This window comes from Actinacidiphila paucisporea (assembly GCF_900142575.1).
Lineage (GTDB): Bacteria > Actinomycetota > Actinomycetes > Streptomycetales > Streptomycetaceae > Actinacidiphila > Actinacidiphila paucisporea.
The window spans coordinates 55979-112219 of sequence record NZ_FRBI01000026.1; the positions used below are offsets into that span (position 1 = coordinate 55979).

At 73.0% G+C, this 56241-nt stretch carries 53 protein-coding genes (2 of these 53 only partly in view); 19 read left to right on the forward strand and 34 right to left on the reverse strand.

The annotated features are described in order from the left end of the window. The 9 genes from mqnP to hemL form a co-directional block, all read right to left on the reverse strand. Nucleotides 1-688 carry the 5' portion of a menaquinone biosynthesis prenyltransferase MqnP gene (mqnP, locus tag BUE44_RS28840; RefSeq protein WP_073501953.1) on the reverse strand. Its footprint begins 242 nt before the window's first position, so 688 of the gene's 930 nt are visible here — the first part of the coding sequence; its start codon is at nt 686-688; the stop codon falls past the left edge of the window. Continuing rightward, a complete protein-coding gene (locus BUE44_RS28845; protein ID WP_073501954.1) occupies nt 685-2136 on the reverse strand; it encodes a menaquinone biosynthesis decarboxylase in 1452 nt (483 codons plus the stop codon). Before BUE44_RS28845 ends, mqnP begins: the two co-directional genes overlap by 4 nt. A gap of 35 nt (nt 2137-2171) precedes the next feature. Beyond that, entirely contained in the window at nt 2172-3284 is a 1113-nt protein-coding gene (gene ccsB / locus BUE44_RS28850; RefSeq protein WP_073501955.1) for a c-type cytochrome biogenesis protein CcsB, read from the reverse strand. After that, on the reverse strand, nt 3281-5014 hold the full coding sequence (gene resB, locus BUE44_RS28855; RefSeq protein ID WP_073501956.1) for a cytochrome c biogenesis protein ResB: 1734 nt from the start codon (nt 5012-5014) through the stop codon (nt 3281-3283). Before resB ends, ccsB begins: the two co-directional genes overlap by 4 nt. A gap of 4 nt (nt 5015-5018) precedes the next feature. Further along, nucleotides 5019-5774, reverse strand: coding sequence for a cytochrome c biogenesis CcdA family protein (locus BUE44_RS28860; RefSeq protein WP_079190179.1), 756 nt, complete (start codon nt 5772-5774; stop codon nt 5019-5021). A 22-nt stretch (nt 5775-5796) separates the two neighbouring features. Further along, nucleotides 5797-6408 carry a TlpA family protein disulfide reductase gene (locus BUE44_RS28865; RefSeq protein ID WP_073501957.1) on the reverse strand — a complete coding sequence of 204 codons (612 nt, stop codon included), beginning with the start codon at nt 6406-6408 and terminating at the stop codon, nt 5797-5799. Between the two features lie 125 nt (nt 6409-6533). Then, complete coding sequence (locus BUE44_RS28870) at nt 6534-7817, reverse strand: polysaccharide deacetylase family protein (RefSeq protein ID WP_073501958.1); 1284 nt, start codon at nt 7815-7817, stop codon at nt 6534-6536. A gap of 293 nt (nt 7818-8110) precedes the next feature. After that, the gene (locus BUE44_RS28875; RefSeq protein ID WP_073501959.1) at nt 8111-8785 is read right to left on the reverse strand and encodes a histidine phosphatase family protein; all 675 of its coding nucleotides are present in this window, start codon (nt 8783-8785) and stop codon (nt 8111-8113) included. Continuing rightward, the gene (gene hemL / locus BUE44_RS28880) at nt 8782-10089 is read right to left on the reverse strand and encodes a glutamate-1-semialdehyde 2,1-aminomutase (protein ID WP_073501960.1); all 1308 of its coding nucleotides are present in this window, start codon (nt 10087-10089) and stop codon (nt 8782-8784) included. The genes BUE44_RS28875 and hemL overlap by 4 nt, the downstream gene beginning before the upstream one ends. A gap of 370 nt (nt 10090-10459) precedes the next feature. Here hemL and BUE44_RS28885 point away from each other — a divergent pair, with 370 nt between their 5' ends. Continuing rightward, complete coding sequence (locus BUE44_RS28885; RefSeq protein ID WP_073501961.1) at nt 10460-10888, forward strand: hypothetical protein; 429 nt, start codon at nt 10460-10462, stop codon at nt 10886-10888. Between the two features lie 89 nt (nt 10889-10977). Here the strand turns inward: BUE44_RS28885 and BUE44_RS28890 are convergent, their stop codons facing one another. The 3 genes from BUE44_RS28890 to BUE44_RS28900 form a co-directional block, all read right to left on the reverse strand. Continuing rightward, entirely contained in the window at nt 10978-11259 is a 282-nt protein-coding gene (locus BUE44_RS28890; RefSeq protein ID WP_073501962.1) for a hypothetical protein, read from the reverse strand. A 176-nt stretch (nt 11260-11435) separates the two neighbouring features. After that, entirely contained in the window at nt 11436-12242 is an 807-nt protein-coding gene (locus BUE44_RS37200) for an SCO2400 family protein (RefSeq protein ID WP_456049214.1), read from the reverse strand. A 191-nt stretch (nt 12243-12433) separates the two neighbouring features. Continuing rightward, nucleotides 12434-13000, reverse strand: a complete 567-nt coding sequence (locus tag BUE44_RS28900) for a dihydrofolate reductase family protein (protein ID WP_073501964.1) — start codon at nt 12998-13000, stop codon at nt 12434-12436. A 145-nt stretch (nt 13001-13145) separates the two neighbouring features. Here BUE44_RS28900 and BUE44_RS28905 point away from each other — a divergent pair, with 145 nt between their 5' ends. The 5 genes from BUE44_RS28905 to BUE44_RS28925 all read left to right on the forward strand — a co-directional run bounded on the left by BUE44_RS28905 (nt 13146) and on the right by BUE44_RS28925 (nt 16952). After that, nucleotides 13146-13784, forward strand: a complete 639-nt coding sequence (locus BUE44_RS28905; RefSeq protein ID WP_235002553.1) for a cyclodeaminase/cyclohydrolase family protein — start codon at nt 13146-13148, stop codon at nt 13782-13784. Between the two features lie 146 nt (nt 13785-13930). After that, nucleotides 13931-14797, forward strand: a complete 867-nt coding sequence (locus BUE44_RS28910) for a bifunctional 5,10-methylenetetrahydrofolate dehydrogenase/5,10-methenyltetrahydrofolate cyclohydrolase (RefSeq protein ID WP_073501965.1) — start codon at nt 13931-13933, stop codon at nt 14795-14797. A gap of 69 nt (nt 14798-14866) precedes the next feature. Beyond that, nucleotides 14867-15391 carry a hypothetical protein gene (locus BUE44_RS28915; protein WP_235002555.1) on the forward strand — a complete coding sequence of 175 codons (525 nt, stop codon included), beginning with the start codon at nt 14867-14869 and terminating at the stop codon, nt 15389-15391. A gap of 110 nt (nt 15392-15501) precedes the next feature. Continuing rightward, nucleotides 15502-16266 (forward strand): SDR family NAD(P)-dependent oxidoreductase, encoded by a 765-nt coding sequence (locus BUE44_RS28920; protein WP_073501966.1) that lies wholly within the window; start codon nt 15502-15504, stop codon nt 16264-16266. A 206-nt stretch (nt 16267-16472) separates the two neighbouring features. Next, nucleotides 16473-16952: a phospholipase gene (locus BUE44_RS28925; RefSeq protein WP_073501967.1), complete on the forward strand. Its 480-nt coding sequence runs from the start codon at nt 16473-16475 to the stop codon at nt 16950-16952. Nucleotides 16953-17011: 59 nt separating this feature from the next. Here the strand turns inward: BUE44_RS28925 and BUE44_RS38050 are convergent, their stop codons facing one another. Beyond that, on the reverse strand, nt 17012-18199 hold the full coding sequence (locus BUE44_RS38050) for a polysaccharide lyase family 7 protein (protein ID WP_200804557.1): 1188 nt from the start codon (nt 18197-18199) through the stop codon (nt 17012-17014). Nucleotides 18200-18406: 207 nt separating this feature from the next. Between BUE44_RS38050 and BUE44_RS28935 the strand changes: the two genes are divergently transcribed. The 3 genes from BUE44_RS28935 (at nt 18407) to BUE44_RS28945 (ending at nt 22155) form a co-directional block, all read left to right on the forward strand. Continuing rightward, entirely contained in the window at nt 18407-19648 is a 1242-nt protein-coding gene (locus BUE44_RS28935; protein ID WP_073501968.1) for a lycopene cyclase family protein, read from the forward strand. A gap of 114 nt (nt 19649-19762) precedes the next feature. Next, nucleotides 19763-20581 carry a class I SAM-dependent methyltransferase gene (locus BUE44_RS28940; RefSeq protein ID WP_079190171.1) on the forward strand — a complete coding sequence of 273 codons (819 nt, stop codon included), beginning with the start codon at nt 19763-19765 and terminating at the stop codon, nt 20579-20581. Continuing rightward, nucleotides 20578-22155, forward strand: coding sequence for an FAD-dependent oxidoreductase (locus tag BUE44_RS28945; protein WP_073501969.1), 1578 nt, complete (start codon nt 20578-20580; stop codon nt 22153-22155). Before BUE44_RS28940 ends, BUE44_RS28945 begins: the two co-directional genes overlap by 4 nt. 396 nt (nt 22156-22551) lie before the next feature. Here BUE44_RS28945 and BUE44_RS28950 read toward each other — a convergent pair whose 3' ends face one another. The 5 genes from BUE44_RS28950 to BUE44_RS28970 form a co-directional block, all read right to left on the reverse strand. Next, a complete protein-coding gene (locus tag BUE44_RS28950) occupies nt 22552-23550 on the reverse strand; it encodes a DUF5914 domain-containing protein (protein WP_073501970.1) in 999 nt (332 codons plus the stop codon). After that, nucleotides 23547-24632 (reverse strand): phytoene/squalene synthase family protein, encoded by a 1086-nt coding sequence (locus BUE44_RS28955; RefSeq protein WP_079190172.1) that lies wholly within the window; start codon nt 24630-24632, stop codon nt 23547-23549. The genes BUE44_RS28950 and BUE44_RS28955 overlap by 4 nt, the downstream gene beginning before the upstream one ends. Further along, a complete protein-coding gene (locus tag BUE44_RS28960) occupies nt 24629-26164 on the reverse strand; it encodes a phytoene desaturase (protein WP_073501971.1) in 1536 nt (511 codons plus the stop codon). Before BUE44_RS28960 ends, BUE44_RS28955 begins: the two co-directional genes overlap by 4 nt. Before the next feature lie 130 nt (nt 26165-26294). Then, the gene (locus BUE44_RS28965; protein ID WP_073501972.1) at nt 26295-27584 is read right to left on the reverse strand and encodes a polyprenyl synthetase family protein; all 1290 of its coding nucleotides are present in this window, start codon (nt 27582-27584) and stop codon (nt 26295-26297) included. A 179-nt stretch (nt 27585-27763) separates the two neighbouring features. Then, nucleotides 27764-28225: an MSMEG_6728 family protein gene (locus BUE44_RS28970; RefSeq protein ID WP_073502004.1), complete on the reverse strand. Its 462-nt coding sequence runs from the start codon at nt 28223-28225 to the stop codon at nt 27764-27766. A 138-nt stretch (nt 28226-28363) separates the two neighbouring features. Here BUE44_RS28970 and BUE44_RS28975 point away from each other — a divergent pair, with 138 nt between their 5' ends. Continuing rightward, entirely contained in the window at nt 28364-28591 is a 228-nt protein-coding gene (locus tag BUE44_RS28975; RefSeq protein WP_073501973.1) for a hypervirulence associated TUDOR domain-containing protein, read from the forward strand. Beyond that, nucleotides 28588-28929, forward strand: coding sequence for a DUF3140 domain-containing protein (locus BUE44_RS28980; RefSeq protein ID WP_073501974.1), 342 nt, complete (start codon nt 28588-28590; stop codon nt 28927-28929). The genes BUE44_RS28975 and BUE44_RS28980 overlap by 4 nt, the downstream gene beginning before the upstream one ends. A gap of 49 nt (nt 28930-28978) precedes the next feature. Here the strand turns inward: BUE44_RS28980 and BUE44_RS28985 are convergent, their stop codons facing one another. Continuing rightward, a complete protein-coding gene (locus tag BUE44_RS28985) occupies nt 28979-30235 on the reverse strand; it encodes an RtcB family protein (RefSeq protein ID WP_073501975.1) in 1257 nt (418 codons plus the stop codon). Between the two features lie 250 nt (nt 30236-30485). Here BUE44_RS28985 and BUE44_RS28990 point away from each other — a divergent pair, with 250 nt between their 5' ends. The 3 genes from BUE44_RS28990 to BUE44_RS29000 all read left to right on the forward strand — a co-directional run bounded on the left by BUE44_RS28990 (nt 30486) and on the right by BUE44_RS29000 (nt 33907). Then, nucleotides 30486-31292: a hypothetical protein gene (locus BUE44_RS28990; RefSeq protein WP_235002556.1), complete on the forward strand. Its 807-nt coding sequence runs from the start codon at nt 30486-30488 to the stop codon at nt 31290-31292. Nucleotides 31293-31416: 124 nt separating this feature from the next. Beyond that, a complete protein-coding gene (locus tag BUE44_RS37640) occupies nt 31417-32127 on the forward strand; it encodes a hypothetical protein (RefSeq protein WP_073501976.1) in 711 nt (236 codons plus the stop codon). Between the two features lie 229 nt (nt 32128-32356). Then, nucleotides 32357-33907 carry a DUF2637 domain-containing protein gene (locus tag BUE44_RS29000; protein WP_073501977.1) on the forward strand — a complete coding sequence of 517 codons (1551 nt, stop codon included), beginning with the start codon at nt 32357-32359 and terminating at the stop codon, nt 33905-33907. A 19-nt stretch (nt 33908-33926) separates the two neighbouring features. Here BUE44_RS29000 and BUE44_RS29005 read toward each other — a convergent pair whose 3' ends face one another. After that, nucleotides 33927-35186 carry a hypothetical protein gene (locus BUE44_RS29005; RefSeq protein WP_073501978.1) on the reverse strand — a complete coding sequence of 420 codons (1260 nt, stop codon included), beginning with the start codon at nt 35184-35186 and terminating at the stop codon, nt 33927-33929. Between the two features lie 236 nt (nt 35187-35422). Next, complete coding sequence (gene lysS, locus BUE44_RS29010) at nt 35423-37147, reverse strand: lysine--tRNA ligase (protein WP_073501979.1); 1725 nt, start codon at nt 37145-37147, stop codon at nt 35423-35425. Between the two features lie 240 nt (nt 37148-37387). Here lysS and argS point away from each other — a divergent pair, with 240 nt between their 5' ends. Together argS and BUE44_RS29020 are read left to right on the forward strand one after the other, a co-directional pair. Further along, nucleotides 37388-39172, forward strand: coding sequence for an arginine--tRNA ligase (gene argS / locus BUE44_RS29015; RefSeq protein ID WP_073501980.1), 1785 nt, complete (start codon nt 37388-37390; stop codon nt 39170-39172). Between the two features lie 154 nt (nt 39173-39326). After that, nucleotides 39327-40547, forward strand: coding sequence for a PP2C family protein-serine/threonine phosphatase (locus tag BUE44_RS29020; protein WP_073501981.1), 1221 nt, complete (start codon nt 39327-39329; stop codon nt 40545-40547). 23 nt (nt 40548-40570) lie between these two features. Here BUE44_RS29020 and hemB read toward each other — a convergent pair whose 3' ends face one another. The 7 genes from hemB to BUE44_RS29055 form a co-directional block, all read right to left on the reverse strand. After that, complete coding sequence (gene hemB / locus BUE44_RS29025; protein ID WP_073501982.1) at nt 40571-41554, reverse strand: porphobilinogen synthase; 984 nt, start codon at nt 41552-41554, stop codon at nt 40571-40573. Nucleotides 41555-41932: 378 nt separating this feature from the next. Then, entirely contained in the window at nt 41933-43510 is a 1578-nt protein-coding gene (locus BUE44_RS29030) for a bifunctional uroporphyrinogen-III C-methyltransferase/uroporphyrinogen-III synthase (RefSeq protein WP_073502006.1), read from the reverse strand. A gap of 113 nt (nt 43511-43623) precedes the next feature. Beyond that, complete coding sequence (gene hemC, locus BUE44_RS29035; protein ID WP_073501983.1) at nt 43624-44607, reverse strand: hydroxymethylbilane synthase; 984 nt, start codon at nt 44605-44607, stop codon at nt 43624-43626. Beyond that, nucleotides 44600-45940, reverse strand: a complete 1341-nt coding sequence (locus BUE44_RS29040) for a glutamyl-tRNA reductase (protein ID WP_073501984.1) — start codon at nt 45938-45940, stop codon at nt 44600-44602. Before BUE44_RS29040 ends, hemC begins: the two co-directional genes overlap by 8 nt. Beyond that, on the reverse strand, nt 45937-46647 hold the full coding sequence (locus BUE44_RS29045) for a redox-sensing transcriptional repressor Rex (RefSeq protein ID WP_073501985.1): 711 nt from the start codon (nt 46645-46647) through the stop codon (nt 45937-45939). The genes BUE44_RS29040 and BUE44_RS29045 overlap by 4 nt, the downstream gene beginning before the upstream one ends. 131 nt (nt 46648-46778) lie before the next feature. After that, nucleotides 46779-47495 (reverse strand): 3'-5' exonuclease, encoded by a 717-nt coding sequence (locus BUE44_RS29050; RefSeq protein ID WP_235002558.1) that lies wholly within the window; start codon nt 47493-47495, stop codon nt 46779-46781. Between the two features lie 117 nt (nt 47496-47612). Next, nucleotides 47613-47858, reverse strand: a complete 246-nt coding sequence (locus tag BUE44_RS29055; protein WP_235002560.1) for a glutaredoxin family protein — start codon at nt 47856-47858, stop codon at nt 47613-47615. Nucleotides 47859-47941: 83 nt separating this feature from the next. On the opposite strand from BUE44_RS29055, the gene BUE44_RS29060 reads away from it, so the two are divergent. From BUE44_RS29060 to BUE44_RS29070, 3 genes are all read left to right on the forward strand, one after another. Next, a complete protein-coding gene (locus tag BUE44_RS29060; RefSeq protein WP_073501987.1) occupies nt 47942-48889 on the forward strand; it encodes an HAD family hydrolase in 948 nt (315 codons plus the stop codon). 298 nt (nt 48890-49187) lie between these two features. Continuing rightward, the gene (locus tag BUE44_RS29065) at nt 49188-49991 is read left to right on the forward strand and encodes an ECF subfamily RNA polymerase sigma factor, BldN family (protein WP_073501988.1); all 804 of its coding nucleotides are present in this window, start codon (nt 49188-49190) and stop codon (nt 49989-49991) included. Between the two features lie 202 nt (nt 49992-50193). Beyond that, nucleotides 50194-51417: a DUF5667 domain-containing protein gene (locus BUE44_RS29070; RefSeq protein WP_073501989.1), complete on the forward strand. Its 1224-nt coding sequence runs from the start codon at nt 50194-50196 to the stop codon at nt 51415-51417. Nucleotides 51418-51529: 112 nt separating this feature from the next. On the opposite strand, the gene BUE44_RS29075 is transcribed toward BUE44_RS29070, so the two are convergent. From BUE44_RS29075 to BUE44_RS29100, 6 genes are all read right to left on the reverse strand, one after another. After that, complete coding sequence (locus BUE44_RS29075) at nt 51530-52633, reverse strand: lysophospholipid acyltransferase family protein (RefSeq protein ID WP_073501990.1); 1104 nt, start codon at nt 52631-52633, stop codon at nt 51530-51532. 47 nt (nt 52634-52680) lie between these two features. Beyond that, nucleotides 52681-53736 carry an NAD-dependent epimerase/dehydratase family protein gene (locus BUE44_RS29080; protein WP_073502007.1) on the reverse strand — a complete coding sequence of 352 codons (1056 nt, stop codon included), beginning with the start codon at nt 53734-53736 and terminating at the stop codon, nt 52681-52683. A 144-nt stretch (nt 53737-53880) separates the two neighbouring features. After that, nucleotides 53881-54084, reverse strand: a complete 204-nt coding sequence (locus BUE44_RS39985) for a 30S ribosomal protein bS22 (protein WP_456049215.1) — start codon at nt 54082-54084, stop codon at nt 53881-53883. A 30-nt stretch (nt 54085-54114) separates the two neighbouring features. After that, on the reverse strand, nt 54115-54327 hold the full coding sequence (locus tag BUE44_RS29090; RefSeq protein ID WP_031524045.1) for a helix-turn-helix domain-containing protein: 213 nt from the start codon (nt 54325-54327) through the stop codon (nt 54115-54117). A 128-nt stretch (nt 54328-54455) separates the two neighbouring features. Beyond that, the gene (locus BUE44_RS29095) at nt 54456-55277 is read right to left on the reverse strand and encodes a phosphatase (protein ID WP_073501991.1); all 822 of its coding nucleotides are present in this window, start codon (nt 55275-55277) and stop codon (nt 54456-54458) included. A gap of 90 nt (nt 55278-55367) precedes the next feature. Then, a protein-coding gene (locus BUE44_RS29100; protein ID WP_073501992.1) for an acetoin utilization protein AcuC crosses the window boundary here: on the reverse strand, nt 55368-56241 show its 3' portion. 317 nt of this gene lie beyond the right edge of the window; the window shows 874 of its 1191 coding nt (coding positions 318-1191); its start codon lies off the right edge, out of view; it ends in the stop codon at nt 55368-55370.

A 56241-nucleotide genomic window follows, 5' to 3' on the forward strand; every position in this document is an offset into this window, starting at 1 on the left:
GGGCGCCGTGCAGCGCGGCGGGGATGCCGAAGCGGGCCGGCACCGACTTCACGCCGTGCGCCCGGTCGGCGGCCACGTCCTGGCAGCCGAAGATCAGGTCGAAGCCGCCGATCCACACGCCGACGGCGAGGCCGAGCACCACCGGCTGCCAGGCCCAGGACCCGGTCACCGCGAGCCAGGCCCCTATCGGGCCCATCGCCTGGGCCACGCCGAGGATCGCGTGCGGGAAGTTCGTGAAGCGCTTGCCGTACGGGTAGACCACCATCGGCACCACCGCGACCGGCGCGAGGGCCAGGCACAGCGGGTTGAGCAGTGCGGCGGCGCCCAGGAAGACCGCGACGGCGATCAGCGCGCCGGTCCACGCGGACCGTACCGACAGGGCGCCGGTGACCAGTTCACGGTTCGCGGTACGCGGGTTGCGGGCGTCGATCTCCCGGTCGATGATCCGGTTGCAGGCCATCGCGAAGGTGCGCAGGCCCACCATCGCCACGGTGATCAGCAGCAGTTCGCCCCAGTGCACCGAGCCGTCGTCGCGGAACATCGCGGTGAGCGCGGCGATGTAGGCGAAGGGCAGTGCGAAGACCGAGTGCTCGATCATCACCAGCCGCAGGAAGGCCTTGACCCGGCTGTCGGGGCTCGGGCTCGGCTGCGGTCCGAACAGGTCCCGGGTGGCGGATTCCGCACTCACAGGCCGTACTCCCTCCATCGGCGGTCGACCTTCGCCGCCGTCTCCGGGTCGGAGAGCACCATCTCCGGCCAGCCCCCGTCCCGCGTGTAGCCCTCCTCGGGCAGTTTGCGGGTCGCGTCGATCCCGGCCTTGCCGCCCCAGAACTGCTGGTAGGAGGCGTGGTCCAGGTGGTCGACGGGTCCTTCCACGACGGTCAGGTCGCGGGAGTAGTCGGTGTTGCCCAGCGCCCGCCAGGCGACCTCGTGCAGGTCGTGGACGTCGCAGTCGGCGTCCACCACGACGATCAGCTTGGTGAGCGACATCATGTGAGCGCCCCAGACGGCGTGCATCGTCTTCTGGGCGTGCTTGGGATATTTCTTGTCGATCGAGACGATCGCGCAGTTGTGGAAACCGCCCGCCTCGGGCAGGTGGTAGTCCACGATGTCCGGCACGATGATCTTGAGCAGTGGCAGGAAGAAGCGCTCGGTGGCCCGCCCCAGCGGCCCGTCCTCGGTCGGCGGCCGGCCCACCACCAGCGACTGGAAGACCGGCCGCTTGCGCATCGTCACGCACTCGACGGTCAGCGCGGGGAAGGGCTCCTGCGGGGTGTAGAAGCCGGTGTGGTCGCCGAACGGCCCCTCGGGCAGCGTCTTGCCGGGCTCCAGCCAGCCCTCGATCACCACCTCGGCCTGCGCGGGCACCTGGAGCGGCACGGTCTTGCAGTCGACCAGCTCGACCCGCTTGCCCTGCACGAAGCCGGCGAAGAGGTATTCGTCGATGTCGCCCGGCAGCGGCGCGGTCGCGGCATAGGTGACGGCGGGCGGGCAGCCGAAGGCGATGGCGACCGGCAGCCGCTCGCCGCGGCGCTGCGCGACCTGGTAGTGGTTGCGGCTGTCCTTGTGGATCTGCCAGTGCATGCCGATGGTGCGCCGGTCGTGCCGCTGGAGCCGGTAGAGGCCCAGGTTGCGGACGCCGCTCTCCGGGTCCTTCGTGTGGGTCAGGCCCAGGTTGAAGAACGAGCCGCCGTCCTGCGGCCAGGTGAACAGCGCGGGCAGCGCGTCGAGGTCGACGTCGTCGCCGGTCAGCACGACCTCCTGCACGGGGGCGTCCTTGACCTTCTTCGGCGGCACGTGCACCATCCCGGCCAGCTTGCCGAAGGCCTCCCGCACCCCGACGAAGCCGTGCGGCAGTTCGGGCTTGAGCAGGCCGGCGATCTTCTCGCCGATGTCGCCGTACGCGGTCAGGCCGAGCGCTTTGAGCAGCCGCCGGTCGGTGCCGTAGACATTCATCGCCAGCGGCGCGACCGAGCCCCGCACGTTCTCGAAGAGCAGTGCGGGGCCACCGGACTTGTTGACCCGGTCGGTGATCTCGCCGACCTCCAGGTACGGGTCGACCTCGGCGGTGATCCGCCGCAGGTCGCCCTCCTTCTCCAGCGCCCGGAGGAACGAGCGGAGATCGTCGTAAGCCATGCCGCCAAGTCTCGCATCCCGCTCCGACAGGTTCGTCAGACCCCGGCGTAGGAGTGCTTGCCGCTGACGAAGATGTTCACGCCGTAGTAGTTGAACAGGAAGCAGCCGAAGGCGACCAGCGCCAGATACGCCGCCTTGCGGCCCTTCCAGCCGGCCGTGGCGCGGGCGTGCAGGTAGCAGGCGTAGGCCACCCACGTGATGAACGCCCAGGTCTCCTTCGGGTCCCAGCCCCAGTAGCGGCCCCATGCGGCCTGCGCCCAGATCGCGCCCGCGATGATGGTGAACGTCCACAGCGGGAAGACCAGGGCGTTCATGCGGTAGGCGAACTTGTCCAGGCTCGCCGCGGACGGCAGCCGGCGCATGATGTCGCCCCAGCGGCCGTCGGTCGCCTTGCCCGCGGTGACGGCGACCTCGTAGTGGTCGCGGAAGAGGAAGAGCATCGTGCCGACCGCGGCCAGGTAGAAGATCGCGCCGGAGATGATCGCGCACGAGACGTGGATCCACAGCCAGTACGAGTGCAGCGCGGGCACCAGCTGCTCGCTGGAGGTGTAGAGCACCGACAGGGCCAGGCCCAGGTCGAGCAGCACCGTGGTGGTCAGGAACAGCCCGATCCAGCGGACGTCCTTCTTCAGCGCCAGCAGCAGCAGGTACGTGCCCACGGCGACCGCGCCGAAGGTGGTGGAGAACTCGTACATGTTGCCCCAGGGGGCGCGCTGCACGGAGGCGGCGCGGAAGGCGACACCCGAGGCGTGCAGCAGCCAGGCGAGCACCGTGAAGGACACCGCGATACGGCCGTAGCGGTCGCCCTTCTCGTCGCCGCCCGCGGCGCCGGGGCCGTCCGCGATGCCGCGGTCGCTGGCCGAGGCGCGGGTGACGACCGCGGGGCGCTCCAGGGTGACCGTGCTGCCCGCCGCCGTCTTCACGGTGACCTGCCGGGCCGCCTTCTGCTTCGCCGCCTCGGCTTCGGCCTCCTTGGCCTGCGCCTCCTCGATGAGCGCCGCGGACTGCACGGCGATCTTGCTGCGCCCGCCGAAGACCCACTCCGCGAGGTGCGCGAGGAAGGCGAGGGCGTAGACGAACATCGCCGACCGGATGAGGTAGTTGCTGTTGTTCGCGAAGTTCTCGTTGACCGCGGCAGCGATGTTCACGCGCGCGCTCCTTCGTCGTCGTTCACGGCTGTGGTCCCGGCTGCGGGTTCGTTCTCGGCTCCGGCGTCGGCCGCCGGGGGTGGCGCTTCGCCGTCGGCCTCGTCCTCGGGTCTGACGGGGGCGTCCGGGAGCAGTTGCAGGGCCACGTCGCCGATCTCGTCGGCGATGCGCGCGGACTCGCTGCGGCCCAGGCCGCCCATCTCCACGACGGTCACGCCGTCCTCGGCCCGTACCGCCCGCACCCAGATCCTGCGGCGCTGGATGAACAGCGAGCCGGCCAGGCCCAGGATCGCGCCGACCCCGCTGATCAGGGCGCCCTCGTTGCCGGCCTGGTGGGTGATGCTGAAGCTGGCCCAGGTCTTGACGCCCTCGAAGGTGAGGCTGCCCGCGCCGTTCGGCAGCACCATGGTGTCGCCGATCTGCATCGCCTTGGCGAACGGGCTGCCGTCGCTGTTCGTGAACGCCTTCAGGTGCGTGTCGTCGAGCTGGTAGACGTTCTGCTGGGCGCCGGAGTCGATACCGAGGTCGCCGTGCAGGGCGTTCAGGATCAGCATCGGCTTCTGCAGGGTCGGGAAGGTCGAGTACCAGCCCCTGGTGGCGTTCAGGGCGACCGTCGGGGTGAAGATGCCGCGGAAGGCCAGCTGGTCCGGCTTGCCGTCGGTGCCGAGCGTGTCGGTCGCCTTGATGACCCCGGGCGAGGTCATGGCGGTGTCCGTCGGCAGGAACGGCACGATCTCGCGCACCACGTTGCCCTTGGCGTCCTTGATGGAGACGACCGGGGCGTAGCCGTGCGAGATGAGGTAGACCTTCTCGCCGCCGATGCTCAGCGGGTGGTTGATCGAGATCTTGCCCTTGACGGGTTTGCCGTCCGTGCCGCTGTAGTAGTGGATGTTCGCCTGGAATTTGAGCGCGGTGCCCTTCTCCGGGCCGCTGGTGGCGTACTTCTGCTCGAAGTTGTCCAGGTCGAAGCCGAAGGGCTGGAGGTCGTCGGCCCCGTAAAGAGTGCCGCCGCTGAAGTCGTCGTACTGGGTGAGGTTGTTGACGAAGCCGTCGCCCTCGACGACCAGCTTGCCGCCCTCCGCCTTCTCCAGCGACGTCAGGGCGAACGCGATCAGCAGCCCGAACAGCGAGACGTGGAAGACGAGGTTGCCGAACTCCCGCAGGTAGCCCTTCTCGCCGGCCACCGAGGTGTCGGTGACGCTGGTACGGAAGCGGCGCCCGCGCAGCGCCTTGCGGGCCGCCTCGGTCACCTCCTCCGGGCTCGCGTCGGTGCGCCAGGTGCTGTACGCGGGCAGCCGGGTGAGGTTGCGCGGGGCGCGGGGCGGCCGGGACCGCAGCTGGCCGACGAACTGCCAGCTGCGCGGCACGATGCAGCCGGCCAGCGAGACGAACAGCAGGATGTAGATCGCCGCGAACCACGGCGAGCTGTAGACGTGGAAGAGCCCGACCTTCTCGTATATCGGGCTGACCGTGGTGTGCTTGGCCTTGAAGGCCTCGAGCTTGAGCTGGTCGCTGTGCTGCGGGATCAGCGAGCCGGGGATCGCGGCGAGCGACAGCAGGAACAGCAGGATCAGCGCGACCCGCATCGAGGTGAGCTGCCGCCACATCCAGCGCAGCCAGCCGAGCAGCCCGAGCGCGGGCGCCTCCGCGAAGGTGTCGACGGGCGCGGTGCTCAGCTGCGCCCCCGCCGCGCCGAGGTCTTCGCGCTCGGTCTTCTCCGTGATGCTCATGGGTTCAGATCCCTGTGGTGAAACTGCTCGACCAGATCTGCATCTGGTAGGTGATGTGCTCCCACACTCCGGTGACCAGCAGGACGCCGACCGCCACGAGCATGACCCCGCCGGTCCTGATGACCCACACGTAGTGGCGCTTGACCCAGGCGAAGGCGCCCAGCGTACGGCGGAAAGCTATGGCCGCGACGATGAAGGGCACGCCGAGCCCCGCGCAGTAGAACGCCATCAGCAGGGCGCCCCGGCCCGCGCTGGCGTCGTCAAAGGCCAGCGCGTTGACCGCGCCCAGGGTCGGGCCGACGCAGGGCGTCCAGCCGAGCCCGAACAGCACGCCGAGCAGCGGCGCGCCCGCCAGGCCCAGCGCCGGCTTGGTGTGGAAGCGGAACTCGCGCTGCGTGAGCCCGCCGACGATGCCCATGAAGGCCAGGCCCAGCACGATGGTCAGCGCGCCGAAGACCTTCGTCAGGATCTCCCGGTGGACCTGGAGGGTCTGCCCGAAGTTGCCGAAGAGGGCGCCGCCGGAGACGAAGACGGCGCTGAAGCCGAGCACGAAAAGCGACGCGCCCGCCAGCATCCTGCCCCGCCTGGCCTCGGCCAGGTCGGTGCCGGTCACCCCGGTGACGTACGACAGGTAGCCGGGGACCAGCGGCAGCACGCAGGGCGAGAAGAAGGAGATCAGCCCGGCGAACATCGCGACCGGGATGGCAGCCAGCAGCGCCCCGGTGAGCACCGTCTGGTTCTCGTCGACCGCCAGGACCATCAGCGCGCCGTTGCCGCCCACGTCACTTCTCCGCGGCGATCGGGTCGATCAGCTGGTTCAGGTCGTCCTGGCCCAGCGGCTTGAGCGCCCGGGCCGCGACCCGGCCCTGCCGGTCGATGACGAGCGTGGCGGGCAGGCTCTGCGGGTTGAGGCTGCCCTTGGGGAAGCGCAGGATCAGCTTGCCGTACGGGTCGTACAGGTTGGGGTAGGTGATGCCGTACCGCTTGGTGAAGGCGGCGGCGTTCGACGCGGTCAGGTCCCGGGTGTTGATGCCGAGGAACTGCACCCCCTTGGCCTTGTCCGCGGCGGACACGTCGGCCAGGTGCGGGGCCTCGGCGCGGCAGGGGCCGCACCAGGAGCCCCAGATGTTGATGACGACGACCTTGCCCTTGTACGCGGCCAGGCTGTCCTGCCCGCCGGCCACGGTCTTCCCCGACAGGTCGGGGGCCGGTTTGCGGTCCGCGGGCTTGAGTACGGTGATCTCGCCGGTGCCGCTGACGAAGTTGGAACTGCCCGATTTCGAGCCGGTCGAGGACGACGAGCAGGCGGCGAGCGCCAGCGCCACGACAGCGGCTCCGACCAGTGCGGCGGCACTGCGGAGCGGGCGGCGTCGAGGGGCGCGCGTAGGACTCATGTGAAAAGTTTCGCATGGGCCTTCGGGCGATCTTCGACACCCCCGACACCGGCACCAAAAGCGGCAATCGCCCCAAGTAAGGACCAGATGAACGGTGCCGGCGCGCGGGTGCGGGCCTGCGGCGGTCAGGCCATCGGGACCGACGAGGAGGTGGTCTCGGCGGGGACCGGGGCCGGCAGCGTCATGAAGTCCTTCCAGCCCTGCGACGGCGCCTGGCCGACCTCCAGCCGGCGCAGCCGGTCGAGCACCGCCGGGTCCTGCGCGTCCAGCCAGTCCACGAACTGCCGGAAGGACACGATGCGCACGTCGTCGTGCCCGGCGGTGGCGATGTACTTGAACGCGTTCTCGACCGCGTCCATGTAGATCCCGCCGTTCCACTGCTCGAAGTGGTTGCCGATGTAGTAGGGCGCCCTGTTGGTCTGGTACGCCCGCTCGAAGCCGGCAATGTACGACGCCGTGGCCTGCTCGCGCCAGTACGGGTAGTTGCGCGGGTCGCTGCTGGTCGCCGCGTGCGACTGGTTGGCCAGCATGTTGTAGTCCATCGACAGCACCTCGAAGGAGTGCCCGGGGAAGGGGATCAGCTGGAGCGGCAGGTCCCACAGGCCCTGCTTCTTCGCCGGCCAGATCTGGTTGCCGCCCGGCGAGCTGGCGTCGTAGCGGAAGCCGAGCGCGGCGGCGGTCGGCAGCCACTGGTCCTGGCCGAGCAGGCACGGGGTGCGGGCGCCGATCAGCTCCTTGTCGTAGTCGAAGGGCAGCGGGTCCTCGTCTTGCCAGCCGGTCTGCGTCTTCCAGGTCGTCACGAAGGTCCTGGCCTGGTCGATCTCGCTCTTCCAGTCCGCGGGGGTCCAGCGGCCGACGCTGCCTGGGCCGGCGCAGAAGTGGCCGTTGAAGTGGGTGCCGATCTCATGGCCCTCCTGCCAGGCCTGCCGGACGTTGTCCAGCGTCATCCGCAGGTGGTCGTCGGCGAGGTAGCCGATGTCGGAGGCGCCGAGGGGGCTGTTGGGCGGGTCGTACTCCAGCTTCTTGTCCTCGGGCAGCAGGTAGAGGCCACTCAGGAAGAAGGTCATGGACACGCCGTGGTCGGCGGCGAGCTTGCGGAAGCGGGGGAAGAGGCCGGTGCCGACCTCACCGGCACCGTCCCAGGAGAAGATCACGAACTGCGGCGGGGTCTGCCCCGGCTCCAGCCGCTCCACGGCCGGCTGGTGCGGCTGGTCCCCGGTGTACGCGGTGCTCCCGTCCCCGATCAGCTTCACCGTCTTGGCCGGCGCGTGCGCCCCGCTGGCCCCCGACGGCTCCCCCGTCCGCTCGCCGCCCCCGCTCTTCTTCCCCGTCCCGCACCCCGCGACAGCCAGCCCGGCCGCAGCCCCTGCGGTTGTCGTCAGCAGACTCCTTCGGCTCATCCCACTCATGTGTGAACCCCGTCTCTCGGCATGCATGTCCTGCAGCTGAGGCGGGCGGAAGTGCGGACGCCCACCATGACGTCCACACATTCCGTGCGTATTATCCTATTTTTGTAAAATCACCTGAATATCCCTCACCCGGCCCACGCCTTTTCGCCCTCCCGGCTGATGCACCCCGCGGAGGGGGGCGCACTGGACGGGCGCGTGGGGGGTACCCCCCAGGCGAAGCCCCTCCGGGACGGAGCGGACCCGCGCCCCGGTGGGCGCTGAGCACAGTTACCCGCGCCGCCGCGCCGGAGGCGTTACGCCCCCTTGGGGCCCTTCGCGCCGCGGAGGTGGGGAGGGACCAGGTCGATGGCGGGCTCGGCATAGCCGACCGAGACGATCTCGTCGCCGCGGTAGGTGAAGCTCGTCACGCTGGCCAGCGTGCACTGCCGGCGGCGCGGGTCGTGCCACAGCCGCCGCCGCTCGGCGTAGGAGCGCAGGATCCAGATCGGCAGCTGGTGGCTGACGCACACCGCCTCGTGCCCCCGCGCGGCATCCCGGGCCGCGCCGACGGCCGCGGTCATGCGCACGACCTGGTCGACGTACGGCTCCCCCCAGCTGGGCCGGAAGGGATTCCTGAGGTACTTCCAGTTGGCCGGCTTGCGCAGCGCCCCGTCACCGACGCCGAAGGTCTTGCCCTCGAAGATGTTGGCGGCCTCCAGGAGGCGGGGGTCCGCCGCGACGTCGAGGCCGTGCGCCTTGGCGATGGGCGTCGCCGTCTCCTGGGCACGCTCCAGGGGCGAGGCGACGACGTAGGTGATGTCCCGCCGTGCGAGGTGCTCGGCGACCCGGTCGGCCATCTGCCGGCCCAGCTCGGACAGGTGGTAGCCGGGCGCCCTGCCGTAGAGCACCCCGCCGGGATTGTGGACCTCGCCGTGCCGCACGACGTGCACCACGGTCAACTCGTCGCTGCCGGCACTGGTGTTGCTCATACGTGGGCCTCCGCTGCGGCACGTGCGGCGGCGGGCAGCGCGGCGGCGATACGCTCCACGGCCCGCTCGTCGTGTGCGGTCGACACGAACCAGGACTCGAACGCCGACGGGGGCACGTACACGCCCTGCGCCAGCATCGAGTGGAAGAACGGGGTGAAGCGGTACGCCTGCTGCCGCTTCGCCCCCTCGAAGTCACGGACCTCCTCGTCCGTGAAGAAGACGGAGAACATACTGCCCGCCGTCTGCAGGCGGTGCGCGACCCCCTCCTTGCCGAGCGCCGCCGTCACCAGCCCCTGGATCTCCGCGGAGACCGCGTCCACCGTCGCGTAGGCCGCGTCGTCCAGCAGCCGCAGCTGCGCGAGCCCGGCCGCGGTCGCCACCGGATTCCCCGACAGCGTGCCCGCCTGGTAGACCGGGCCGACCGGCGCGAGCTGCGCCATGACGTCGGCGCGCCCGCCGAAGGCCGCCGCGGGGAAGCCGCCGCCCATGACCTTGCCGAAGGTCATCAGGTCGGGGCGGACGCCGTCGAGCCCGTACCAACCGGCCTTGCTGACCCGGAAGCCGGTCATGACCTCGTCGGAGACGTAGAGGGCGCCGTCGGCCGCGCACAGGTCCCTGAGCCCGGCGTTGAAGCCGTCGCGGGGCGGCACGACGCCCATGTTGCCGGGCGACGCCTCGGTGATGACGCAGGCGATCTGCCCGGGGTGCGCGGCGAACGCGGCCCGTACCGCGTCCAGGTCGTTGTACGGCAGCACGATCGTGTCGCCGGTCTGCGCGCCGGTCACGCCGGGGGTGTCGGGCAGCCCGAAGGTGGCCAGGCCGGAACCGGCGGCAGCCAGCAGCGAGTCCACGTGGCCGTGGTAGCAGCCGGCGAACTTGACGACCTTCGCCCGCCCGGTGAAGCCGCGGGCCAGCCGGATCGCGGACATCGTCGCCTCGGTGCCGGAGGACACCAGCCGTACCTGGTCCAGCGGTTCGACCCTGGCCACCATCTCCTCGGCCAGCGCGACCTCACCCTCACTGGGCGTGCCGAACGACGTACCGCGGGTCACCGCGTCCTGGACGGCGGCGACGACCTCGGGGTGCGCGTGGCCGAGGATCATCGGCCCCCACGAGCAGACCAGGTCCACGTACTCGCGACCGTCGGCGTCAGTGAGGTACGGACCGGTACCGGACACCATGAAGCGGGGCGTACCGCCCACGGCTCGGAAGGCCCGGACCGGAGAGTTCACGCCTCCTGGGGTCACGGCCGCCGCGCGGTCGAACAGTTCCTGGGACACTGGTGCTTCGTACGGATAGCTCACAGACACATGCTCTCAAACCCCGGGCGTTGCGCCACAACGTCTCAACCGTGCATCTGAGACGATGATCGGGTTGCATGGTTGGGGCGGCAGATGGTCGGGTAGTGGAATGCAGCAGACGGGTGGCGGTCCGGGCGACGGACCGGGCGAACACGTACCCGATCCCGATGACGCCCGTCCGACGGGCAAGCGCCGCCGCACCCCGCAGGACTCGCAGGACTCGCAGAATCGACACACCGCAGAGCCGAGCAGCCCGGAACCACGCGATCAAGAACACCACGAGCAACAGCAACAACGCGATCACCGCGTGCAGCGCGACACGAACGAACGCCGATCGACCGCAGAGGGCAGGAGCAGGGGTGGCCGAGTGGGGGTGACCTACAAGTATTTCGGTGCGCCCGACGGTGCCACGGCGGCCCGCGTCCCGATCTCCATGCGCCCGGAGGAGCTCGGCGGCGACGAACTCGGCCAGGGCCTGTACACCAAGGTCAAGCCGGAGACGATGGCCGCGATGGTCCTCACCGGCATCGAGGGCATACCCCCGGCCAAGGTCCCGCCCCTCGAACTGGTCGTCCTGCACCCGGACTACGCCGTCGTCCGGCTGCCCGCCTCCGTCGTGGAGCCGCTGCGGAACGCCAACGAGGAGTCCCTCGGCGCCGCCGCCTTCATATGGTCGACCGTGCCCGACCGCCGCGGTCCGCGCGACGCCTTCGTCATCTACCGCATGCTGCACGAATGGCAGGACTTCGCCCGCCGCTGCCAGGAATCCGGCCACCAGCTCTACTGCCTGGTCTGGCCGTAGGACCGCGCGGGGCTTCGCGGGACCCGCAAGGGGCCGCGGGCCCCGGCAAGGGTGAGAACTCCCCCGGGCCCGCGGGGCTTCGCGGGCCGTCAGCCGGCCGTGGCGCCGGCGTCCCTGCCGCCGGGCATGTCGGCCGCCTCCTCGTCCTCGTCCTCGTTCCATGCCAGCGCCTTGAGCTGCATACGCGCGGCGGGCGCGCTGCTGGGCACGGTCGCCCAGTACGGATGCGCGGTGACCTGGACCGAGAGCCGCACCAGGCGTCGGCGCAGCACGGTGGTCTGGGAGCCGGCGGCGCCGGCCAGTTGGCGATACGTGGCGTACCAGTCGCGCTGCGCCTGGACGAGGTCGGCGGGGAAGGTGTGGTGGTGCATGCCGGGGATTCTCGCATACGTTCGAACGTATGTACGAGACATCGAGTGCGCGGGACCCGCGTGTCGCGTCGCGGATCTCTCCGGCGCCTCGTACTCCGGCGCCCCGTACTCCCGCGCCTCGTACCTCCCGCCGCGGACCACCGCCGCTCCCGGGCGACCCGCCGGGAGGGGCGGGGTCACAGGCAGATCAGCAGGACGCAGATCTGGTGCGGCGGCTGCGGGGCTGCGGTGGCCGGCGGCTGGGACGGCGCCGTGGCCGCCGGCGGCTGCGCCGGTGCGGACGCCGTGGGCGCGGGGGCCGGGCTCTGGGTGGCCGCGGGCGGCTGCGTGACCGGGGCCGCGGTCGCGACCGGCTGCGTCATCGGCTGCCGGGCCGTCGTGGCCTGCGGGGCCACCGCCGTACGCGGGACGACGGGGATCGACGTGGTGCGCTGCGGCGGGGTCGTCGCCGCCGGGTGCGGGGCGGCCGGCCGGCCCGCGTGCTTCGGCGCCACCGCCGCCGCCGCCGGCGGAGTGCCGACCGGCAGCGTCGCGGCGGGCAGCGTGTCTCCCACCGGCACGTCCGGGGTCGTCGACGCGGCAGAATCGCTGCCGCCGGAACTGCCGCTCGGCATCGCCGCGATCGTCAGGCCGCCGCCGGCCAGCGCGACGGCCGTCGCCGCCACCGCCCTGCGGCGGTTCTTGCGCCAGCGCGCCTGCTGATGCCGCCTGGCGGCCCGCCCGCCGCCGGCGGCCGGCACGGGAGGTGCGGCCGGCTCCTCCGGCTCCGCATCAGGCACCGGCTCCGGCCGGTGACCCGCCCGCGGCATCGGCGGCTCCGGCATCAGTGGCGTGTCCCATAGCGCCGATATCGGCTCCTCACCGGAATACGGCGGCCGATACGCCGCCGGCGCGGGCGGTGCGATGTCCGGGGCGTACGCGCCGCAACCGGGGCATACGAGCGCCCCGTTGAGGTAGCGGCGGCATTGGTAGCAGTAGTCCATTTTTTCGGCTTATGGCTTTCTGTGCTGCTGCGGGCGGTTGACCGCAAAACGCTAACAGCACCGGCCGAGGCCCCTGCGCGGCACTTGTGAGGCTTTGGAAAAGATCGCCCGCCCAATTCCGGCGAAGTCGGCGCCAAGGGCGTGAATCACGGGGTCGCGCCACCAGCCGGGCATCCGCCCGAGGCCGCCGCTCACCCGCGCTCGCGGGCGTACCGCAGCAGCACCACGCCGTTCCCGAACCGGCGGGTGTCGAGGAGCCGGAGGCTCGCGCGGTCCGCGGCGCCCGCGAACAGCCGCTTGCCGGCGCCCAGCAGCACCGGGTGCACGTAGATCAGATACTCGTCGATGAGGTCGTGCTCGGCGAAGGCGGCGGCCAGGTCGGCGCCGCCCAGGGCGAGATCGCCGCCCGGCTCGGCCTTGAGCGCCTCGACCTCGGCGGGCACGACCTCGCGGACGACGGTGGCATTCCAGTCGGCGCGCTCCAGTGTCCGCGAGTAGACGATCTTGGGCATGTCCCGCCAGATGCGGGCGAATTCCTTCACCGGCTCCGGACTCGACGGGTCCTGGTCCGCGGTCGGCCAGAATTCGGCCATGAGTTCGTATGTGACGCGCCCGTCGAGAAATGCGCCCATCGTGCTCAGGTGCGCGTTGAAGTAGCTGTGCAGCTCCTCGTCCACGAGATGCCAGTCGATCTCGCGATTCGGCCCCTCCATGAAACCGTCGAGCGATACCGACATCATCAGTACGATCTTTCGCATCGCGTGGGCCCTCCTCTTCTCGGTGCCGGGGATGTGCGCGTCACCCGAATTGTGCCGCCTGGGTCCGACAATGGCCGCGACCAGCGGTTTCGGCGCGCGATAGGCTCTCCGCCGTACGAGGACGGCAGCAGGAGAGGGCGGCCCGGTGCACGGTCAGGCGCGGTTGCAGGACGAGACGGTCGGCGGCTATCTGGACCGGCTGGCCGCCCGGTTGCCGGCCCCCGGCGGCGGGGCGGCGGCCGCGCTGCACGCGGCCCAGGGCGCGGCCCTGCTGGGCATGGTCGCCCGCTACAGCACCGGCGAGAAGTACGCGGCCCAGGCCGCCGCCATCGCCCGCATCACCGCCGAGAGCGACGAACTGCGCTCGGCCGCTCTGGACTTGGCCGCCGCCGACGCGGCGGCCTTCACCGCGGTGACCGACGCGTACGGGCTGCCGCGCGCGGACGAGGCGCAGAAAGCGGCCCGGTCGGCGGCCATCGCCGAGGCCCTGGCCGGAGCGGCCCGGCCGCCCGCCGACGTCATCGGTGTGGCCGGCCGGATCGTCGCCCTCGCCGAGGAGCTGCTGCCGATCGGCAACCCGAACGTCGTGTCGGACGTCGCCGCCGCCGCGGAAGCGGCCAGGGCCGCGGCCACCACCGGCCGGGTGAACGTCGAGATCAACCTCGCCGGCATCAAGGACCCCGCCACCCGGGCCGCCTTGTCGGCGTCCACGGACGACGTGGACCCGCTGGCCGAGCGGGCGACAGCGGTGACCGAGGCGGTACGCAGGTCGCTGACCCGCTGACCCGCTGGTCTCGGGGCGCGCCGACCCGCCGGTCCGCCGCCCCGGGGGCACCGCGTCCGCACCGTACGCGGCCGCCCGCCCGTATCAAGAGCCGTACCCGAGCCGTACCCGAGCCGCATCCGAGCCCCAGTCGAGGAGTCGTCGCCATGACCGAGACCGTTCCGCTCACCGGTGCCGCGCCGGCCGCCGTCCTGCGGGACGAGGCGCGGGAGATCGCGGAGCGGCTGGTGCGCGAGGCGGGCGTACAGCCGCGGCTCGTGGTCGTCGTGGCGACCGAGGACGAGAGCACCGCCTGGTACGTGCGGTCGATCACCCGGGCCGCCGCGAAGGCCGGCATCGCGTGCGACACCGTACGGCTGCCCTCGAACGCCGAGGCCGCCGAGATCCGCAAGCAACTGGCCGCGCTGAGCGACGACCCCAGCGTCCACGGGGTGATCCTGCAGACGCCGCTGCCGCCCGGCACGTCCGCCGCCGACCTGGCGGGGGCCATCGCGCCGGAGAAGGACGTGGACGGCGCGAACCCGCTGAGCCTGGGCCGGCTGGCCGCGGGCCTGCCGGCCTTCGCCCCCGCGACCGCGGAGGCGGTCGTCAGCCTGCTGGACGCGCACGGCATCGGGCTCGCCGGCCGCGGTGTCGCCGTCGTCGGCCGCTCCACCGTCGTCGGCAAGCCGCTCGCGCACCTGCTGCTCGACCGCGACGCGACGGTGACGGTGTGCCATTCGCGTACCGCCGACCTGGCCGCGGCGACCGGCAGCGCGGACATCGTGGTGGCCGCGGCGGGCCGCGCCGGGCTGATCACCGCCGCCCATCTGGCCCCGGGCGCGATCGTCGTGGACGTCGGCACCAACCCCACCGAGGACGGCGGCCTGACCGGCGACGTGGACGCCCGGTCGGTCGCCGGCCGGGCCGCCGCCCTGTCCCCCGTGCCCGGCGGCGTCGGCCCGGTCACCACCGCGCTGCTGCTCCAGCACACCGCGCTCGCCGCGAGCAGGGCCGTCGCCGGGCACCAGTGACATCTGTCATGTCCGACCACGGATGTACGGCTCTGCCGGGCGCACCCCGCCACCGGTGATGCTCATGCCATGGCAATCACCGACGCACCGCGCATCCGCGACAGCAAGGACACCACGCACTGCGAGACCGCCAGGACCGGCGCGCACTACGAGACCGCCAGGACCGGCGCGCACTACGAGACCGCCAGAACCGGCGCGGACTGCGCCGGCGAGAAGGCCGGCTTCAGGCCCGTCCCGGTGTGGTTCTTCGCCTTCGAAGGCCTGATGGGCGCCTCCTACGACGTCGTCAGGTCCTCGCCGTACGGCTGGGTCTTCATCGCCGCCTCCGTCGCGGTGAACATCGTGCTGGCCCGCACGGTGCTGCGGGGGCGGCTGAAGATGGCCAAGGCGCTGCTCAAGGGCAAGCGCACCCGCAAGATCGCCGTCGGCCTGATCGCGCTGCGGGCCGGCCTGCACGTCGTGCTCGGCGCGGCCGGCATGCAGGTGACCTCGGGCCCCGCGCACATCGCGCTGGCCGGCGCCATGTGCGCCGTCACGGTCGCGCTGCTGTCCTTCGAGCAGCGCGTGATGCTGCGGGCGCTGGCCGCGGCCTGAGCGCGCGGCGCCGCGGGCGTACGGGCGTACGGGCGTACGGGCGTACGGGCCGCGGAAGCCGCCGCATATGCTGCGGGAAACGCAGCGCACCACGTGAGAGGCAGCACGACATGAGCACCCGTACCGCAGTGGTCACCGGCGCGAGCAGCGGTATCGGCGCCGCCACCGCCCGCAGGCTCGCCGAGGCCGGTTTCCACGTCGTGCTCACCGCCCGCCGCGCGGAACGGCTCGACGCCCTCGCCGCCGAGCTGACCGCCGCCGGGCACAGCGTGGCCGTCCATGCCCTGGACGTGACCGACAGGGCCGCCGTGGACGCCTTCGCGGCCGGCCTGGACGCCCACCCGCCGCTGCACGTCCTGGTCAACAACGCGGGCGGCGCGCTCGGCACCGACCCGGTCGCCACCGCCGACCCGGCGGACTGGCGGGCGATGTTCGAGGTCAACGTGCTCGGCGTGCTCAACGTCACGCAGGCCCTGCTGCCCGCGCTCAGCTCCTCGGGCGACGGCACGGTCGTGGTGATGTCCTCGACCGCGGGCCTGGCCACGTACGAGGGCGGCGGCGGTTACGTGGCCGCCAAGCACGGCGCCCACGTCATCGCCGAGACGCTGCGGCTGGAACTGAACGGCCGGCCGGTGCGGGTCATCGAGATCGCCCCCGGCATGGTCAAGACCGACGAGTTCGCCCTCACCCGCTTCCGCGGCGACGCGGACCGGGCCGCCGCCGTCTACGCCGGTGTGGCCGAGCCGCTGACCGCGGACGACGTCGCCGACACCGTGGCGTGGGCCGTCACCCGCCCGGCGCACGTGAACGTCGACCTGCTGGTGCTGCGGCCGCGCGCCCAGGCCTCCAACTACAAGGTGCACCGCGAGCAGTAACCGTCACACCTGGGAGTGAACTCCTGGCGCACCGTCAACTTCCGCCGTCGCGGGCGTTAGCGGTGCGCCGGCACCGGGAACCATGTCCGCGTCCGGTCTTCACGCGTAGATCCGTACGGCACCCCTTCCCGTCAGCACGGTCCAGCCCGGAGCCGCCCCCCGGCCCGGGGCGGCCGTCCGTGCGCGCCCGTACCGGAGGTCCGCCCATGCGCGTCCGCCTGGCACTCCCCCTCGCCGCCGCCGTCCTGTCCCTGCCCGCCGTGCTCGCCGCGGCCCCGGCCGCCGCCGCCGCACCCGCCGACAAGGCGCAGGTGCTGAGCAACTGGACGCAGACCAGCGCCGCCAGCTCCACCACCTGGCTCGCCGCCCGCAGCAACCAGGCCGCCTGGTCGGCGTACGGCTTCGACTGGTCGACCGACTACTGCTCGGACTCCCCCGACAACCCGCTGGGCTTCCCCTTCAAGACCGCCTGTGCCCGGCACGACTTCGGCTACCGCAACTACAAGAAGGCCGGCGCCTTCAGCGCCAACAAGGCCCGGCTGGACAGCATGCTCTACGCCGACCTCGAAAGGGTCTGCGCCGGCTACTCGGGCGTGGCCAGGTCCGCGTGCGACGCCACCGCGTGGACGTATTACCACGCGGTGGACGTCTTCGGCTCGGCCACGCCGGCCCGGAGCGCCGTGTGACGCGCCCGGCGGGCCGGGGCCTGTCCTGCGGCCCCGGCCCGCCGGGCCCCGTGCTGCCGTCAGCTGTGCGCGACGGTGAGCGCGTAGAAGGCGACGCGGGCGCCGTTGGTGGTGCTGTCGGAGGACGACTGGTTGTAGGAGCCTGCCTTGAAATACTGCTTGTAGGCGTTGAAGGACGACGGGATGGCGTAGTGCGTCGTGCCTCCGTTGACGGTCAGGTCGATGGTGTTGCCGCCGGACACGCCGATCGTGTAGCTCCACATGGTGCCGACCGCGACATGCCCCACGGTGTGCGTGGTCTGGCCGCCGTCCGGGGAGTTCTCGACGCCCGCGACGATGTCGCCGTTGGAGTGGTAGTACAGCTCGATCAGCGGCTTGGTCGACGTGCCGCCCGAGCCGAGGTGGATCTGCCCCACGCACACGTTCGACGTCACGGACACCACCCGCAGCGTCGCGTTCAGCCGGTGGGTGCCGGCCAGCGACCAGTCGGCGGCGCTGCCGTCGGTTTTCATCTCCCGCAGCTCGGAGCGGGCGTAGTTGGAGTTCGGCGTCGTGACGCCCTTCTCCGGCGCCCAGAAGGTCATGGCGCCGTCCGACCCGTCGGTGTAAAAGTACGAGTCCTGGTAGCCGCCCGCGCCCTGGAGCCGCGACGACGAGATCGTGGTGGGCGAACCGGGCGAGCCCACCGGCTCCTGCAGCTCCCACACCGACAGGTTGAAGTTCCCGCCGGGCGCCACCCCGGTGTTGAGCCCCCCGGACGGCGGCGTCGAGCCGCCGGGCAGCGTCCACTTCTGGTTGGCCGCGCCGGTGCACGTCCATATCTGCAGCTGGTTGCCGTTGGCGGACGACTGGCCGGTCGCGTCCAGGCACTTGCCCGAGCCGGTGTTGACCAGCTCGCCGTTGGCGGCGGTCCACTGCTGCGCCGCGCTGCCGTTGCAGTCGTACAGCTGCACCTTGGCGCCGCTGGCCGCCGAGGCGCCCGTGACGTCCATGCACTTGCCCAGTGCCCGCACCGAGTTGTCGGCGTTGCCGACCGTCCAGCTCTGCGCGGTCGACCCGTTGCAGTCGTACAGCTGCACATGCGCCCCGTTGGCGCTCGAAGCGGCGGCCACGTCCACGCACTTGCCGCCGAGCCCGGTGATCGGCCCGGCACTCGCGGCCGAGGCGCCGGGCGAACCCAGCAGCCCGAGCGCGCCGACGACACCCGCGGCGCCGAACACCGCGAGCATTCTTGAACGGCTATTCATGTGGGGGTCCTTAAGCCTAGAGGGTGGTCTAGTCCAAAGGGTGCGCCCCAGTTGAATAACACGCCCCCGACACCGCGTCAACGTCCAGCCGGGTGACGGCCCTGACGACGGCTTTCCCGGCCCGCCCCGGGGAAACAGAAGGAAGGGAAGCGCAATACCGGGGCATAAGATGGGCAATCGCCGGGCAGCACGGGAACGAGGGGTCAGGTGCGGGACGCGGACGTGGTCATCGTGGGCGCGGGGGCCGCCGGACTGTCCCTGGCCCGGATGCTGTGCGCCGCGGAAGGCGGGGCGCCGACCTCACGTGCCCTGTCCGTCGTCCTCGTGGACGCTCCCCGCGGCCCGCTCCGGCCCCCCGAGCGGACCTGGTGCTTCTGGGAGCCGCCGGGCGGCCCGTACGACGCCCACCTTGCCGCCTCCTGGGAGCGGTTGCGGGTGCGCGGTCCGGACGGGGCGCAGACGGTCGGGCGGCCGCGGCCGTACCGCTACAAGATGCTCCGCGCGCGCGACTTCGAAGCGCTGGTCGGCGGTGAGCTGGCCGCCTCGCGGCGCTGCCGCCGCGTCGAGGCGGTGGTGGACAGCGTCCACGACCACGCCGACGGCGCCGTGGTGCGCGGGCGGGACGCCGCCGGGCAGGAGCTGGCGCTGCGCGCCCGCTGGGTCTTCGACTCGCGGCCGCCGCGACGGCTGCCCCCGGCCCGCACGACACTGCTCCAGCACTTCCGCGGCTGGTTCGTCCGCACCGACCGGCCGGCCTTCGACCCCACGGTCGCGGACCTGATGGACTTCCGTACGCCCCAGCCGGCCCAGGGCCTGTCCTTCGGCTACGTCCTGCCGCTGAGCGCCGACCGCGCGCTGATCGAGTACACCGAATTCTCCCGAGAGGTGCTGGACACCGACGGCTACGAGCGGGCCCTGCGCGGATACACGCGGGACGTGCTGCGGCTGGGCGAGCCGGACGGCCCACGCGGGGCGGGCGGCTTCCGGGTCACCGCCGTCGAGCAGGGCGTCATCCCCATGACGGACGGCCGGTTCGAGCGGCGCGCGGGACGGTCGGTCTTCCGGATCGGCACGGCGGGCGGCGCCACGCGCGCGTCGACCGGCTACACCTTCGCCGCCGTCCAGCGGCAGACCCGGGCGGTGGCCGAGGCCCTGGCGGCGGGCCGTACGCCGCTGCCCCCCTCCCCGCACTCCCGGCGCTCGCAGGCGATGGACGCCGTCATGCTCAGGGTGCTGGACAGCGGGCGGGTGGACGGCGCGCGCTTCTTCACGTCGCTGTTCGCGGGTGTGCCCATGGAGCGGCTGCTGCGCTTCCTCGACGGCGGCTGCGGGCTGCGCGAGGACGTGTCGATCGGGCTGCGCACCCCGGTGGCGCCCATGGTGCGGACCGTCGCCGAACTGCCCTTCCTGCGGCGCCGCAGCCCACCGCCGCCGGGCGGCCCGTGGTGACGCCCGGCGCCCGGCGCGTCGAGCTGCCCTTCCTGCGGCGCCGCGCACCGTCCTGACGGTCGGCGTCCGGCGCCCGGCCCTCGCACCCGACACCCACCCCCCTGGAGAAGGCACATGCCCCTGCTGCGCGACGCCGAGCTCTCGTCCGCCTTCGACCACGGCTCACGCGCCTACGACCGGCTCGTCGCGGCCAACCCGGGCTACCACGCGCACCTGCGGCGCTCAGCCCGCCGCCTGCGGCTGCGCGCGGGCGGGGCCGGGCTGCGCCTGCTCGACCTGGGCTGCGGCACCGGCGCGTCGACCGCCGCGCTGCTGGCCGCCGCGCCGCACGCCGAGATCGTCGCGGTGGACGCGTCGGCGGGGATGCTGGAGCGGGCGGCCGCCAAGCGCTGGCCGCCGTCGGTGTCGTTCGTGCACGCGCCGGTCGAGGACCTGGCCGCGACGGCGGCCACGTCCGGCCGTTTCGACGCCGCCTTCGCCGCGTACCTCTTCCGCAACGTCGCCGATCCCGACGGCACGCTGGCGACCGTGCGCGACCTGCTGGTGCCCGGCGGGCGGCTGGCGGTCCACGAATACGCGCTGGCGGGCGGCGCCGCGGAAAGGGCCGTGTGGGCGATGGTCTGCAAGGGCATCGTGCTGCCCGCCGGGCGGCTGGTCGGCGACGCGGCCCTCTACCGCCACCTGTACGACAGTGTCGTCGGGTTCGACACCCCGGCCGTCTTCGGCCGGCGGATGCGGCAGGCCGGCTTCACGGACGTACGCGTCCTGCCGCTGCCGGGCTGGCAGACGGGCATCACGCACACCTTCGTCGGGCGGTCGCCGGGCGCGGCGGGCGAGGCTTTCGCGGCGGGCGCGGCCGACGCGGCCGACGCGGCCGGCGACGCTTTCGCGGCGGACGGCCCGGCCGACGACACCGCCGGGGCCGGACGATGAGCGGGACCGGCGGAGCCGCCGCGCGGCAGAAGGCGGCGGCGCCCAGGCGCGGGCGGGACCGGCGGGCCCAGGTGATCCCCGCGCCGCCGGGACGGCAGCGCTTCGAGACGTCGGCGGCGCCGTCCGCCGCGATCGTCGGCGGCGGCATCGCGGGCCTGGCGGCCGCCACCGCGCTGGCCGAACGCGGCGTGCGCGTCACCCTCTACGAGCGCGAACAGGGCCTCGGCGGCCGGCTGGCCGGCTGGCCCGTGGAGCTGCCCGACGGTTCGACGGCCACCATGAGCCGCGGCTTCCATGCCTTCTTCCGGCAGTACTACAACCTGCGCGGGCTGTTGCGCCGCGCCGACCCCTCGCTCGGCAGCCTCACCGGACTGCCCGACTACCCGCTGCGGCACAGCAACGGCATGCACGACAGCTTCGCCCGGGTGCCGCGCACCCCGCCGTGGAGCGCCCTGGGATTCGTCGCGCTCAGCCCGGCCTTCGGTTGGCGCGACCTGGTGCGCATGGACCCGGTCGCCGCGCTGCCCCTGCTGGACGTGCGGGTGCCGCAGGTGTACGAGCGGTTCGACACCGTCAGCGCCCGGGACTTCCTGTCCCGGATCCGCTTCCCGGAGGCCGCGCACCACCTGGCCTTCGAGGTCTTCTCGCGCAGCTTCTTCGCCGACCCCGCGCAGCTGTCGGCCGCCGAGCTGGTGCTGATGTTCCACATCTACTTCCTGGGCTCCAGCGAGGGGCTGCTCTTCGACGTGCCCGACGAGCCGTACCCGCAGGCGCTGTGGGAGCCGCTGGGCCGCTACCTGGCGGGCCACGGGGTGGACTTCAGGACCGGCACGGCGGTGGACGAGGCCGGTCCCGACGGGGACGGCGGTGTGCGGGTGACCGCGGGCGGCCGGACCCGGCGGCACGACGCGCTCGTCCTGGCGCTGGACACCGCCGGCCTGCGCCGGCTGGTCGCCGCGTCACCGCGGCTGTGCGACCGGGCATGGCGCGAGCGGATCGCCGCCCTGCGGACCGCGCCCCCCTTCCTGGTCTCGCGGCTCTGGCTGGACCGGCCGGTGCTCGCCGACCGCGCCGGCTTCCTCGGAACGAGCGGCTTCGGCCCGCTCGACAACGTCAGCGTGCTGGAGCGGTGGGAGGGCGAGGCGGCCCGCTGGTCGGCGCGCAGCGGCGGCTCGGTGGTGGAGCTGCACGCCTACGCGTACGACGACGGCGGCGACCGGCGGGCGGCCGCGGACCGCCTCGTGCAGCGGCTGCACGAGGTGTACCCGGAGACCGCGGACGCGAAGGTGGTCCACCGCCACGACGAATGGCGCGACGACTGCCCCCTCTTCCCGGTCGGCGGCTTCACCGCCCGCCCCACCGTGCACACCCCCGACCCCGCGGTGACCATGGCCGGTGACTTCGTCCGCACCGACCTGCCGGTGGCCCTGATGGAACGTGCGGCCACGACAGGTTTCCTCGCGGCCAACCGCCTCCTCACCGGCTGGGGAGTCCGCGGCCAAACCCTCTGGACGGTCCCCCCCACCGGCCGCTCAGCCCCCTTGCGCGCCCTGGCCCGCCTCGGCGCCCACTGAGCCAAGCCCCTGGCGGGGAGCCGGCGGTGCGGTGCGCGCCCTGACGGCCGGTCGGCCCGTCCTGCCCCTCCGGCCCGCGGGCCGGCTGCCGGACCCCAGGTGCGGGGCGCCAGCGACCCTGCCCGGTCAGGCAATCCTCGGCGCCGTCTGAGCCGGGACCCCTCGCCCTGACCGGGGTCCGCGGCGCCGCCCTGACGGCCCGTCGACCTGTCCCGCCCGTCCGAGCCGCAGGCCCGCGCTGCCGCACCCCAGCTGCGGGCGCCAGCGGCCCTACGCGCCCTGTCCCGGCTCGACGGGCGCTGAGCCGGGACCCCCGGCCCGAACCGGGGCCCGGGGCGCCGCCCCGACGTCGGGGCGGTCCGGTCCGGCCGTCCCGTGCCGGGGGCCCGGATGGACTCAGCCCGGGAAGCGCCCGGTGCTCCGCAGCGCCCAGCGGCGTTCGGCGTAGGCGAGGTCGTCGCGCCACAGGCGGCCCGCTGCTGAGCGCATCAGGGGGCGCAGGAGGGGGGCGGCGGCGCGGGCCAGGGCGAAGCCGCGGCGGTCGGAGGCGGCGACCACGGCCTCGATCACCGCGGTCCGGGGGCGCGGGGACCCCTCGGGCGTCAGCGGGGTCGCGTGGGTCTCCACGACCGACCCTTCGCCCTCGCCCTCCGTGATGTGCATGACGACCGTGCGCGGCTCCGGCGCGGTGAAGACGGCACGGACGGGGACCACCAGTCGCCCCGCGACCTTGAAGGAGACGTCGACGGCGAAGCCGTCGGACCCGTCCCCGCGCGGGGGATCCGGCACTGTCAGGTCGACGAACGAGTACGGGTGCAGCCAGCCGCCGTGCCAGGGGTCGAGGCGGTTGGCCACCACGTCCTCGGGTTCGCAGACGCCGAAGCCGGTGTAGACGGCGCCGACGGACCGCGCGGTGTGCGGCCGGCGCGGGACCACCGGGCGGTCCAGCGGTTCCTCGCCGCCGAGCCTGTCCAGCCGCACCCAGGCGAGCACCCCGTCGTCGTGGACCGGATAGGGCTCCCAGCCGGCGAACGGCTGCCCGTCCAGCGCCATGCCATGCCAGTGGCAGATGAGGGTGCCGCAGCGCACCACGGCGTCCCCGAGGGGCGCCCCCAGGTGCGGGCAGGCCCCGGGGCCGCCGCGCAGGACGCCCTGGCCGTCCCGCCACAGCACCACTTCGACGCCGCCGACGACCCGCCCGTAGGGCCTGCCCTCGCGGATGGACCGCGCGTCGCCGACGACGTACCAGTTCCCCGACGGGCGGCTCCGCGCCCGCTTCACGGCGTCGGCGATCAGCCGGGGCCGGGCCTGCTGCCAGGTCGGCTGCTGCCGCTCCCAGTCCACGGCGCCGCGCCGCAGCCGCAGCGGGATGCGCGAGCGCTTCTTCGGTGTCATCCCGCGTCCTCCCGCTTGTGCGCGCGTTTCGCGGGGCCGCCGGCCGCGGCGTCCTGCCACGGCTGGATCCGCACCGCCCGGACGCGCGCCCCGGGGCGGCCGCCGTCCGACGGGCCGGTGTCCGACGTCTCCGGGCGGCGCCCGCGCCGCCCGCTGGCCCGGAACCGCGCCACGGCCAGGCGGGCCAGGCCGTCGGCCGCCACGGCGGCGCGCCGCCGGCGCGGGACGACCGCACGGCGGTGCAGCACGGCGTAGCCGTCCGCGGCGATGGCGTCGAGAATGCCGCCGTACAGCACGAAAGCGGTGCGGATGCAGGGCCGCGCCACCGGATCGAGCATCGGCAGGCCGGGTGCGGCCTCGCGGTAGACCCCCCGGGTCATGCCGGCCGCCGCCTTCAGTGCGGCGGTGATACGCGCGTCCCGGCGGCCGGTGGTCCGGCTCCAGGTCAGCAGCTCGCGGTCGACGCCGTGGGCCGCCAGCAGGTCCGCCGGGAGGTAGATGCGGCCGCGGTCGAGGTCCTCGCCGACGTCGCGGAGGAAGTTGGTGAGCTGGAAGGCCACCCCTAGTGCCGCGGCATGGGGGGCGGCCTCCTCGCGGGGCACGACCGAGCCGAGCACCGGCAGCATCTGGAGTCCGATCACCGCGGCCGAGCCGTACATGTACCCGTAGAGGTCCGCGTAGGTCGGGTAGTCGGTGACTTCCAGGTCGCTGCGCATCGAGGCCATGAAGTCGGTGAAGTGCCGGTGGTCGATGCCGTACACGGCGGCGGTGTGCGCCAGTGCCCGCACCACCGGCACCGACGTGCCGCCCCGGCGCAGCCCGTCCGCCAGCTCGTCGTGGAGGACCGCCAGTTGGCGGGCGCGCTCGGCAGGGGTCCGGCCGTCGAGGCCGTCGACGATGTCGTCGGCCCAGCGGGCGAAGCCGTAGAGCGCGTGCACCGCCGGCCGGCGCTCCACCGGGAGCAGCCGGGTGGCCAGGAAGTACGTCCTGCCGTGCCGGGCGTTGAGCCGGCGGCACTCGGCGTAGGCGGCGCGCAGCGCGGGGTCGGTGATCCCGGCGGCGTCGAGCTCCCGGGCCGTCATGCGGGCGTCCCTTCCGGCGCGCGGCGCGGGCTGCCCGCTGCCGGGCGCGGCAGGCGCAGGCCGGTGACGCGGGCGGCGGCGAGCTTTCCCGACAGCAGGACGGTCGGCACGCCCACCCCGGGCGTGGTGCCGCAGCCGGCCAGGACGGCGTTCTGCGTTCCGCGGACGAGATTGCGCGGCCGGAAGGGCCCGGTCTGCGGGAAGGTGTGCGCGGCCGAGAAGGGCGTGCCTGCGGCATGCCCTTGCGCGGTCCAGTCCGCGGGTGTGACCAGGCACTCCTGTTCGACGGCCGCCGCGATCCCGGCCATGCCGCGCCGGTCCAGCTCGCGCAGCAGGCTGTCGCGGTAGCGCGGCGCCAGGTCCTGCCACCGGCTCGCCGCGGGGCCGATGTCGGTGTTGGGGCAGGGCGCGAGGACGTAGTGCAGGTGCCGGCCGGGCGGGGCCAGGCTCGGGTCCGTGGCGGTGGGCCGCGTGATGAGGAGCGACGGGTCGCTCATGAGGTCCCCGGTGCGGGTCAGCTCCTCGAAGGTGCTCTTCCACGCCCCGCCGAAGGAGATGGTGTGGTGGGCCAGTTCCGGCCAGGTGCGGTCGGTGCCCAGGTGCAGGATCACCGCCGACGGGGAGTGCCGGAGCCTGAGCGGCCGGCGCGGACGGCGGCCGAGCAGTTCGTACGCGGCCGGCAGGTCGGCCGTCAGCACCACGGCGTCGCACGGGATGCGGTCGTGGTCGGTGACGACCGCGGTGATCCGCTCGCCCGCCCGCTCCAGCCGGACGACCCGCTGCCCGTAGCGCAGCTCCGCGCCCGCGTCGGCCGCCGCGTCCGACATCGCCTGCGGCATCGCGTGCATGCCGCCGCGGGGGAAGTAGACGCCGGCGACGGTGTCCATGTAGGCGATCACCGCGTACGCGGCCAGCGCCCGGGCCGGCGGCACCCCGGCGTACAGCGCCTGGAAGGTGAAGACGCGGCGCAGCCGCTCGTCGCGGACGAACCGCCCGATCCGCGCGTCCAGCCGCCCGAAGCCGCCGAGGGCCGCGAGCCGGGCGAGGTCGGGGCCGAGCAGTTGCAGCGGCGAGTCGAAGTTGACGTCGATGAAGCGCCGCATCTGGACCTCGTAGAGCTGCCCGAGCCAGGCGCGCAGCCGCCGGTAGCCCGCCGCGTCCCGGGCGCCGCAGAAGCGCTCGATCTCCGCTTCCATGGCCTCGGCGCCGGTGTGCACGTCCAGTGCGCTGCCGTCGGCGAAGGCCGCCCGGTAGGCCGGGTGCAGCGGGATCAGGTCCAGCCGGTCCGCCAGGTTCTCGCCGACCGCGGCGAAGGCCTCCGCCAGCACGTCGGGCATGGTCAGGACGGTCGGCCCGGTGTCGATGCGGTAGCCGCCGAGGTCGGTCCTGCCGGCCCGGCCGCCGGGCAGCGGCGCCCGCTCGACGATCGTCACCCGCCGCCCCGCGCCCAGCAGGTGCAGCGCGGCGGACAGGCCCGACAGGCCCGCGCCGATCACCACGACGTGGTCGGTACGTCCCGGCAGCGTCTTCATCGTCCCCCTCGTCCCGATCGGCTTTCCCATCCCCTTGCCGCGGCCGGCCCCCGCGGGCCGGGAGGTCCCGGCGGGCCGGTCGCTCCGGTGCCCTGCGCCGTGCGCGAGGTCCGGGCCGTCCGCCGCGCCGTCATCGGGCGCCTCCCGCTGTGGCCGCCCGCGGGCGGCCCGACAGCCGCGCGCCCCCGCGGTCCCGGGAGCGGACCGTCCCGGCGGGCGGCGGCAGCCCCGCCGCCCGGTGGAAGAGGGCGAGCAGCCGGCGGCGGCCCGGCTCGTCCAGCGGGGAGGCCGCCGCGAGGTGCTCCTCGCTGCGGGCGGCCAGCCGTGCGATCTTCGCCTCCACCACCGCGCGCGCCCCGGTCGCCTCCAGCACGCCGCGTACCTCCTCCACGTCGGCGTCGCGGAGTCCCTCGCCGCAGGCGGCCCGGCGCAGCACCGCGGCGGCTCGCTGGTCACCGGCGCTGTCCGCCCGCCGCCAGGCGACGGCCGCCAGGTAGGTGGGCTTGCCCTCCCTGATGTCCTCGCCCGACGGCTTGCCCGTGGACGAGGAGTCGCCGAAGGCGCCCAGCAGGTCGTCGCGGAGCTGGAAGGCGATACCGGCGCAGCGGCCCGCCGAGCGCAGCGCCCGGACGGTGCTCTCGTCGGCCCCCGCCAGCGCCGCCCCGATGGCCAGCGGCCGCTCCACCGAGTACAGGGCGCTCTTCAGGCAGGCGGCGCGGACCGCCCGCACCACCGAGCGCGAGCCGGTGACCTGACCGTGCAGGTCGAGGTACTGGCCTGCCACCATCTCGGTGCGCATCGCCTGCCAGATGCCGCGGACATCCCGGCTCGTGCCGGGCGGCAGCCGGGTCGCGGCCACGGTGTCGTCGGCCCACACCAGGGCCAGGTCACCGACGAGGATGGCGGCCGCCTTGCCGAACGGCTCGCCCGCGGCCGGGCGGCGGCCCGCCACGTGCGACGCGTACTGCGTCTCGACGTCTGCGTGCACGGTCGGCCCGCCCCGCCGCAGGTGCGAGCCGTCCATCACGTCGTCGTGCACCAGGGCGCAGGTCTGCACCAGCTCAAGCGCCGCGGCCAGCCGCAGCGCCGCATACGCCGCCTCCCCCGTCGTCCCGCCACCGCAGGCCCGCAGGGCCCACCACAGGAACTGCGAGCGCGTCCGCTTGCCGCCGCCGAGCGTGAAGCCGGCCGCCCGCTCCGCGATGTCCCGCGCGAAGACCGGGTCGATCGCCCGCGCGGCGGCCACCCGCTCGCCCAACCCGTCCGCCAGGACCTGGCCGACGGCCCCCGCGACGTCGGCGTCCACCAGCAGAGGGTCCGCGGTGCCGGAACGGACGGCCCGCGGGTCCGGGGTGTGCGGGTGGAGGGAGCGCTCCTCACCGTCGGCGGGGATCTCCTCCTGCGCCGGGCGTCCTCCCATCCCACGTCCCTTCGTCGCGTCCTGCCTGACGTCCTCGCGGCCCGGTCGCCCGGCCGGCGCGCTGCCTCTACGGATGCCCCGCGGATGCGTAAGCGCACTCGATTGACCACAAGTAATCGTGCCACCACCTAGTGTAACGATGACGGAAGTGTCGTGGCCGAGGCGCTCCTGGACGGGCTTCACCGGTCGGAGTCGGGCCAGACGTAGGGGAGGTCCGGTGCGGCGTCGGGGAAGAGCGGGCCGTAGTAGTCGGGGGCCTTGGCGACAAGCGCCGAGCGGTGGCTGAGGTGAAAGGCCGGGTCGCCCAGCCAGTTGGGCAGATCGCCGGTGCGGGCGAGCGCGTCCTCACCGCGTACCGGTGCTCCTGGCCGGTGGGCCGCGAAGTCCGCGCCCAGGCTGACCGCGCAGGTGTCGGCCCGGCCGGTCGAGGTCCACTCGCGGCACATCTCCAGGCCGTAGCGGACGAGCGCCTCCTCGTAGCCGCGCCACATCTTCACCGCCGGGTGGTGCCGCCAGCCGTAGCCGGGCACGGTCAGGCCGCGCAGCACCTGGAGCGCCTCGACCCGCTGCTTGCCGAGCCGGCGCGGGTCGAGCACGGCGGCGCTCGCCGCGAAGGACGGGTAGGGGAGAAAGGTCTGCACGCCGCCCATGCCTATCCGGTGCGCGGCGTCCCGAAGAGCTTCCCCGTTCACGTCCCCCGTTCGCCCCCGCGGCAGGGGGTGCACGACCGGCTGAGCTGCGCGACGCTGGACTGAAAGGCCCGGTGAGAGGAGGAGGCCATGTCGAAGAAGGGCGATCTCCACAAGGGCGACAAGGTCACGTGGCGGAGCCACGGGCAGACCGTGGCCGGCAAGGTGAAGAAGAAGATCACCGACCACACCCGGGCGGCCGGCCGGACCGTCGACGCGTCGTCGGACGACCCGCAGTACGAGGTGCAGAGCGACAAGACGGGGCAGTGTGCCGTGCACAGGCCCGACGCCCTGGACAGGAAGGGCAAGGACACGTGACCGCCGCCCGGCAGGGGCAGGACCGCCAGGAAGCGCTGGACGCCTTCGGGGACGCGGTCAACATGACCCCGGGCGAGCTGGAGAAGTGGCTGGCGACGGAGGAGTCCCGCGGTGTCGGGCAGAGCGACGGCGGCGAGAGCGTCGGGCACGCTTCCGGACGGCGCATCGTCGACCTGCTGCGGACGAAGAAGGCCGACCTGGACGACGACGACGTCGCCCACATGCGCAAGGTCACCGGTTACGTCCACCGCCACATCAAGCAGCGCCCCGGCGGCGACGTCACCGGGACGCGCTGGCGCTACTCCCTGATGAACTGGGGCCACGACCCGCTGAAGTGACGCAGGGCCCGCCCTCCGGATCTCCACGGGAGATCGGGAGGGCAGCCCGTCAACCCTTCACGCAGACGACCTGCTTCAGCTTCGCGACCACCTGCACCAGGTCCTCCTGCTGCTCGATCACCTTGCCGATCGGCTTGTACGCGCCCGGGATCTCGTCGACCACGCCGGAGTCCTTGCGGCACTCCACACCCCGCGTCTGCTCCTCCAGGTCCCGCGTCGAGTACGCGCGCTTGGCGGCGCTGCGGCTCATCCGCCGGCCCGCGCCGTGCGACGCCGAGTTGAAGGACGCCGCATTGCCCAGGCCGCGGACGATGTAGGACTCGGTCCCCATCGAACCGGGGATGATCCCCCACTCCCCGGAGCCCGCGCTGATGGCACCCTTGCGGGTCACCAGCAGGTCCATCCCCTCGTACCGCTCCTCGCTGACGTAGTTGTGGTGGCAACTGATGACACCGGGGCGGTAGTCGACGGTGGCCGTCCGGCCTTCGGCGTCCTGCTGCCGGCAGGAGACGACCTGGTCGAAGGTGACCCGGGCCTTCGCGAACTCCTTGCGGACCACGTTCTGGAGCAGGCCCATCATCAGGGCGCGGTTGCGCTTGGCGTATTCCTGCGCCCAGAACAGGTCGTTGCGGTATGCGGCCATCTGCGGGGTGTCCGCGATGAAGGCCGCGAGGTCGCGGTCGACCAGGCCCTGGTTGTGCGGGAGCTTCTGCGCCTGGCCGATGTGGAATTCGGCCAGTTCCTTGCCGATGTTCCGCGACCCGGAGTGCAGCATCAGCCAGACGTCCCCGGACTCGTCGAGACATACCTCGATGAAATGGTTTCCCGACCCCAGCGTGCCGATCTGCTGGGCCGCCCGCTCCGCGCGGAAGTGCACCGCCTGCGCCAGCCCGTCGAAACGGGCCCAGAAGTCGTCCCAGCCGGCGGTCGGCATGCCGTGCACATCGCCCGGGGCCACCGGTTCGCGGTGCAGGCCGCGGCCGACCGGGATGGCCTGTTCGATCCTGGCGCGCAGCCGGGACAGGTCGCCCGGCAGGTCGTTCGCGGTCAGCGAGGTCTTCACCGCGCTCATGCCGCAGCCGATGTCGACGCCGACCGCGGCCGGGCAGACGGCGCCGTGCATGGCGATGACGGAGCCGACGGTGGCGCCCTTGCCGTAGTGGACGTCGGGCATCACGGCGAGGCCCTTGATCCAGGGCAGCGTCGAGACGTTGCGCAGCTGCTGCATCGCGCCGCTGTCGACGGTGGACGGGTCGGTCCACATGCGGATCGGTACCCGGACCCCGGGCACTTCGGTGTACGACATGGCTGTCCCCCGGACATCGACCATCAGTGTGTGGAATAAGGCGAACCGGCCCAATTGCCTGATTCGCCGGGAAAGGGAACGCGTCGCCCGATAAACCCACCCCAGCCGGCGGTTTCGGTAAGGCGTGCGGTAGACATTGTGTCCAGGGTTCGCTCATGCGCGCCAAGGAATTACCGCAGCGGGTGCACCGGCGTACGCAGTCCGGTCGAATCCGCCGCGATCCTGGCGTCTTCCGATCGAGAGGCGGCACGTGAGGCAAGGGCTCCGCCCAGCGCGGTCAACGCGGTCGAGGGTCGCGCTCGGCGCACCGGCGCTGGTGCTGGTGCTCGCGGTCGGCGGGCTCGGCACGCTCAGCGCCTGTACGGGCGGCGCCTCCGACACCGCGACGAACGGCGGCAAGTCCGCGCAGCTGCCCGACCGGAGCACCGTGTCCCCGGTGCCCCCGGGCAAGTACAAGACGCTGCCGCAGCCGTGCGTCGCGGTCGACCTCGACACGCTCAAGGCGCTGGTGCCCGGGGCCCCGGACTACTCCGGGCGGGAGTCGCTGACGTACGACACCGGCCGCCGGGTCGGCTGCGGCTGGCAGGCGAAGACCCCGGACGGCAGCAGCCGCACCCTGACGATAGACATGGAGCGGGTCGTCTCCTACGACCCGGCGGTGAGCGACGAGGTCGAGGCGAAGTCGGACTTCGACGACCTGGCGGTGGCCGCGTCGATCCCCGCGGCGCCGCTGCCCGGTACGACGCCGACCACGCCGGCCACCCCGACGAACAGCACCGGCAGCGCGTCGCCGACCGGCTCGCCCGGCGGCAGCCAGGACCTGTCGCCGCGGCGGCTGCCGGACGTGGGGAACGCCGCATTCATCAACGACGTGGCCTCGACCCGAAAAGGCACGGCCCGCCGCGATGTGACGCTGGTCTTCCGGACCGCGAACGTCGTCGTGAGCATCCACTACGCGCAGTCCTCGCCCGCGGACGGCACGCCGCCGCAGAGCGCTGACCTGCAAGGGGGCGCCGAGACAGTGGCCGCGCAGCTGGAGCGCAGGGTCGAGCGCTGAGCGGCGCCCGGCACGGCCTCCCCCGGCGGACCCCTTAGGGTGGAGGGCCGACCGGCCCGCGCCGGGCGTCCGCGAAGCCGGACGGCAGCCATCCACGCCGCCAGACACACGAGGACTGGGACCCATGGAACGACGACGACGACGCACCGCACCGCGGCCTGCGGCCCTGCTGCTCGCCTGCGCCGTGGCGGTCCCCGCGATGCTGCTCGCCGGCTGCTCCTCGGGCGGCGGCTCGGGCTCCGGCGGCTCCGACGCCTCGAAGGGCACCACGGGCAGCGCCACGCCGACGACCCCGGCGCTCGCCCCGGCGAAGTACGCCAGCCTTCCCGGCGGCTGCGCGACGGTCGGCGCGACGACTGTCACCGCGCTGGTCCCGAAGGCGAAGCATCCGGGCGGCACCCCGGCGCTGACCGACGACGCCTCGACCCGCGCGGGCTGCTCGTGGACGGGCAACGGCTCCGACGGCTTCCAGTACCGCTGGCTGTCGGTGACCGTGCAGCGGTTCACCTCCAGCGCGACCGCGTCGGCCGAGCAGCAGGCCAAGGACCGCTTCACCGACCAGGTCGCCCTGCTCGGCAAGGCGCCGGGCGCCGCCACGTCGGCCGTGGCGCACCTCGGCGACCAGGCCAGTTCGGTCACGGAGAGGGCCACCGTGGCGAAGGTGACGTCGCAGAACGACACCCTCGTGGCCCGGGCCGCCAATGTCGTGGTGATCGTCGAGTACAACGGCGCCGGGCTCGAAGGCAAGAAGAACCCGACCGCGACCGTGGTGCGGGCCGGCGCCGAGCGGGCCGCCAAGGACGTCGTCACGGCGATCGTCGGCGCCAACAGCTGACGCCCGGCCGCCCGCGGGAGGGCCGGAGAACCCGTGGGAAGACCGGAGCAGGCACCGCGTACGGCGGCCGGAAACGGGTCCGCGGCGGCGAACGCGTAACAAAGGCTGCCCCGCCCGTCCGTAATCCGTCGGCAATCCGTACGTTTGTCCGCCGGAGGTGCCGCCGGAGCGTCCCTGCCGTATGGCAGTGTGGGCCCGGCCAGTTGCCGAGCGGCAGGAGGGGTCGCGGGTGGCCGCGATACGTTTGACCCGGACACACCGGATATTGGTCGGGGTGGTCGTCGCCGGCGCCGTGGTGATCGCCGGGATCGGCTTCGCCGGTTCCTACGCCGCGGTGCGCACCCTCGCCCTGCACAAGGGCTTCGGCTGGTTCGCGAACGTCTTCCCGATCGGCGTCGACGCGGGCATCGTCGTCCTGCTGGCGCTGGACCTGCTGCTGACCTGGTTGCGCATCCCCTTCCCGCTGCTGCGGCAGACGGCGTGGCTGCTGACCGCCGCGACGATCGCCTTCAACGGCGCCGCGGCCTGGCCCGACCCGCTGGGCGTGGGCATGCACGCGATCATCCCGGTGCTCTTCGTGGTGTCGGTGGAGGCCGCGCGGCACGCGATCGGCCGGGTCGCGGACATCACCGCCGACAAGCACATGGAGGGCGTCCGCTTCACCCGCTGGCTGCTCGCGCCGTTCCCGACCTTCCGGTTGTGGCGGCGGATGAAGCTGTGGGAGCTGCGGTCGTACGAGGAGGTCATCAGGCGCGAGCAGGACCGGCTGGTCTACCGGGCCAGGCTGCGGGCGCGTTACGGCGTCGCGTGGCGCCGCAAGGCCCCGGTCGAGGCGATCATGCCGCTGCGGCTGGCCCGCTACGGCGTGCCGCTGACCGAGACCGCCGAGGCCGGCCTCGCCGCCGCGGGCATCGAACCGCACGAGCCGGCCAGGGAGTTGACGGTGGCCGCCGCCGCGCCCGCACCGGCCGCGGAGCCGGCGCCCGAGGCCGCCCCGGCGGCGGCGCTGCCCGCGGAGCCGGTGGACGTGCCGGAGCCGCTGTACGCCGAGCAGGTCTACGGGCACCCGTACGACCCGCGCTACGACCCGCACTTCGACCCCAGGTACGACCCGCGCTACGACCCCAGGTACGCCTACGACCAGCAGCAGATGCAGCAGTGGCAGGGCGCCCCGCACAACAGCCCCTGGTTCGCGGCCCAGCAGGGCTACCTCCAGGAGCAGCAGCAGTACGAGCAGCAGCAGTACGACCAGCAGCAGCCGGACGTGATCGCCGAGCCTGAGCCCGTGCCGGAGCCGGTGGGGCAGATACGGGTCCCGGCAGGACCCAACCGCACCCGCCCGCTGGGCGGCGCCGCGGCCGTGAACGGCGCCAACGGTGCGAACGGCGTCAACGGCACCCACGCCCGTACGATCCCGGGCCCGCGCGCCGAGGACTTCCCGGCGCAGGCGCAGGTCCAGGCCCAGGTCCAGCAGGCGCAGGTCCAGCAGGCGCCGCCGGTGCGGGAATCCGAGCCGGCGGTCGAGGCGGCGGCCGAGCCCGAGCCCGCGCCCGGACCCGGGCTCGACATCCCCGACGGCATCTCGGTGGAGGAGGCCTACTTCGCCGCCTACCGCCAGTACGTCCGCGAGCAGGGCCACTTCCCCAACGCCCGGCAGTTCGCCCGCTACCTGCCCCACGTCTACGGCGGCACCGCCCCCGAGGAGCGCCACCTCATCGCGTCCATCCGCGACATGCGCTACCGCTTCCAGTCCGAGGCGGACACCGAGCACATCCCGTAGAGCGCATCCCTTAGCGCGGCTAGGCGCGGCCGGCCGTGGCGGTGACGCCCGTCTGCTGGAGCGGTTCGTAGCCCTGCGCGAGCAGCTCCGCGGTCACCGACAGCCGGCCGGCGGCGGCCCGGGCGCAGGTGAGCGCGAAGGGCGTGCGATACGTGCCGCCGGGGCCGAGGTCGACGGTGGTGGACGGGGTGACGGTGGCGGCGAGGGTGCCGCCCGGGCCCTCGGTGAGCGTCACCGGGTCGCCGTTGGCGGTCACCGTGACGTCGGCGGGGGCCAGGCCGCCCCTGCGGGACAGCACCAGGCGGGTGCCGACGGAGCTGTAGTACGGGCCGCCGGACGGGCTGCTGAAGGTGATCACGCCCTCCAGCGAGCACGTCGAGCCGTTGCCGCCGCCCCCGCCGCCGCCGGGTGTGGCGCCCTTGGTGCCGGGGGCGAGCACGCCGGGCGTGTTCGCCACGCCGGCACCGGTGCTCGCGACGCCGGGCGCGGTGGAGGTGCCGGTCGCGGCGACGTCGATACGGCCGGTCGCGGTCCTGGCGACGGTGAAGTCGTAGACGGTGCCGTTCACGGTGAGGTTGTCGACGTAGGTGTCCAGGGACGCGCCCGGGTCACCGAGCCGGCCGACGTTGGCGATCACGCCGATCGCGCCGTCGCCCGCGGCGTCGCAGGTGGTCGCGTAGTCGCTGAGGGGGTGGTCGCTGCCGGCCGCGAAGGAACCGATCGCCCGCGAGGTGCGCCACAGCGCGGCGCCGCCCGCGTCGAAGTGCCGCCAGGTGTCGGCGACGGCGCCGGTGCGGCCCTGCGCGTCGGTGGCCAACTGCGGCTGGAAGCTGAGGGTGGTGAAGGCGCCGCGGCAGAAGGCGGGCAGCTGGGGGTTCGCGCCGCCCGCGACGGCGCTCGGGGTGGACGTCCAGCCGCGGACGTACAGGTCGTACGACAGCGGGTTCCCGCCGATGGCGCGGAATGGGGCCACCCGGTTGAAGTAGTGGGCGGCCTGGGCCTGCTGGGCCTGGGCGGCACCGGCGACCGACAGGTGCAGGCTGCCGTTGAAGCGGACCGGGTCGGCGAAGGGCGAGACCTCCTGCACGCCAGCGGGGCGGCCCGCGTTGGACGGGTCGTCCTGCAGCCGCAGCCAGGGGCCCTGCGGCCCGAGGTCGCCCGCGGTGACCCGCTGGTGCACGACCGCGGCGGACGCGGGAGCGGGCGCGAGGACGGCCGGGACCGCCAGGACGGCGGCGGTGGTGAGGGACGCGGCGAGACGCGCGGCGAGGCGGGGCATACGGCGGGGCTCCCATCGGGTCTGACAGCGAGCGGGGAGCCTATGAATCCCACCGCCGCCACGACCCGACGCCCGCGCCGCGCTTTCTCACCCTGACGGCCCGCCCGCCGACCCCGGGTGACCGGACGCCCCAAAATCCGGCGCCCAGCGCCCGGACCGGGCATTGGTGCCGGGCACCCGGAATCCGGCACCCGGAACAGCCGGGCACCCGGGGCCCGGCCCCGGGTGCCTTCGGTTCAGCTCTGCGCGCCCAGCAGCGACCGCGCCCGGTCCTGGCCGACCGCGAGCAGCAGCGTCGGCAGCCGGGGGCCGGTGTCGCGGCCGACCAGCAGCTCGTAGAGCAGTGCGAAGAACGACCGCTGGGCGACCTTCAGCTCAGGGGTCGGCTTGGCGTCGGGCGCCAACCCGGCCTGCACCTTCGGCACCGCGTAGACCAGCGTCGTCAGGCCGTCCAGCGACCAGTGCGAGTCCAGCCCGTCGACCAGCAGCTTCAGCGCGCCCCGCTCGCCGTCCGCCAGCCCGGCGAGCCGGGCCGCGTCGGGCTCGGCCCGCACCACGGTCCGCTGCTCGGCGGGCACCTGGCTGGAGATCCACGCCTCGGCCCGGTCCAGCCGCGGCCGCACCTCGTCCAGCGAGGCCAGCGGCCGGTCGGGCTCAAGCTCCGAGAGGATCCGCAGCGTCTGCTGCTCCGCGCCGGCGGTGATGTCGGCGACCGAGGCCAGCGTCCGGTAAGGCAGCGGCCTGGGCGTACGCGGCAGCTCCCCGGCGGCGGTGCCGGCCGCGCGGGCGTACGCGGCGAGGTCGCCGGGCAGTGCGGAGCCCTCCTCGACCTTGCGGGTCAGCGCGTCCCACTCGTCGTAGAGCCGCTGGATCTCCTGGTCGAAGGCGATCTTGAAGGACTGGTTGGGGCGGCGGCGGGCGTAGAGCCAGCGCAGGATCTGCGGCTCCATGATCCGCAGCGCGTCGGCCGGCACCGGAACCCCGCCCTTGGACGAGGACATCTTCGCCATGCCGGAGATACCGACGAAGGCGTACATCGGCCCGATCGGCTGCTCGCCGCCGAAGATCGGGCCGACGATCTGCCCGCCGACCTGGAAGGACGACCCGGGCGAGGAGTGGTCCACGCCGGACGGCTCGAAGACGACGCCCTCGTAGGCCCAGCGCATCGGCCAGTCGACCTTCCAGACCAGCTTGCCGCGGTTGAACTCGCTCAGCCGCACCGTCTCGCCGTGCCCGCACGCGCACGTGTACGTCAGCTCGGTCGTCTCGTCGTCGTAGGCGGTGACGGTGGTGAGGTCCTTGCCACACTGCCCGCAGTAGGGCTTGTACGGGAAATACCCGGCGCCGCTGCCGCTGCCGTCGTCCTCCTCGGCCGCGCCCGAGCCCTCCTCGGCGGCCAGCTCGGCGTCGTCCACCGGCTTCTGGGACTGCTTGGGCGGGGCCTTCTTCGTGCGGTACTGCGCCAGGATCGCGTCGATGTCGGCGCGGTGCCGCATGGCGTGCAGGATCTGCTCGCGGTAGGCGCCCGCCGTATATTGCGCGGTCTGGCTGATGCCGTCATAGGTGACGCCCAGCTCGGCCAGCGACGCCGACATCTGGGCCTTGAAGTGCTCCGCCCAGTTCGGGTGCGGGGACCCGGCGGGGGCGGGCACCGAGGTCAGCGGCTTGCCGATGTGCTCGGCCCAGGACGCGTCGACGCCCTCCACGCCGTTCGGCACCTTGCGATAGCGGTCGTAGTCGTCCCAGGAGATCAGGTGCCGCACCTCGTGGCCGCGCCGCCTGATCTCGTCGCCGACCAGGTGCGGGGTCATCACCTCGCGGAGATTGCCCAGGTGGATCGGCCCTGAGGGGCTCAGCCCGGACGCGACGACAACAGGTTTCCCGGGTGCGCGGCGCTCCGACTCGGCGATGACGTCGTCCGCGAAACGGGAGACCCAGTCGGTCTCGGTGCTGCCAGCCACGGCTCTTCCTTCCTGGTCCGCGGGACAGCCCCTGAGGCGCCCCGACCGCTCCAGTCTCCCAGAACCGCGCCCCCCGCCGGGCCACCCTGTGGATAACCCCGGTCCTCCCCCCGGCCTCCCTCCCGTCCCTGTGGACAACTCGCTCGCCAATACCGGCACGCATGGGAGACTGGGACTCGCCACGCGTGGGGTGACCACGCGTGGCGAGCCCACGACCCCGACACAAGAAACGGCACCTCCATGGCCTCGGTCGCTTCCCTTTCCGCTTCGCTCCAGCAGCGTGTCTCGGCCGCCCTCGCGGCGGCCGTGCCGTCGGCCGTCGACGCCGACCCGCTGCTGCGACGCAGCGACCGGGCGGACTTCCAGGCCAACGGGGTGCTGGGCCTGGCCAAGCGGCAGAAGACCAACCCGCAGGCGCTCGCGGCCGAGGTCGTCGCCGCGCTGCCCGCGGGCGGCGGCGCGGACGACACGATCGCGGCCGTCGAGGTGTCCGGCCCCGGCTTCCTCAACATCACGGTGTCGGACGCCGCCATCACCCGGAATCTCGCCGCCCGGGCCGCCGACGACCGGCTCGGCGTGCCCTTGAGCGAGCACCCGGGCACCACCGTGGTGGATTACGCGCAGCCCAATGTGGCCAAGGAGATGCACGTCGGCCACCTGCGGTCCTCGGTGATCGGCGACGCGATCGTGCGGATCCTGGAGTTCGGCGGCGAGCAGGTCGTCCGCAGGCACCACATCGGCGACTGGGGCACCCAGTTCGGCATGCTCGTGCAGTATCTGATCGAGCACCCGCACCAGCTCGACCACAGCGAGGACGAGGGCGAGGCCGGCGAGGCCTCGATGTCCCGGCTCGACCGGCTCTACAAGGCGTCGGGCGCGCTGTTCAAGTCCGACGAGGAGTTCAAGGAGCGGGCCAGGCGCCGGGTGGTGGACCTCCAGGCCGGCGACCCCCGGACCGTCGCGCTGTGGCAGCGGTTCGTGGACGAGTCGAAGATCTACTTCGACTCGGTCTACAGCAAGCTGGACATCCAGATCCGCGACGAGGACATCGTCGGCGAGTCCGGTTACAACGACATGCTGGTGGAGACCTGCGACCTGCTGGAGAAGTCCGGCGTCGCGGTGTGGTCCAACGGGGCGCTGTGCGTGTTCTTCGACGACATCAAGGGCAAGGACGGCGAGCCGGTCCCGCTGATCGTCCGCAAGACCGACGGAGGCTTCGGCTACGCGGCGACCGACCTGTCCGCGATCCGCAACAGGACCGGTGACCTGCACGCCGACACCCTGCTCTACGTGGTGGACGTGCGGCAGTCGCTGCACTTCCGCATGGTCTTCGAGACCGCCAGGCGGGCCGGCTGGCTGACCGAGCAGGTGACCGCCAGGCACCTGCCGTTCGGCACACTGCTCGGCAAGGACGGCAAGCCGTTCAAGACCCGGTCCGGCGAGAGCGTCAAGCTGGAGGACCTGCTGGACGAGGCGGTGCAGCGGGCCACGGCGGTGGTGCGGGAGAAGGGCGAGAAGATCGGCCTGACCGACGAGGAGATCACGGCGAACGGCACGCAGGTCGGCATCGGCGCGGTGAAATACGCCGACCTGTCGACCTCGCTCGGCCGCGACTACGTCTTCGACCTCGACCGGATGGTGTCGCTCAACGGCGACACCAGCGTCTACATCCAGTACGCGTACGCCCGGACCCGGTCCATCTTCCGCAAGGCGGGGCAGGAGCAGCGGGCCGCGGCGCACCCGGAGCTGGCACTGGAGCCGGCCGAGCGGGCGCTCGGGCTGCACCTCGACGCGTTCGGCGACACCCTCGCCGAGGTGGCCGAGGTCTACGAACCGCACCGGCTGGCCTCGTATCTCTTCCAGCTCGCGTCGCTGTTCACCACCTTCTACGAGCAGTGCCCGGTGCTCACCGCCGGCGGCGGCCAGGACCAGGTGGAGAACCGGCTGTTCCTGTGCGACCTGACCGCCCGCACCCTGCGGCAGGGCCTGACGCTGCTCGGCATCCGCACCCCCGAGCGGCTCTGACCCCGCCGCCGGGCCGCCTCGCCCGCCCCTGACCCGCCCGCGACCGCCCCGCCCCGCGCTCTCCGGCGGGCGGGGCGCCGCCATGTGTGGTGCGATGGTGGGTACGGCAGGGGCGGCACCGAGACGGGCAGGCGGCGGACGGGCGGGCAGGTACGTGACGGATCCGGCGATCGACTACCGGGCGGTCTACAACAGGCTGCCCGCAGGTATCGCACTGCTGGACCCGGAGCTGCGCTACATCGACGCGAACGAGACCTATCTGCACCTGGCGGACTGCTCGCTGGCCGACCTCCTCGGCGTGTACATCTTCGACGCCTTCCCCGACAGCCCGGAGCGGGCGCAGACCGCGAACGGCCCGACCAGCCTCGGGGCCTCCCTGCTGCATGTGCTCGCCACCGGCGAGCGCGACAGCCTCGCCCTCCAGCGCTACGACGTCGAGCGGCGGGACCGCCCCGGCACGTACGAGGAGCGCTACTGGAGCACGATCAACACGCCGATCCTCGACAGTGCCGGCGAGGTCGTACTGATCGCCCACCGGGTCGAGGAGGTCACCGCCTTCATGCAGACCAAGGACGGGAGCGGCGACGACAGCAAGCTGCAGGCCGAGCTGTACATGCGGGCCCGCGAGCTGCAGGAGATCAACGAGCAGATGCGCGCCGCGCACGCCAGGGAGCGGGAGGTCGCGCTCACCTTGCAGGCGGCGCTGCTGCCGGCGCCCCGCCCCGTCGGCCACCGGGCGGCCGTGCGCTACCAGCCGGCGATCAGCGCGCTGAACGTGTGCGGTGACTGGTACGACCTGGTGGACCTGCCCGGTGACCGCATCGCGGTCGCCGTGGGCGACGTCGTCGGCCACGGCCTTGCCGCCGCCTGCGTGATGGGTCAGCTCAGAAGCGCGCTGAGCGCCGCCAGCCGGACCACCGCGGGCCCTGCGGAAGCGCTCAACGTCCTGGGGCTCTACGCCAGGTCAGTGGAGGGCGCCGAGTCCAGCACCGTGGTCAACGCCTTCATCGACTGGCCCAGCCGCACCCTCACGTACAGCAACGCGGGGCACCCGCCGGCCGCGCTGCTGCGCCCCGACGGCACGGTGGAATTCCTCGACCAGGCCACCGACCCGCCGCTCGGCGCCCGGCCGCAGCACCAGCCAGGACCGCAGGCCACCGTCGGCTTCACCGTCGGCTCCACCCTGGTCCTCTACACCGACGGCCTGATCGAGCGCCGCCACGAGGACATCGACGTCGGCCTGGCCCGGCTGGCCGCCACCCTGCACCGCTACCCGCTGTACGACCCGGAGGCCCTCGCCGACCTGCTGCTCAGCGAGCTGTCCCCGCCGACCGGCGCCACCGACGACACCGCGCTGGTCGTCCTGCGGCTCTGAGGCCGCAACCCTGGCAGGAGCGCCTACAGGCGCTGAGCGACCTCGGTCGCCCAGTACGTGAGGATCATGTTCGCGCCGGCGCGGCGGATCGAGGTGAGCGTCTCCATGATGGTGCGGTCCCGGTCGATCCAGCCGTTCGCGGCGGCGGCCTCGACCATCGCGTACTCACCGGAGATCTGGTACGCCGCCACCGGCACGTCCACCGTGTCGGCGACCTTGCGCAGCACGTCCAGATACGGCAGCGCGGGCTTGACCATCACCATGTCGGCGCCTTCGGCGAGGTCGAGCGCCAGCTCGCGCATCGACTCGCGGAAATTCGCCGGGTCCTGCTGGTACGTCTTCCGGTCGCCCTTCAGCGAGGAGTTCACGGCCTCGCGGAAGGGGCCGTAGAAGGCGGAGGCGTACTTCGCGGTGTAGGCCAGGATCGCCACGTCCTGCCGGCCGATCTCGTCCAGCGCGTCGCGGACGACGCCGACCTGGCCGTCCATCATCCCGGACGGACCGACCACGTGGACGCCGGCGTCCGCCTGGACCTGGGCCATCTCCGCGTAGCGTTCGAGGGTGGCGTCGTTGTCGACGCGGCCCTCGGCGTCCAGGACGCCGCAGTGGCCGTGGTCGGTGTACTCGTCCAGGCACAGGTCGGACATCACGACCAGGTCGTCGCCGACCTCCGCGACCACGTCCCTGATCGCCAGTTGCAGGATGCCGTCCGGCTCCGTGCCCTGGCTGCCGATCGCGTCCTTCACCTCGGGCACGCCGAACAGCATGATCCCGCCCACCCCGGCAGATGCGGCCTCGGCGGCCGCTTTGCGCAGGGTGTCCCGGGTGTGCTGATAGACCCCCGGCATCGAGGAGATCGCCTGCGGCTCGCTGATGCCCTCACGCACGAAGGCCGGCAGAATCAATTCGGCTGGATCGAGCCGGGTTTCTGCGACCAGGCGCCGCATCGCCGGGCTGGTGCGCAGCCGCCGCGGCCGCGCACCGGGAAACTCGCCATAGCTCACCATTTCTCCACGGTACGCCTGCGGCGCGCATGCTCTTCCCGACGCTGCGTCGGCGCCAGACGGTGCCCCCGGGGGCGCGTGGGGGTACCCCCAGGCGAAGCTCTGGGGGAGAACGGCGCGCGCAACCGGCCACCCACCGTCGCGTGGCGACCGACCGCCACCACCCCAGGGGCGCGTGGGCGTACCCCCAGGCGCAGCTCTGGGGGAGGACCGAACAGCCCCTTCCGCACGGTGGCGACGTGCAGCCCGTCGCGGGGGCACCTCCCAGGCGAAGCTCTGGGGGATGGTCGCGCCCATGCGGCGCCGGCCGCGCATCAGATGCAGCCTCGCGCCCCTGGAGGGCGCCTCCCCGCGCAGAGGCCGCCCGGGAGGAGGCGCGGGTCAGACGCGGGTGCGGCGGCGGGCGCCGGGGCGGCGTTCGCTGGGGCGGGTGACGGGGTCGCCGGCGGCGCCGGCGGCCTGGCGGCGGGCCAGGCCGAAGTCGGCCAGGGCCTGGGCGAGGGCATGGACGGACGGCTCGGGAGCCATCACGTCGACCCGGAGCCCGTGCTCCTCCGCCGTCTTGGCCGTCGCCGGGCCGATACAGGCGATGACCGTGACGTTGTGCGGCTTGCCGGCGATGCCGACAAGATTCCGCACGGTCGAGGACGAGGTGAAGAGCACCGCGTCGAAGCCGCCGCCCTTGATGGCCTCGCGGGTGTCGGCCGGCGGGGGCGACGCCCGTACGGTCCGGTAGGCGGTGACGTCGTCGACCTCCCAGCCCAGTTCGACCAGCCCGGCCACCAGCGTCTCGGTGGCGATGTCGGCGCGCGGCAGGAAGACGCGGTCGATCGGGTCGAAGACCGGGTCGTAGGGCGGCCAGTCCTCCAGGAGTCCGGCGGCGGACTGCTCGCCGCTGGGCACCAGGTCGGGCTTGACGCCGAACTCGACCAGCGACTGGGCGGTCTGCTCGCCGACCGCGGCGACCTTTATCCCCGCGAAGGCGCGGGCGTCCAGGCCGTACTCCTCGAACTTCTCCCGCACGGCCTTGACCGCGTTGACGGAGGTGAAGGCGATCCACTCATAGCGCCCGGTGACCAGGCCCTTGACCGCGCGCTCCATCTGCTGCGGGGTACGCGGCGGCTCCACCGCGATGGTCGGCACCTCGTGCGGCACCGCTCCGTACGAGCGCAGCTGGTCGGAGAGCGACGCGGCCTGCTCCTTGGTCCGCGGTACGAGCACCCGCCAGCCGAACAGCGGCTTGGTCTCGAACCACGACAACTGCTCGTGCTGGCCGGCCCGCTCCCCGACCACGGCTATCGCCGCGATCGGGCCCTCGGGCGTGGGCAGCGCCTTGGTCGCCTTCAGCTCGGCGGCGATGGTGGCCAGTGTCGCGGTCCAGGTGCGCTGCCGGGTGGTGGTGCCGGCGACGGTGACCGACAGCTGGGTGTCGGGCTTGCGGCCCGAGCCGATCAGCTCGGCGGCCATCGCGGCGACGGTCTGCAGCGTCGTGGAGACCACCAGCGTGGCGTCGCTGGCGCCGACCTCGCTCCAGCAGCGGTCGGAGGCGGTGGCGGCGTCCACGAAGCGCACGTCGCCGCTGAGCGGCACCCCGGCGTAGGCGGGCACGCCCACCGCGCTGGCGATGCCGGGCACGACCTCGAAGGGGATGCCCGCCCGGGCGCAGGCCAGCATCTCGGCGGCGGCGCAGGAGTCGAGGCCGGGGTCGCCGACCACCGCACGCACCACCCGCTTGCCGGTCCGCGCGGACGCCATGACAAGCTGTGAGGCGGCATCGGCAATGGCGGTGGTGTCCAACACCTCGCCGTCCACGGCCGGTTCCGCCGTGCCCACATCCGCGCGGGCGTGGGTGCGTACGACGTCGAGCACGGGCCTGTCGCCGACCAGCAGGTCGGCGCGGGCGAGCGCTTCGACGGCGCGCAGGGTCAGCAGCCCGGGGTCACCGGGCCCGGCACCCAGGAAGGTGACGTGACCGGTTGCGGACCGCCCGGCGGAGCCGGGACTTGCGGCGGTGCCGGCCGAAAGGGCCGTACCGGCGGCGGTGTTCGTCGTTGCAGCGACGGCGGCGGGGTTCAAAGTGCGCGCTCCCCCATAAGACCGGCCGCACCCTTGGCGAGCATCTCAGCGGCGAGTTCGCGGCCCAGGGCGCGCGCTTCGTCGTCGGACGCCGGTACGGGACCGGTGATGGACATCTGCACCAGCGAGGTGCCGTCGGTGGTGCCGACGACGCCGCGCAGGCGCAGCTCGGTAGTCTGCCCGTCGTCCACAAGGTCGGCCAGCGCGCCCACAGGGGCGCTGCAGCCGGCCTCGAGGGCGGCGAGCAGGGATCGCTCGACGGTCACGGCGACCCGGGTGAACGGGTCGTCGAGCCCGGCGAGCTGTGCGGCCAGCTCCGGGTGGGAAGCGGCGCACTCGACGGCCAGTGCCCCCTGGCCGGGGGCGGGCAGGACGGTGTCGGCGGCGATCAGCTCGGTCGCCTCCGCGATCCTGCCGATGCGGTTCAGCCCGGCGGCGGCGAGCACGACGGCGTCGAGCTCGCCGGAAGTAACGTACCCGATCCTGGTGTCAACGTTGCCACGGATCGGTACCGTCTCGACGTCGAGTCCGTGTGACCGCGCCCACGCGTTGAGCTGCGCCATCCGGCGCGGCGACCCGGTGCCGATCCTGGCGCCGGACGGCAGCGTCGCGAAGGTCAGGCCGTCCCTGGCGACCAGCGCGTCCCGCGGGTCCTCGCGGACCGGGATCGCGGCCAGCGTCAGCCCGTCGGGGGCGGCGGTGGGCAGGTCCTTGAGGCTGTGCACGGCGAAGTCGATCTCGCCGGCGAGCAGCGCGTCGCGCAGCGCCGAGACGAAGACGCCGGTGCCGCCGATCTGGGCCAGACTCTCCCGTGAGACGTCGCCGTAGGTGGTGATCTCCACGAGGCGGACGTCACGTCCGGTCAGCCGGCGGACCTCGTCGGCCACCATGCCGGACTGGGCCATCGCCAGCTTGCTCTTGCGCGTGCCAAGCCGCAGCGCGTCCTCGCGCCCCTTGTCCGGGGCACTCGGGTTATTCATTGCCGCCCTCAATTCGGTTGGGCACCCGGGCCGGAGGCCGCGGGGTTTCGGCCCGGCTGACGGCGGCGACCGCCTGCGGGTCGAGGTCGAAGAGTTCGCGCAGCGCGTCGGCATAGCCGGCGCCGCCGGGCTCGCCCGCGAGCTGCTTGACCCGCACCGTCGGCGCGTGCAGGAGCTTGTCGACGACGCGGCGCACGGTCTGGGTGATCTCCGCGCGCTGCTTGTCGTCCAGATCGGGCAGCCTACCGTCGAGCCGGGAAAGTTCACCCGCCACGACATCGGCGGCCATCGCCCGCAGCGCCACCACCGTGGGGGTGATCCGGGCGGCGCGCTGGGCGGCGCCGAAGGCGGCGACCTCCTCGGCGACGATCGCCTGGACGGCGTCCACGTCGGCGGCCATCGGCGCGGCGGCGGACGCGGCGGCCAGCGACTCGATGTCGGCGAGCGCCACACCGTCGAGGTCGTGCGCGGCCGGGTCGACGTCCCGCGGCATGGCCAGGTCCAGTACGGCCAGCGGCCGGCCGGCGGCCCGCAGGTCGTCGGCGGTGAGCACCAGGCCGGTGGAGCCGGTACAGGACACCACGATGTCGGCGTCGGCGAGCGCGGCCGCGAGCCGGGTCATGCTCACCGCCTGCGCCTGGGTGCCCTGCTCGGTGAGCTGGGCGGCGAGCCGGACGGCCCGCTCGGGGGTGCGGTTGGCGATGGTCAGGCGGGCGACACCGGCGCGGGCCAGCGTGGCGGCGGCCAGCGACGACATGGAGCCGGCGCCGACGACGACGGCGCGCCTGCCCTCCAGGGCGCCGGTGGCGGGGGCGAGCTGGGCCAGGCCGAAGGTGACCAGGGACTGGCCCGCCCGGTCGATGCCGGTCTCGGAGTGGGCGCGCTTGCCGACCCGCAGGGCCTGCTGGAAAAGGTCGTTGAGCAGCCGTCCCGCGGTGTGCAGCTCCTGGCCGACCGCGAGGGCGTCCTTGATCTGGCCGAGGATCTGGCCCTCGCCGACGACCATCGAGTCGAGCCCGCAGGCCACCGACAGCAGGTGGTGGACGGCCCGGTCCTCGTAGTGCACGTAGAGATACGGGGTCAGCTCGTCCAGCCCGACGCCGCTGTGCTGGGCGAGCAGCGTGGACAGCTCGGCGACACCGGCGTGGAATTTGTCGACGTCGGCGTACAGCTCGATGCGGTTGCAGGTGGACAGCGCCACCGCTTCGCTCGCGGGCTCGGCGGCCAGCGTGTCCTGCAGCAGCTTGGCGCGCGCGTCCTCGGTGAGCGCGGCCCGCTCCAGCACGCTCACCGGCGCGCTGCGGTGCGAGAGCCCGACGACCAGCAGACTCATGCGGGCATCACGGCGGGAACATCCCCGTCGGGCTCCTGGCGTCCTTCTCCGGCCTTGCGCTGTTCGTGGAAGGCGAGGATCTGCAGCTCGATGGACAGGTCGACCTTGCGTACGTCCACGCCGTCCGGCACCGACAGCACGGTGGGGGCGAAGTTGAGGATCGAGGTCACCCCGGCGTTGACCAGCCGGTCGGTGACCTCCTGTGCGGCGCCGGCCGGAGTCGCGATGACCCCGATCGAGACCTGGTTGTCGACGACGATCGCTTCGAGCTCGTCGATGTGCCGTACGGGCAGTCCCGCGACGAGCCGTCCGGCCAGTGCCGCGTCGGCGTCCAGCAGGGCCGCGACGCGGAAGCCGCGGGAGGCGAACCCGCCGTAGTTGGCGAGGGCGGCGCCCAGGTTGCCGATACCGACGATGACGACCGGCCAGTCCTGGGTGAGGCCCAGCTCCCGGCTGATCTGGTAGACGAGGTATTCGACGTCGTAGCCGACGCCCCTGGTGCCGTACGAGCCGAGGTAGGAGAAGTCCTTGCGCAGCTTGGCCGAGTTGACCCCGGCCGCGGCGGCGAGCTCCTCCGAGGACACGGTGGGCACGGAGCGCTCGGACAGAGCGGTCAGCGCCCGCAGGTACAGCGGAAGCCTGGCGACGGTGGCCTCGGGAATTCCTCGGCTGCGGGTCGCCGGTCGGTGCGATCGGCCAGTTGCCACGGTGCTCCTGCGGGTAGAGCTGGGCTGAGGGCGACCACGGTCTTTGGAGCCGCCCCGTGCGTGCCAGGCTATGTCTTTGTGAACGCGTGCACAAAGATGGTGTCCGTTTTGCCCGGCGGAAGTGATGGGCATCACGCACTCCCATTCCGGACATTGGGCACGTGTTGCCGTGACGAATCGTTGCTGCGGCGCTTCCAGAGCGCGTCAGCGGCCACCGGCAGGCCGGGGGCCTCCGGCCAGCGGACACCTGCAGCCTGCAACAACTGCCGCTCCGGTCCGGAACCGCCGATTCCGTCCGCGCCGCCGGCGGCCGTACGGGACCGCGCCACAAAGTGGCCGAAAAGCGCCGCTGTGGCGCGGGCGTCGCCGAGCGCGGTGTGCGGGGCCCAGCCGGTCACCCCCAGCGCCTGCGCGCAGGCGACCAGCGACAGCCCGGAGGGGGCGGGGTGTTCGCCGCGCAGCTCGGCGGCCATCCGCATGGTGCACATCTCGGGCACGGCCGGCAGGCGTACGCCGATCCGGGCGTATTCGGCGGCCAGGAAGGCGCGGTCGCAGCCGACGTTGTGCCCGACCAGGACCCGGCCGCGCAGCAGTGCCAGCAGCCGGGCGGCTATCCCCGCGAAGCGCGGCGCGCCGCCCAGGTGCGCCGGCTCGATGCCGTGGATGTGCGTGGGGCCGACCGGGCCCTGCGGGTCGACGAGGGTGCTGAACTCACCCTCGGGCTCCAGGTCGCGGTCCAGCAGCACGAGCGCCAGCTCCACCACCCGGTGCCGCTTCGACGACGAACCCGTCGTCTCGACGTCCACCACCGCGTAGCCGCTCGCCGCGGTCCTCACCACCGAGGGCACTCGGCACGCTCCTCACACATCGCCCCCGGTCGTACAAAACGACCACGATCCTACCCGATTCCGTCATATGCCTCGGGCGGCGGACTCCAGGGGCGCGGGGGCGCGCGCGGCGAGAGGTCAGGCGGCCAGCGCGCGGCGCAGCCGGGCGGGGTCGACACGCCAGAAGGTGTGCTGCTCCCCGTCCACCAGGACGACGGGGATCTGCTCCCAGTAGCGGCGGTGCAGCTCCGCGTCCTGGGTGATGTCCTGCTCCACCACGACCGCCCCGGTCGCGGCGGCGACTTCCGCCACCACGGCGCGCGCCTCGTCGCACAGGTGGCACCCGGGCTTCCCGATCAGCGTCACGGTCCTCGCAGTCGTCATACGGCTCATTGTGACGCCTGCGGTTCACGTGCCGGCACCGTGGCCGAACCGGCCATGTCGCACTGGGTCGTTATGCTCGCGCTATGGCCGCTCTCAGATGGCTCACCCCGCGCAGGCAGTCCGCCACGGAGCGGAGCGTGCTGGCCGGCGAGGCCGCCGCCGCCGCCGCGGAGGCGACACTCGCGACGAAGCCCCGGCCGGAAACCGCTCCCGCGGGCGACGAGAAGCCCGCGGAACCGGCCTTCCCGGTCGCAGGCGACCCCAGGGCCGCCGCGTTCTTCGACCTCGACAACACCGTGATGCAGGGCGCCGCGCTCTTCCACTTCGGCCGCGGCCTGTACAAACGGCATTTCTTCGACACCCGCGACCTGGTGCGCTTCGCCTGGCAGCAGGCGTACTTCCGGATGGCCGGCGCCGAGGACCCCGAGCACATGCAGGACGCCCGCGACAGCGCCCTGTCCATCGTCAAGGGACACCGCGTCGAGGAGCTGATGTCCATCGGCGAGGAAATCTACGACGAGTACATGGCAGCGAAGATCTGGCCGGGCACCCGCGCCCTGGCGCAGGCGCACCTGGACGCCGGCCAGCGGGTCTGGCTGGTCACCGCCGCGCCGGTGGAGACCGCCACGATCATCGCCCGCAGGCTCGGCCTGACCGGCGCGCTCGGCACGGTCGCCGAGTCGGTCGACGGCGTCTACACCGGCCGGCTGGTCGGCGAGCCGCTGCACGGCCCGGCGAAGGCCGAGGCGGTCCGGGCGCTGGCGGCCGCCGAGGACCTCGACCTGTCGCTCTGCGCCGCCTACAGCGACTCGCACAACGACATCCCGATACTGTCCCTGGTCGGCCACCCGTACGCGATCAACCCGGACGGCAGGCTGCGCAGACACGCCCGAGCCGAGGGATGGCGGCTGCGCGACTACCGCACCGGGCGCAAGGCCGTGAAGATCGGCGTCCCCGCCGCCGCCGGCATGGGCGCGGTCGCGGGCGGCGCCGCCGCGGCGATCGCGATCAGCCGCCGCCGCGGCAAGTGACAAGGGTGCGCCGGTAATACGGCAGCGGGACGGCTCGCGCGGCCACCCACACGCTCACAACACGGCCTCTGCGCGAGCTGTTCACGAACGGAAGTGGTCAACAAGGGCCTTCTGTTCGATAATTGGTCGATCATCATTCCGTACAGGAAGTGGCGCAAACGGCGATTTGCGCAACTCGGTGTAGCGTCGCCTGTACGAAGCGTTATTCTCCTCAGACGCAATCCGGAACCCACGCGTCGCCACGACGGGTGAACGGTCCCGTACTGCACGTGATGGAAGTTCTGCCTCTGGGAGTCCCGTGTACCCACACGACGGGGTTGACACCTCCGGCCTGGCTGCGTTGCGCGCACTGGTGCTCGACCGACTGATGCGCACAGTCCCCGCGTACGCCCTGCCCACCCTCGCCACGTCAGGTCCCACCGTCCCCGGCCCGGCGTACGCGCTGGCCGAAGTCAGCACAGCCGCAGGCAGACGCACCCGCAACAGCTCGGGCGCGGCCGGTACGAACGCCGCAGCCCCGGGCACCCACCCACGCCGCCCCGCCTCGGACACCGACTCGGGCCGCATGATGGACCTGGTCGAGCGCGCCCAGGACGGCGAGACCGAGGCCTTCGGGCGGCTGTACGACCACTACAGCGACACGGTCTACCGCTACATCTACTACCGGGTCGGGTCCAAGGCCACCGCCGAGGACCTGACCAGCGAGACCTTCCTGCGTGCGCTGCGCAGGATCGGCACCTTCACCTGGCAGGGCCGCGACTTCGGCGCGTGGCTGGTCACCATCGCCCGCAACCTGGTCGCCGACCACTTCAAGTCGAGCCGTTTCCGGCTGGAAGTGACCACCGGTGAAATGCTCGACGCCAACGAGGTCGCCCGCAGCCCCGAGGACTCCGTCCTGGAGTCGCTGTCCAACGAGGCGCTGCTGACCGCGGTCCGCAAGCTCAACCCGCAGCAGCAGGAGTGCGTGACCCTGCGCTTCCTGCAGGGCCTGTCGGTGGCCGAGACCGCCCGGGTCATGGGCAAGAACGAGGGCGCGATCAAGACCCTGCAATACCGGGCCGTGCGTACGCTGGCCAGGCTCCTGCCCGACGACGCGAGATGAGACCTCGGTGGCCCCGGACGATCATCACACCTGCGTAACCCAACTGGCGCGGCGCTCGTTGCTTCACATGGAGACAACTTTGTGCCTGACTCCGCCATACGCGGTCCGCCGCGTTTCACTCGATCGGGTGCAAGCCGGCAGGCAGCGCAACCCACGGGCGGCACGGGGAGTCGAGTGTGGATGACGAGAGGAGGTGCCGCCCGTGATCGGACAGGCAACGGCACACCGCCGGGCGAACGCCTTCGCCCAGGCCCTTGAGGACGCGGCCGTCCAGGAGGAGACCGGGGCAGCGGAGCGCCGGCAGGGCACGTCCGGCGCACACGGCAGCCATGCCGCGGCCCGGCACGCCGACCCCGAGCAGGGGGCACTGCTCGCGCTGGCCAACGCGCTCGCCGAGCAGCCGCGGCCCGCGCTCGACCCCGAGCGCAAGACCGTCCAGCGCGCGCAGCTGATCGCCGCGATGGAGCAGGCGCTCGCCGACGGCAGCTTCCCGGTCGCCGCCCGGCTGCCCGAGCAGCGCGGCGACGGGCAGGGCGGCAGCCACCGGCTGCGCCGCCTCACCCCGGGCAGCCGGCTCACCCGCCGGCTCGCCGTCGGCGGCCTCACCGTCGGCGTCGCCGCAGGCGCGCTCGGCGGGGTCGCCGCGGCCAGCACCCACGCGCTGCCCGGCGACACCCTCTACGGCCTCAAACGCGGCATGGAGGACCTCAAGCTCGACATGGCCAGCGGCGACGCGTCCCGCGGCAAGGTCTACCTCGACATGGCCTCCACACGCCTCCAGGAGGCCCGCCGCCTCATGGACCGGGGGCGGGGCGGCCACCTCGACGACGAGTCGGTCTCCGAGGTGCGCAAGGCCCTGTCGGGCATGCACCAGGAGGCCGCCGAGGGCCACCGGCTGCTCAGCCAGGCCTACCAGGAGGACGGCTCGCTCCAGCCGATCGAGACGCTCAACTCCTTCGCGGCGGCGCACCGGCAGGGCTGGACCGATCTGCGGGGCAAGCTGCCCGGCCAGCTCACCGACGTCTCCGAGCAGGTCTCCTCGGTCTTCGACGCCATAGACCAGGAAGTCGCGCCGCTCCAGGGACTGCTGCCCAAGACCGAGCAGGACGGGCACACCCACCGCGGCTCGGGCCCCAAGGGCTCCGACCCGTCCGGCGGCACACCGTCGGCCCCGTCCGCCCCGTCCTCCGCCACACCCGGCTCGGGCGGTCCCGAGACCCGCAGCGCGACCCCGTCGCCGTCCGGCTCGACGCCGTCGAGCGGCCTCATCGGCGGCACCAACCCCCTGGGGCCGCTCCCGACCCTCCCCACCCCGAATTCCCCTTCACCCACAGCCCCCTCCGACCACTCCGTGACCCTTCCCCCGCTCCTTCCGGGCCTTCTCCCGGGCCTGGGCCTGGGCACGACCACGGACGACGAGAACTAGGGACCTGTCGGACAGGACCCAGCGCACCGACTTTCCCCGCGTTCCCGAAAAAAGGCCCGCCCTCCGCTGGGAGGGCGAGCCACCGGGGGCGCGGGGAACCGCGCGCCCGCCGTCAGAAGAAGACGGACCGCCGCTGCACGAGGAGTTCGTACAGCGTGTGCTGGATCGTCTCGCGCACCTGGTCGGTCAGGTTGAAGACCAGCATCGGGTCCTCCGCCGCCTCCGGCGGGTAGCCGTCGGTCGGGATGGGCTCGCCGAACTGGATGACCCACTTGGTGGGCAGCGGGACCAGTCCCGCGGCTCCCAGCCAGGGGAAGGTCGGCGTCAGTGGGAAGTAGGGCACCCCCAGCAGCCGCGCCATCGTGCGGGAGTTCCCGAGCATCGGGTAGATCTCCTCCGCCCCCACCACGGAGCACGGCACGATCGGCACCTTCGTCTTCAGCGCCGTCGCGACGAATCCGCCGCGCCCGAACCGCTGCAGCTTGTAGCGGTCGGCGAAGGGCTTCCCGAGGCCCTTGAAGCCCTCGGGCATGACCCCGACGACCTCGCCGCGCTGCAGCAGGACCTCCGCGTCCTCGGTGCAGGCCAGCGTGTGGCCGAGCTTGCGGGCCAGCTCGTTGACCAGCGGGAGCATGAAGACCAGGTCGGCGGCGAGCAGCCGCAGGTGGCGGCCTGCCGGGTGGTGGTCGTGGACGGCGACCTGGGTCATCAGGCCGTCCAGCGGCAGGGTGCCCGAGTGGTTGGAGACGACCAGCGCACCGCCTTCCGCGGGGATGTTCTCGATGCCGCGGACCTCGACCCGGAAGTAGGCACCGAAGACCGGCCGCAGCAGCGACATCAGCACCTGGTCGGTCAGCTCGGCGTCGTAGCCGAACTCGTCGACCTCGTAGTCCCCGGTGACCCGGCGCCGCAGGAAGGCCAGCCCCGAGGCGACCTTGCGCTCCCAGTCGCCGCCGAGCACCCGGTCGGCGACGGCGCCGAACGCCCCCGCGAGGTCCGAGGGCGCCTCGGCGGTGGGTGGCGGGTCGGCGGGACGCCCGCCGTCCGCCTGGGCGGGAATCCCGGCCGCCGGCACGGCCGCGAGCGGCGGCTGCGGGCCGTCGGCGGCCTTTCCCGCCGCGGGGGCCGCGGCCTTGCGGGTCCTGGCGCGGGCGCGCCCGGCGCCGCGCCGGCCGCGCGAGTCCTCGTCGAACGGGATCACCTTGGCGTCGGCCATGGTCCCTGCTCCTTCTCCTGAGGTCTCCGAAGCATTCACGCCGTCCGTCACCGCCGCACCCCCGTGTCCGTATCCGTGCCCACGGCCGCCGCGAGCCGGTCGACCGCCGCCGCGAGCCGGGCGGGGGGCAGCAGCCCGGGGCCGTGGCCGAGGGCGAAGTCGTGGAAGGTCTCGGCGGTCGTGTACGCCGGCTCGAAGCCGAGGGTGTCCCGCATCTCGGTGGTGTCGACCACCCGCCCGTGGGTGAGGAGCCGGATCTGCTCGGGCGCGAAGTCGGTGACGCCGGCGGTACGCAGCAGCTGCCCGATCCAGGTGACCGCGGGCAGCAGCACCGGCACGGTGGGCTTGCCGAGCCGCCTGGCGGTCTGCGAGAGCAGCAGCACCCCGTCACCCGCGATGTTGAACGTGCCGCTGTTGAGGGTGCCGCGGCGGGCTTCCAGCGCGGCCAGCACGAGGACGGCCAGGACGTCGTCCTGGTGCACGAACTGCAGCCGGGGGTCGTAGCCGAAGACGGTCGGCAGCACCGGCAGCGCGAAGAACTCCGCGAGCGGGGTGTCCGCGTCGGGCCCGAGGATGTTCGCGAAGCGCAGCACCGCCACCGCGACGTCGGGGCGGCGGCGGGCGAAGCCGCGTACGTACCCCTCGACCTCGACGGCGTCCTTCGCGAAGCCGCCGCTGGGCAGCGACTTGACCGGGGTGGTCTCGCGGAAGACCGCGGGGTCGCGCGGCGCGGAGCCGTAGACGCTGGTGGTGGACTTGACGACCAGCCGCCGCACGGTCGGCGCCTTCTGGCAGGCGCCGAGCAGCTGCATGGTGCCGATGACGTTGGTCTCCTTGACCTGCGTCCGGCCGCCGGCGCCCAGCGGGGTGCTGCCGGTGACGTCCAGGTGCACCACCGTGTCGACCGAGTGCTGTGCCAGCACCTTGGCGATCATCGGCTGCCGGATGTCGGTCCTGACGAACTCCGCACCGCCCAGGTCATGCTCCGGCGGCACCGCGTCGACCGCGACGACCCGCTCGACCTCGGGGTCGTGCTGGATACGCCGGACGAACCGGCTGCCGAGCTGCCGCGCGGCGCCTGTGACGAGCACCACCTTGCCCACGCCCACGGTTCAGCGCCTTCCTCGGGGAATACCCGCACCGTATCCCTTGCGCCTCCCCCGCGCGCCCCCCGACATGCCACTGCCCTCCCCCAGCCGCCGGAAGGCGGTGGGGGAGGGCAGGAAGTGCGGCGGAAAGTCGCCCGCTTACTTCTTGTTGCGGCGCTGAACGCGCGTCCGCTTCAGAAGCTTGCGGTGCTTCTTCTTGGCCATACGCTTACGCCGCTTCTTGATGACAGAGCCCACGACTACCCTCGCTTCGGTTTCACTCGGTGCGGGGCGTCCGAGCCCACACGACCTACGTCGGCCAAGCCTACCCGCCCGGAGCGGGCGGGCATAAACGAGGCCCACGCGGACGGTCGTCTGCCCGTCAGGGCCTTCTCAGGCAGATTCCACCCCCACGTAGGACTCGCGCAGGTACTCGTGGACGGCCTGCTCCGGAACCCGGAACGAACGGCCCACGCGAATCGCCGGCAGATGACCGCTGTGCACCAGGCGGTACACCGTCATCTTCGACACCCGCATCACCGCCGCCACTTCGGCGACGGTGAGGAAAACGACCTCGTTGAGAGGTCGGGTTTCTGTAGTAGCCATGTCACACCTGAACCTTCCGCACACGCCGGGCACCGGCTTCCCCTCCGGCGACTCAAAGCGGTGTGTGCGCTCCCCCACAGATTAGGGGCGCATGAGGTAAGTGGGGAAGAGGAGTTGCCCATGGTTGACTACTGGGACAACCAGGCACGCTTGAGCACGTAGCGCGTCAATGGCCGGTAGTAATCGGACCTGACGGCATCGTCCACCGGCACCGCGACCGATACGCTGCCCTCCGCCTCGGCCACGAAAACCGCCGGGTCGTCGGCGTCCGCGAGGCCGATCGCCTCGATGCCCAACTGACCTGCGCCGCATACGAATCCGTGGTCGCCGACGACCAGTCCCGGCAGCATTCCGCCCTGTTCCGCGGCCGCCGCGAGAGCCGCTCTGACGGGCAGCGGCGAGTGGGTGTGCGCACCCTGCTCGACCGGCGGTCCGTCACCCTCCGTGTCCACCGGGCGGACCACGGCGACCCCTCCGACGTACCGCAAATGATGTCGGCGTACGCCGAACTGCGTGGGCATGTCCACATCCCGGCCGTACGCGGGTGTGAGGACGACACACCCCGCCGCCGAGAGCGCCGCCGCCAAAGATGCGTAGAAACCAAGGAGGCGATGTGGATGTCCTGTGCCCAAGAGCACCGGAATACGGTCATGCGCGGCCCGCGCGAGCCGCTCAGCGAACGCGTCGAGCGCTGCCACCGTACAGTCCGGGTCGATCACGTCGGGCCCCGACGTCAGTTCGGGATCGGGCGAGACACCGCACCGGTCCGCCATCAGCCGCAGCAGATCCGCCGCCGTCCACTTCCCCGCCGGGTCGAGGCCCAGCGTCTGCCGCGGATCGCGCGCCGCGAACAGCCGATAGCTCGCCAGGCTCTTCTCCCGGGGCGTCGCGACCTGCCCGGCCAGCCCGGCCGCCACCAAATGCGCGCGCAGCGCGCCGACACTCACCACAGCATGATCGTCCCGGCCCGAATCGCCCAGGGCATGCGGAAACCGCCGAATTCACCCCACAGGTACCGATCCCGTCCGCTCAGCCGTCCGTCACGGCAGCAGCCCGTGCAGGGGGAAGACCGCCCGCCTGGTCGCCAGGACCGCCTGGTCCAGCCGGTTCGCCGGGTCGTAGCCGGCCTCGTCGAAGGCCGTCCAGCGCGCGTCGCACCCGTCCGTCATCCGCGCCGGCGCGGGCCGCCTGGTGCGGGCGTGGACCTCGTGCCGCCACTCCTCGGGGACCGCCGTCTCCGGCGCCAGCGGGGTGCCCGCCGCGATCGCCACCAGATGCGTCCAGGTCCGCGGCACCACGTCCGTCACCGCGTAACCGCCGCCGCCCAGCGCCACCCAGCGCCCCGCCGCGTGCTCGTGCGCCAGCGCGTGGCAGGCCTCGGCGACCGCCCGCTGGGCGTCCAGCGACACCGCCAGATGCGCCAGCGGGTCCTCCACGTGCGTGTCGGCCCCGTGCTGGCTCACCAGCACCTGCGGCCGGAAGGCGGCCAGCAGTTCGGGCACCACGGCGTGGAAGGCCCGCAGCCAGCCCGCGTCGCCCGTCCCCGGCGGCAGCGCCACGTTCACCGCGCCGCCCTCGGCCGCGGGCCCGCCCGTCTCCTCGGGCCAGCCGGTGTTCGGGAAGAGCGTCCGCGGATGCTCGTGCAGCGAGATCGTCAGCACCCGCGGGTCGTCCCAGAAGGCCGTCTGCACCCCGTCGCCGTGGTGCACGTCCACGTCGACGTACGCCACCCGCTCCACGCCCAGCTCCAGCAGCCGCGCCACCGCCAGGGCCGCGTCGTTGTAGACGCAGAAACCCGCGGCGGCCCCCGGCATCGCATGGTGCAGCCCGCCCGCGAAATTCACCGCGTGCGCCACCTCACCGCGCCAGACCGCCTCCGCAGCGGCCACCGACTGCCCGGCGATCAGCGCGGAG

Bases quoted from the DNA above. Each gene is read 5' to 3' on its own strand.
- BUE44_RS28940 (WP_079190171.1), top strand. From the start codon at position 19,763: ATGCCCCTGCTGCGCGACGCCGAGCTCTCGTCCGCCTTCGACCACGGC.
- BUE44_RS28920 (WP_073501966.1), top strand. From the start codon at position 15,502: ATGAGCACCCGTACCGCAGTGGTCACCGGCGCGAGCAGCGGTATCGGC.
- BUE44_RS28915 (WP_235002555.1), top strand. From the start codon at position 14,867: ATGGCAATCACCGACGCACCGCGCATCCGCGACAGCAAGGACACCACG.
- hemB (WP_073501982.1), bottom strand. From the start codon at position 41,554: ATGGTGAGCTATGGCGAGTTTCCCGGTGCGCGGCCGCGGCGGCTGCGC.
- BUE44_RS28890 (WP_073501962.1), bottom strand. From the start codon at position 11,259: ATGCACCACCACACCTTCCCCGCCGACCTCGTCCAGGCGCAGCGCGAC.
- BUE44_RS28965 (WP_073501972.1), bottom strand. From the start codon at position 27,584: ATGGGAGGACGCCCGGCGCAGGAGGAGATCCCCGCCGACGGTGAGGAG.
- BUE44_RS37640 (WP_073501976.1), top strand. From the start codon at position 31,417: ATGGAACGACGACGACGACGCACCGCACCGCGGCCTGCGGCCCTGCTG.
- BUE44_RS28945 (WP_073501969.1), top strand. From the start codon at position 20,578: ATGAGCGGGACCGGCGGAGCCGCCGCGCGGCAGAAGGCGGCGGCGCCC.
- BUE44_RS29005 (WP_073501978.1), bottom strand. From the start codon at position 35,186: ATGCCCCGCCTCGCCGCGCGTCTCGCCGCGTCCCTCACCACCGCCGCC.
- BUE44_RS28985 (WP_073501975.1), bottom strand. From the start codon at position 30,235: ATGTCGTACACCGAAGTGCCCGGGGTCCGGGTACCGATCCGCATGTGG.
- BUE44_RS28955 (WP_079190172.1), bottom strand. From the start codon at position 24,632: ATGACGGCCCGGGAGCTCGACGCCGCCGGGATCACCGACCCCGCGCTG.
- BUE44_RS28910 (WP_073501965.1), top strand. From the start codon at position 13,931: ATGACCGAGACCGTTCCGCTCACCGGTGCCGCGCCGGCCGCCGTCCTG.
- BUE44_RS28845 (WP_073501954.1), bottom strand. From the start codon at position 2,136: ATGGCTTACGACGATCTCCGCTCGTTCCTCCGGGCGCTGGAGAAGGAG.
- argS (WP_073501980.1), top strand. From the start codon at position 37,388: ATGGCCTCGGTCGCTTCCCTTTCCGCTTCGCTCCAGCAGCGTGTCTCG.
- BUE44_RS28865 (WP_073501957.1), bottom strand. From the start codon at position 6,408: ATGAGTCCTACGCGCGCCCCTCGACGCCGCCCGCTCCGCAGTGCCGCC.
- BUE44_RS28870 (WP_073501958.1), bottom strand. From the start codon at position 7,817: ATGAGTGGGATGAGCCGAAGGAGTCTGCTGACGACAACCGCAGGGGCT.
- resB (WP_073501956.1), bottom strand. From the start codon at position 5,014: ATGAGCATCACGGAGAAGACCGAGCGCGAAGACCTCGGCGCGGCGGGG.
- BUE44_RS28975 (WP_073501973.1), top strand. From the start codon at position 28,364: ATGTCGAAGAAGGGCGATCTCCACAAGGGCGACAAGGTCACGTGGCGG.
- BUE44_RS28860 (WP_079190179.1), bottom strand. From the start codon at position 5,774: ATGGTCCTGGCGGTCGACGAGAACCAGACGGTGCTCACCGGGGCGCTG.
- BUE44_RS29040 (WP_073501984.1), bottom strand. From the start codon at position 45,940: ATGAGTCTGCTGGTCGTCGGGCTCTCGCACCGCAGCGCGCCGGTGAGC.
- BUE44_RS29060 (WP_073501987.1), top strand. From the start codon at position 47,942: ATGGCCGCTCTCAGATGGCTCACCCCGCGCAGGCAGTCCGCCACGGAG.
- BUE44_RS28925 (WP_073501967.1), top strand. From the start codon at position 16,473: ATGCGCGTCCGCCTGGCACTCCCCCTCGCCGCCGCCGTCCTGTCCCTG.
- BUE44_RS29090 (WP_031524045.1), bottom strand. From the start codon at position 54,327: ATGGCTACTACAGAAACCCGACCTCTCAACGAGGTCGTTTTCCTCACC.
- BUE44_RS29075 (WP_073501990.1), bottom strand. From the start codon at position 52,633: ATGGCCGACGCCAAGGTGATCCCGTTCGACGAGGACTCGCGCGGCCGG.
- BUE44_RS29055 (WP_235002560.1), bottom strand. From the start codon at position 47,858: ATGACGACTGCGAGGACCGTGACGCTGATCGGGAAGCCCGGGTGCCAC.
- BUE44_RS28875 (WP_073501959.1), bottom strand. From the start codon at position 8,785: ATGAGCAACACCAGTGCCGGCAGCGACGAGTTGACCGTGGTGCACGTC.
- BUE44_RS28950 (WP_073501970.1), bottom strand. From the start codon at position 23,550: ATGACACCGAAGAAGCGCTCGCGCATCCCGCTGCGGCTGCGGCGCGGC.
- BUE44_RS37200 (WP_456049214.1), bottom strand. From the start codon at position 12,242: ATGGACTACTGCTACCAATGCCGCCGCTACCTCAACGGGGCGCTCGTA.
- BUE44_RS38050 (WP_200804557.1), bottom strand. From the start codon at position 18,199: ATGAATAGCCGTTCAAGAATGCTCGCGGTGTTCGGCGCCGCGGGTGTC.
- BUE44_RS28960 (WP_073501971.1), bottom strand. From the start codon at position 26,164: ATGAAGACGCTGCCGGGACGTACCGACCACGTCGTGGTGATCGGCGCG.
- BUE44_RS28900 (WP_073501964.1), bottom strand. From the start codon at position 13,000: ATGCGAAAGATCGTACTGATGATGTCGGTATCGCTCGACGGTTTCATG.
- hemC (WP_073501983.1), bottom strand. From the start codon at position 44,607: ATGAATAACCCGAGTGCCCCGGACAAGGGGCGCGAGGACGCGCTGCGG.